Below are 45,991 nucleotides of genomic sequence, written 5' to 3'. Positions count from 1 at the left end.
TTACAGCTTACAGCTTACAGGTTACAGGTTACAGCTAATAACTTTTAATAATCTCGGCTCTTCTAAAACAATTATTACTATGATCGTTAACCATGCCACAGGCCTGCATATGTGCGTATACCGTTGTAGGGCCCAAAAATTTAAAACCTCGTTTTTTTAAATCCTTTGCAAACGCTTTTGACTCCTCGGTAATTGCAGGGGTGTCTTCAACACTATTTAAATCACTAATAATTGGTTTATTGCCAACAAATCGCCATTGGTAATTACTAAAGCTGCCAAATTCTTTTTGAATCTCAATAAACCGTTGAGCATTATTAACTGTAGCAGCAATTTTTAAGCGGTTACGCACTATGCTCTCATCTTGCATTAGCCGTTCTATATCATCGGGTGTAAAGTTAGCCACTTTTTGCACATTAAAATTAGCAAATGCTTTTTTATAGCCTGCGCGCTTTTTTAAAATGGTGTACCAACTTAAGCCCGCTTGCGCCGACTCGAGGGTAATAAATTCAAATAATTTCGTGTCGTCATAAAGGGGGACTCCCCATTCTTCATCATGGTATTTCACATAATCAGGCTTTGTGGCATCAAGCCATGCACAACGGCATTTATTTTGCTCACTCATTATTATTCCTTTTAGTATGCGTCATTTTTTTGTTACGCGTTATTGTAAGGTAACTAAATGAAAAATATATAAAATAATATTGGTATAAATTGTGCATTTAGCCCTATATCTACATCATTAAGAGATTTGATTATGGCCCTTGCGAGTGTACTTAAACCACAGTTTATTACTGCAAAACAGTATAACCCATGTTTACTTCAAGAAGAGTACATTGGTGAATTAAGTGATTTAAGACAGCAGGCAAGTTGGCTGTCGCACTTAGTTGATACTATGCCTGCGGGTGTTGTTGTGCTTGATGGCAAAGGGCTTATTGCAAAAGCCAATCAAATCGCGATTGATATGTTGGGCGAGCCGCTCGAAGGAGAGAAGTGGTTTAACATTATTCAGCGCTCTTTTCGTCCCCACCAAGATGATGGACATGAAGTGTCGCTCAAAGATGGGCGCCTTATAAAGCTTGATATTACTGCGCTAGCGCCAGAGCCTGGGCAATTAATATTAATGACAGATTTAACAGAAACGCGCCGTTTGCAAAAGCGCGTAGCCCATATGCAGCGTTTGAGTGCGCTTGGTAAAATGGTGGCATCGCTTGCGCACCAAGTGCGTACACCGCTTTCGGCGGCAATGTTATACGCGGCCAATTTGGGCTCTAAAAAGCTACCAGAGTCATCACGCGATAACTTTCAAACTAAATTAATGTCGCGATTAAAAGACTTAGAAACCCAAGTTAACGATATGCTGCTTTTTGCTAAAAGCGGCGAGCAACAAGTGGTTGAACAGGTTTCTATGCAGCAGCTTTTAAATGAGGTAAAACTAGGTGCCGATGCAATGGTGGCCTTAAATAACAGCTCACTTGTTGTTGAGCTACCAGAGCCAGACATAGAAATTACCGGTAATAAAACCGCGCTGGCCAGTGCTATTCAAAACCTTATTCACAATAGTATTCAAATTATTGGCAGCCAAGCCCAGGTGACATTAAAAGCGCAGCGCGATAGCAGCGAACCCGATACCGTGCGTATTAGCGTATGCGATAACGGCCCTGGTGTAGAGTTGAGCCAAATAGAGAAAATTTTTGAACCGTTTTATACCACAAAAAGCCAAGGTACAGGGCTCGGGCTTGCTGTTGTGAGCTCTGTGGCTAATGCGCATCAAGGACGTGTTGAAGTGGTTAATAATGCCAATGGTGGTGCATGTTTTAGTTTATTGCTGCCCATATGCACGGCCTCAACGCAGGAGAAAACAGCATGAGTAATACAATACTAGTGGTTGAAGATGATGCAGGTTTAAGAGAAGCACTCATAGACACGTTAGAAATGTCGGGTATTGCCTGTGTTGCAGCCGATAGTGCTGAGCAAGCCATGATCCAATTAAAAAAATCTGAGTTTTCATTAGTGGTCAGCGACGTGCAAATGGGCGCGATGAGCGGCCTAGATTTACTTAGAAGCATTAAGCTTAACTACCCAGATCTCCCCGTATTAATGATGACTGCCTATGCAACGATTGATGATGCAGTAGAGGCAATGCGCTTAGGCGCAATTGATTATATGGCTAAACCATTTGCCCCTGAGGTGCTTTTAAATATGGTTAGTCGGTATTTACCCGAAAAGCCAAAAGACACTGACGGCCCAATTGTTGCCGACCCTAGCAGTATTGCGCTTTTAGAGCTGGCGAGCAAAGTGGCGCGCTCAGATGCAAGTGTTATGGTGCTAGGCCCTAGTGGCTCTGGTAAAGAAGTGTTAGCGCGATACATTCACGATAAATCAAACCGATGCGATGCGCCTTTTGTGGCAATAAACTGTGCGGCTATTCCCGAAAACATGCTTGAAGCCACTTTATTTGGCTACGAAAAAGGCGCGTTTACTGGTGCAATACAAGCATGCCCAGGTAAATTTGAACAAGCCCAAGGCGGCACCATATTACTTGATGAAATAACCGAAATGGACTTAGGGCTGCAAGCTAAGCTATTACGGGTATTGCAAGAGCGTGAAGTTGAGCGTTTAGGTGCCCGAAAAACAATTTCACTCGACGTAAGAGTACTCGCAACCAGTAATCGCGACCTAAAAGAAGCCGTTGCAGATAACCAATTTAGAGAAGACTTATATTATCGCTTAAATGTATTCCCCCTAATGTGGCGACCGCTCTGTGAGCGCCCAGGCGATATAATAGTATTGGCTAAGCATTTAATAGAGCGCCATTTAGTTAAAAGTAAAGAGCCGCTAGCAACACTTGATAGTGCCGCTGAGCAAAAATTACTAAGTCATGCATGGCCTGGTAATGTACGCGAGCTTGATAACGTAATTCAACGTGCGCTTATTTTGCGAACGGGCAATGTAATTGGCGAACAGGCCATTTTTATTGAAAACTTAATGCAAGCGCCAATTAACAGTACGCCTACACAGGAGATAGCGGCTGAACAAGCGAACACTCCCAGTGGCGCGTATTATGATGACAAAATAACGTCTGCAGAGGCGAGTAGCTCTCTGCCTAGTGTTGATACTGGCAGCTATAAAGATGAGCTAAAAGATAAAGAGCATAAAATAATATTAGAGACCCTAGCGCGCTGCCAAGGCAAACGTAAAGATGTTGCACAAACACTTGGGATCAGTCCGCGTACTTTACGTTATAAACTAGCGCAAATGCGTGATTTAGGTATTTCGCTGCCCGCATAACTTTATCCCTTTCTTCTATATAACCCTAAACTAACCACGCTTAGTTTAGGGTTGTCAAATCTCTGACTCTCAAAAATAATAGTTAACCTTATGTAATTAAAGGTTTATTTTTATGGCACACTTTGTGCTTTATTCCCTTTATGAACGTTAACTGCATTTGCCAGAGAAAATTATGAAAATTCAAAACAGCGCGCTATTTCAAGAAATGCAATCAATGGCTTTAGAAGCAGGCCATACAAATCAAATCAATAAGCTACCTACTCAAGCTCAGCCAACATCGTCTGCTCAATTTGGTGACTTACTAAGTGATGCATTAAACACTGTTAATGGCTTACAACAAGATGCCAAACAAAAAGTAGTGGCTGTTGAAATGGGTGATAGAAGTGTATCGCTTGCTGAGGCAATGATTGCCTCACAAAAATCGTCAGTGGCATTTGAGGCTACAGTACAAGTAAGAAATAAACTTGTTGAGTCATACCAAGAAATTATGAACATGCCTGTTTAAGTAGGTAGTGGAGAATTATTGTGGCGCAATCTAATCAATCAACAGATCTTGCTCTTGCTGGCGGCGGTATTGACCAAAGCGAAGATAACGAGCAACAAGAACAAAAGTCGGGCTACTTAAGCGCCTTAAATGGTGTTGATGTGCTTCGCCAAGTCACCCTTATTATTGCGCTGGCTATTTGTTTAGCTATTGCCATATTTGTGATTATTTGGGCACGTCAGCCAGACATGCGTCCGCTGGGTAAAATGCCAACAGAAGAGCTGATCCAAACTCTTGATTTTTTAGATGCACAAAAAATTGACTACGAGCTAGACGGCAACGTGATTTCGGTTGATGAAAGCGAGTATCAAAACATTAAATTGCTGATGGCCCGTGAAGGCCTTGAGCAAGGTCCTACCTCAGGCACCGACATCATTATGCAAGATATGGGCTTTGGTGTTAGTCAGCGATTAGAGCGTGAACGTTTAAAACATGGCCGCGAGCAACAACTTGCCCGCACCATTGAAGAATTAAACAACGTAACACGTGCTAAAGTTTTATTAGCCATTCCAAAAGAAAACGTATTTGCACGCAGAGAGAAAAAGCCATCAGCCACAGTGGTATTGACTCTTAAGCGCGGAAGAATGCTTGATGGCGAAGAAATTGACTCAGTGGTTGATATGATTGCCTCTGCAGTACAAGGGCTTGAGCCTTCACGTGTTACGGTAACAGATCAAAATGGCCGCTTACTTAATTCAGGCTCGCAAGACTCATTAGCAGCACGCTCTCGTAAAGAGTACGACATTGAAAGAAAGCGTGAGCAAGAGTATTTAGAAAAAATAGACAGTATTCTTATTCCTGTAGTCGGCTTGGGTAACTACACGGCGCAAGTTGATTTAAACATGGACTTTAGCTCAGTAGAAGAAACACAAAAGCGCTACAACCCAGACTTACCAGCAGTAAGAAGCGAAACCACATTTGAAGAGAACAACATTGGTGGCTTAGCGGTAGGAATTCCTGGGGCACTTACTAATCAGCCACCTATGAATTCAACTATTCCAGAAGTGGCAGGTCAAGGCAATGCTGGTACAGCAACGAACCCAAGCAGAGTGCATAAAGAGGCTACACGTAACTTTGAGCTAGACACCACCATTTCGCATAAGCGCCAACAAACAGGGGTTATTCGCAGAATTAGCGTCTCGGTTGCCGTTGATTATGTGCCAAAAGTAGGTGAAAACGGCGAAACAACCATGGCGCCGCGCTCGGTAGAGGCTTTGTCAAATATACGTCGCCTATTACAAGGTGGGGTAGGTTTTGATATGCAACGTGGCGATGCATTAGAGGTGGTAACCGTGCCATTTGTACGCGAAGCAGTTGATTTAGATTTAGAAGTACCGCTGTGGGAGCAGGACTGGTTTATGAAAATCGTCCGCTTAGTACTGGGTGCGCTGGTTATTATTGTGCTTATTATGGCAGTTGTTAAGCCTATGCTTAAACGCTTAATATACCCAGATGATACGCTCGAAGAGTATGATGAAGATGCATTAAGCTCAGGGGTTGATATTGGCGATAGCACGCTAGATATGCTAAATAAAGACTTTGATTCTGCTTCTGTAGGCTTCTCAAGCGATGGTACACTACAGCTGCCAGATTTACATGGCGACGAAGATTTGCTTAAAGCGGTAAGAGCACTTGTAGCGAACGAACCTGAACTATCATCACAAGTAGTGAAAGCGTGGTTAACAGAAGATGACTGATCAAGAACAAAAACAACTCCCGCCAGCGTTTGATGTTGACAAGTTAGATGGCGTAGATAAAGCTGCAATTCTTTTATTGAGCTTATCTGAAGAAGATGCAGCGCAAATACTTAAACACTTAGAGCCTAAGCAAGTGCAAAAAGTGGGTATGGCAATGGCCGCGCTAGATGACTTGTCACAATCTAAAATAAGCGCAGTCCACAATTTATTTATAGAACAAATACAAAGCTTTAGTACAATTGGCTTCCAGTCAGAAGACTTTATTAAAAAGGCGCTTACTGCCGCATTAGGTGAAGATAAAGCAGCAAGTTTAATAGACCAAATTGTAATGGGCTCGGGCGCTAAAGGCTTAGATTCACTTAAATGGATGGATTCAAAGCAAGTCGCCAATATTATTCGTAATGAGCACCCGCAAATTCAAACTATTGTTTTATCGTATTTAGAACCTGAGCAATCGGCAGAAATCCTAGCGCAATTTCCTGAAAAAGTGCGCCTAGATTTAACTATGCGTATTGCGAACCTTGAAGAAGTGCAACCTGCAGCATTGCAAGAACTTAACGAAATTATGGAAAAACAATTTGCCGGCCAAGCAGGCGCACAAGCCGCTAAAATGGGTGGCTTAAAAGCCGCGGCAGATATCATGAACTACCTAGATACAAATGTAGAAGGGCAGTTGATGGACTCTATTCGTGAACACGATGAAGAAATGTCTCAGCAAATTCAAGATCTTATGTTTGTGTTTGAAAACCTTATGGATGTGGATGACCGCGGTATTCAAGCCATATTGCGTGAAGTACAGCAAGACGTACTAATGAAAGCAATTAAAGGGACTGACGAAGCGCTTAAAGATAAAATTTTGGGTAATATGTCTAAACGTGCTGCCGAAATGCTTGCCGATGACTTAGAAGCAATGGCGCCGGTTAGAATAAGTGAAGTAGAAGCTGCCCAAAAAGAAGTGCTTTCAACAGCAAGGCGTCTATCTGACTCGGGTGAGATTCAGTTAGGCGGCGGCGGTGGCGAGGAGTTCCTGTAAGCTATGTCTAAATTAAAAGGTCGCCCTTTACATGCAGATGAAGCTGATGAGCTTTTAAAAAACTGGCCAATACCTGATGTCGCTCCTGATGAGCGTAGTTTTGGCAATCGTTCAACGGCTTTTGGTACACCGCTTTCTGATTTGTATAAAAAAGAAGTTGAAGAAGAAGCTGTAGAAGACACTCAGCCGCAAGAGCCTGAACTGCCTTCGTTAACTATGGCAGAGCTTGAGCGCATTAGGCAAGATGCTTATGAGGAAGGCTTAAAGCAAGGGCACGAACAAGGCTACATAGATGGCTTTGAAAAAGGGGTTGGTGAGGGCAAAGAAGCAGGTTACAAAGAAGGCGTAGAGCTTGGTAAAACACAAGGCCAAGAAGACGTTAAGCCGTTAATAGAAGAGCAATTAACCAGCTTGCGTAGCATAATCGACAACCTCAGCGCTCCGCTTGATAAAGTGGACGAACTGGCAGAAAAGCACTTAGTGCAATTAGCGGTTATGTTGGCAGAAGCTATAACCTATCAAGAAATTAAAACATCACCCGATGTTATTTTACATACGCTTAAAAAAAGCGTAGATGCATTAAATACTGAGCAAGAAAAAGTTCGTGTGCTTTTAAACCCAGATGACCTAGAGCTGGTAAAGCAAAGCTATGGTGAACAAACTATTGCAGATAATAATTGGCAGCTAATTGCAGAACCCACACTCGAGCGCGGCGGTTGCGAAGTTAAAACGCCACAATCGTCTTTAGATATGACTCTAAAAACCCGTGTCAAAGAAACGTTGGATAGCTTTTTGCATAATAGCGGTATCTAATCTTTTTTGTGGCGTGTTATGGCAGCTCAACGTGCACCTCTAAGCGAACGCTTAAATCAATACCAACACCATATTGCAGCGTTTAAACCTGCTGTAGCGGGTATTTTAACCCGCGTAGTCGGTTTAACCCTTGAGGCGAAAGGGCTACGTGCGCCTGTAGGCAGCCAATGCAAAATAGAAACTATGTCAGGGTTTGTAGATGCTGAGGTGGTGGGCTTTAGTGAGCAAACCCTTTACTTAATGCCTAATGACCACATTTCCGGTGTGTTACCCGGTGCGCGTGTTATTCCACAAGTAAATGATACCGGCTTGCCTGTTGGTATGAGCCTACTAGGCCGCGTTGTAGATGGCTTAGGCCGCCCGCTTGACGGCCTGGGGAAAATTAACGCCGAACACTATTTAAAGTTTGCACAAAACCCCATAAACCCCCTCGCTAGAAGACCAATCAGCCAACCTATGGATGTAGGTGTACGGGCTATAAACTCAGTTATTACTGTAGGGCAAGGCCAGCGTATGGGTTTGTTTGCAGGCTCTGGTGTTGGTAAATCGGTCCTCTTAGGTATGATGACCCGCGGCAGTGAAGCCGATGTTATTGTGGTTGGCCTAGTGGGTGAGCGTGGCCGTGAGGTAAAAGAATTTATTGAAGAGATACTCGGTGTAGAAGGGCGCAAACGCTCTGTTGTGGTAGCTGCTCCTGCTGATGCATCGCCCCTTATGCGCTTAAAAGGCTGTGAAAGCGCGGTGACCATTGCTGAGTACTTCCGTGATCAAGGTTTAAACGTATTGTTATTGCTTGATTCAGTAACCCGTTACGCCATGGCGCAACGCGAAATAGCGCTAGCGGTTGGCGAACCTCCTGCAACAAAAGGGTATCCGCCTTCTGTATTTGCTAAATTACCGGCGCTGGTGGAGCGAGCGGGTAATGGCGGTGAAGGTCAAGGGTCTATCACTGCGTTTTTTACAGTGCTTAGTGAGGGCGATGATATGCAAGACCCAATAGCCGATGCTGCACGTGCTATTTTAGATGGGCATATTGTACTTTCGCGTGACTTAGCCGATAGCGGTCATTACCCCGCGATAGATATCGAAAAATCAATTTCTCGTGTTATGCCGCAAGTGGTGTCTGAGCCTCATATGCAGCAGGCCCGCGTATTAAAACAAGTGTATTCAATGTATCAGCAAAATAAAGATATGATCACCTTAGGTGCGTATCAAAAAGGGGCTGACCAAATGCTTGATCAAGCTATAAATATGATGCCGCGCGTAAATGCGTTTTTACAGCAAGGTATGCGTGATGTAATAAGTTACGACGATGGTTTACACGGCCTAGCCCAATTACTAGGACAAGCATAATGGCAAAAAATAAGCTCGATTTACTGCTTAAGCTCGAAAACGACAAAGAAGAAAATCTGCGCATGAGCTACTTACAAGCCAATCAAAATTTACAAGCTAACCAACAAAAGCTGCAAGGGTTAAATAACTTTAGATTAGAATACTCTCAGCAATTACATGTGAAAGGAAAGTCCGGTTTATCAAGCGCGGGCTTTGGCCAGTACCATGCCTTTATAGCAAAAATTGAAGAAGCGATTCGTCAGCAAGCCAGTACGGTAAATACCGCTAAGCAAGTTGTAACACAGCGTAAAGCTTTGTGGCTAAAGCAGCAGGTAAAAGCAAAAGCCGTAGCAAAATTAATTGAAAAACAAAACCTAAAAGCAGCGGCGTTAATGGCAAAGAGTGAGCAAAAAATGCTGGACGAGTTTTCTGCTAATCAATTTTTTCAGCGCCGTAAAAGTTTATAACTTTGGCGCGTTTATTGCTTTGTTGGTAGGTGGTAATTAATTTTGGCAAAGTGCGGTGGCAACTTGCCGCAGTGCTGTGTAGGTGAATTATGGCAATAAACGATATTTCAATGTTGGCAACAGCTGAAAAAGACTCTTTTTTAGCATTTAAAGACAGTAACTTACCTGCAGGTAACGAATCTGGTAATGCTTTTTTAAGCCAGCTACAAGATGCAGACAAACCCTTTGTATTGCCTGCTAATTCTGAGGCTCCTAGCCAAGCAGGCTCTTTATTGCCAACAGATGATAAGCAGCTAGCCAATAGCAAAAAACCGACAGCTTCATTAAGTGATGACACGCAAGATACGTTATTATCTGGCGATAGCGTTTTAGCACAAATAAACTCCTCGCAAGTGATTGATGTAAGTGTAAAAAAACATGGCAGTAGCGATAATGATTTTAGCGATTTAAGTGCAAAAAAGAGTGATAAAAGTGTCAACTTTTTAGCTTCGCAATTAGGTGAAACTGGTGAGGCCGATGCCAAAACGACTAAAGCCGATGATACTCTTTTAGCTGATAATAATAGCAACGGCAAAAAAAGCGCGTTTACGAGCGCCGAGCTAGAAGTTAAAGCAGCTAAGCAAAGCACTGGAGAAAATTTAGCCCCTTCTTTAAAAAATGAAGGTAAAGGTGCTGAGAATACAAAAGCGCCAGGCACTGCGTTAAATGCTGAAGGTGCGCTGCCTATAAGCGATGCAGACATAGAGCAATTAGCCAAAGACCTGACTCGTTCATCTACGCAATCAGAGCTATCAACTACATCTAAAGTACTCAACTCATTAAGCGAAGCGCAACGTGCACAATTAAACGAGCACGTTAAAAGCTCATTTACTGAAACCACGCCAAGTGAAAGTGATGATCGTGCAAGCTCCGTTAAACAATTACTGACAGAGTTTGTCGTACAAAACGAAAAAGTTCCAAGCACGCGCGGTGAGCTAGTTCAATCTCAGTTAAAAAACTTAAATAGCGATGAAAAGCAGGCGCTACTTAGCCAATTGAAAAGCTATGTGAGTAACGAGCAACCGACAGGTGATACGCTCAAAAAAGTAAATGAAACAATAAGCAACTTACAAACTATGCTTGATACGCAGCTTAGTGAGAGCAAAGCGCAAAGTGTGTCGAGCTCTGCAAATGCGGCTTTAAATGCGCAGCAAGCCAGTAATGCTGCAATGAATGCGAATACACCGCAAAATAAAGCCATGATTAATACTGAAGCACCCTCTAGTATTGAGCAAGACGGTATAAATCCAGAAGAGTTGAACGCCCTAGAGGCCGAGCAGGAAAGCTTACTTAAAGAGCCTAAAACAAATACTGGTTTATCGCGTGTAGCTCAGGTGTTTACGTTGATAACCGATGGCATTAATAATACGCAGGCACAAATAAATACTCAGTATGACAACGCTCGTTATGAGCAGTCTATTTTAGAGAGCCAAGCTATACAGTCGCAGCAATTACAAAGCAGCACCGCGCAGGTTAAGCAGGTAAATATAGATGCAAGTATGATGCAGGCTATTAATATTGTTAAAAGTGATGCAGCTAAAATGCTTCAAGAGCGTGTATCTTCAATGCTAAGCATTAGCAATAAAGAAGCTGAAATTCGCTTAGATCCGCCAGAAATGGGCAGTATGCAAATTCGTATCAGAAGTGATGCTGAACAAGCACAAATAAATTTTGTAGTGCAAAACCAGCAAGCTAAAGAAGCACTTGAACAATCAATGCCGCGCTTACGTGAAATGTTAGCCGAGCAGGGAATTGATTTAGGTGAAAGTACGATTTCTTACGGGCAATCTGGTAGTGAGCAAAGCGATGAAGGCGAAGGGCAATCACAAGATCAAACGGCTAATAAAAATACACAGCAGGATAAAAATGATGAACAAGATGGGGCTAACCCACAAAGTTCTCGACAACAAACTTCATCATCAATAGATTACTATGCCTAAGTACTGCTATTATAATAACTAAAACAAGCAAGTACCTTTGCTAAAAAAGGAATCACAATGGCCGAAGAAACAAGTTTAGAAATAGAAGAAACCGGTAAAAGCAAAAAAAAGCTGATCATAATCATAGTGGCAGTACTGCTTGTTGTTGGCGGTGGTGCAGGCTATTTTTTTATGGCGGGCGATGATGCACCCGTTGAAACATTAGATGAAGAAACAACAACTGCAGCGCAAAGCGATTCGGCTACACCTTCAGGCTCTTCAGCCGAAATGGGCAGTGCCTTGTATGTTGCTATGCCAAGACCCTTTGTGTTTAATGTACCTGGGTCAAGCAGAGATAGAATTGTACAAATAAAAGTGCAATTACTTGTGCGTGGCGATGTAAATGAAGAAACCGCTAAAAAGCACATCCCACTGATTGAAGGCACCTTATTAAGCGTGTTTTCAACCACCACAGCTGATGAGCTCAGCACCAGTGCAGGCAAAGAAACATTACGCTTTACTGCGCTTGAAAAAGTGCAAGCGGCGCTAAATGATGTTGAAGGCACTAAAGTAATTGAGCGGGTATTGTTTACCGGCTTTGTGATGCAATAAGGGGCTAGCGTGAGCGATTTATTATCCCAAGACGAAATTGATGCACTCTTACACGGCGTTGATGAAGTCGAAGAGGAAGATATACACGAAGGTGAAGACGGCGAAGGCAGTACATTACAGTACGACTTTTCTTCGCAAGATCGGATCGTGCGTGGTCGCATGCCGACCCTGGAAATTGTTAACGAGCGGTTTGCTCGTCATATGCGAATAAGCTTATTTAACATGATGCGCCGCACCGCAGAGGTGTCGATTAATGGCGTACAAATGATTAAATTTGGCGAATACATTCATACCTTATTTGTACCAACAAGTTTAAATATGGTGCGTTTTAGACCGCTAAAAGGCACTGGCCTTATCACCATGGAAGCACGTTTAGTGTTTATTTTGGTAGATAACTTTTTTGGTGGTGACGGGCGTTACCATGCCAAAATTGAAGGCCGCGAATTTACCCCTACCGAACGTCGAATCGTGCAAATGCTACTAAAAATTATCTTTGAAGATTACAAAGAAGCATGGGCACCGGTTATGGACGTGTCGTTTGAATACCTCGATTCAGAAGTAAACCCAGCAATGGCTAACATTGTGAGCCCTACTGAGGTTGTGGTTATTAGCTCTTTTCATATTGAATTAGATGGCGGTGGTGGCGATTTTCACATCGCTTTGCCGTATTCAATGCTTGAACCCATTAGAGAGCTATTAGATGCGGGTGTACAATCGGATACAGAAGACACCGATTTGCGCTGGAGCAAAGCTTTACGCGATGAAATTATGGACGTTGAGGTGGATATGTCGACTCAACTTCTTGAGGTGGATTTGTCTCTTAAACAAATAATGGAACTTAAAGCGGGCGATATTATACCGGTAGAAATGCCAGAGCATATTACGGTATTTGTTGAGGATTTACCTACATTTAGAGCTAAAATGGGTCGTTCTCGCGATAACGTTGCGCTACAAATTAGTGAAAAAATTAAACGCCCTGATTCAGTTAAATCTGAGCTGCATGTATTTACCAAAGGCGGCAAGAAAATTGATTCAGATGCAGAATTAGCAGAACTAGAAGATGATTTACACCTTTCTGACGGTGTAGACTTAGACTGGTAATTGATTAAAAGGTTAAAAGTATGAGCGATGATCAAGACACAATGGACGAATGGGCAGCAGCCCTAGCTGAAGCCGAAGGCGGTGATGAGAGCGCCGAAGCGCATGTAGCAGAGCTTGATGAACTAAGTGATGCTAAACATGAGCTTAGCGGTGACGAAAAGCGTAAACTCGATACAATTTTAGATATTCCTGTGACTATTTCTATGGAAGTAGGGCGCTCTAAAATAAATATTCGTAACTTACTGCAGCTAAACCAAGGCTCTGTTGTTGAACTAGACCGCGTAGCCGGTGAACCACTGGATGTATTAGTAAATGGTACGCTCATTGCCCATGGCGAAGTGGTTGTAGTGAATGATAAATTTGGTATTCGTTTAACGGATGTTATTAGCCAGGTAGAGCGGATCAAAAAATTACGATGAGCTCCCTTGCTGCTTTAACAAACTCAGTATTTACAAAGGCAGAAACGTTAACACCTACGGCCGACATTTTGTCTATGGTGTTGTCGTTGGTTGCGGTGCTAGTACTGATTGTAGTGCTGGCATTTTTTGTTAAAAAACTTAATCCAAATTTAGCTAATAGCGAAGAATTTAAAGTGGTACGAAGCTTACCGCTTGGCTCACGAGAGCGCTTAATGGTGGTTGAAATAGATAATGCACAGCATTTATTAGGGGTCACCCCGCACAGTATTAACTACTTACATAAATTAGACACGCCGTTAAGTGAAAAAGAACTGCCAGAACTTGCTAAGCGATTTAGCAAACTACTAAACCCGCAAACGAATCAAAATAAAAAGAATTAACCCTATGATAAAGTGGCTGCTGATTATTTTAGCTGTGTTATTTGTACCTGCTGCAAGCAGTGCAGAGGGCATAGACGCTCTAACCATTACAACCAATGCCGACGGGACGCAAGATTACTCTGTAACCTTGCAAGTACTGGCAATTATGACGGCGCTGAGCTTTATTCCTGCCGCCATAATTATGATGACTTCGTTTACCCGTATTATTGTTGTACTGGCTATTTTGCGCCAAGCCATTGGTTTACAATCAACACCTTCAAACCAAGTTTTATTAGGGATGTCGCTTTTTTTAAGTATTTTTATTATGGCGCCTATTTATCAGCAAGTTAACGAGCGTGCGATAGAACCCTATTTAAATGAACAAGTTACTTCGGTACAAGCATTAGAACTTGCAAAGGAGCCCATGAAGGCCTTTATGCTCTCGCAGGTACGATTAAAAGACTTAGAAACGTTTGCCAAAATAGCAGGTTATGAGCAGCTTGATTCGCCAGAGGCCACACCGCTTATTGTGTTAATACCTGCATTTGTGACCAGTGAACTACAAACCGCCTTTATTATTGGTTTTATGTTTTTTATACCGTTTTTAATTGTGGATTTAGTGGTTGCCTCGGTATTAATGGCCATGGGTATGATGATGCTCTCGCCCATGATAGTGTCCTTGCCTTTTAAAATAATGTTATTTGTACTGGTCGATGGCTGGAGCCTAGTAATGGGCACGTTAGCTAAAAGCTTTGGACTAGGTACATAAACCATGTTTTACATTCGCACTTTTAAACATTAGGAGTACAACATGGAACCAGAAATTTTTGTTGATATTCTTAGCGATGCACTGTTTTTAGTTATTAAGCTGGTATCAGCTATTGTGGTACCCGGTTTACTTGTTGGTTTAGTGGTGGCGGTGTTCCAAGCGGCAACCTCAATTAATGAGCAAACCCTAAGTTTTTTACCGCGCTTATTAATTACCATTGGGGCACTTATTGTAGGTGGGCATTGGCTTACTCAAGAGCTAATGGACTTTTTTACCCGCCTGGTTTTACTCATTCCTGAAATTGCAGGCTAATTGTGGAATTTCCTTTTTCTGTTGTTATTCAATGGTTAAGTGATTTTTTACTGCCTTTAGTTCGCATCAGCTCTATGATCATGATTATGGCGGGCTTAGGCGCACAAAACGTACCTACGCGCATTAAAATGGGATTGGCGGTAGTGGTAACGTTTTTAGTGGTGCCAGCGCTGCCTCCAGCAACATTTACTAATTTATTTTCTTTTGAAATGGTGCTGGTGGTTATTCAGCAAATGTTGATAGGTGTTGCGATAGGGTTTGCCTCTACGCTAATGCTAAATACCTTTGTGCTTGCTGGGCAAATACTGGCAATGCAAACCGGTTTGGGCTTTGCCTCTGTTATAGACCCTTCAAATGGTGCGAGTGTGCCTGCAGTTGGCCAGTTTTACTTAATTTTAGCGACCTTGTTATTTTTTGTTTTTAATGGCCATTTAATGATGATTCAAATGGTGGTGCATAGTTTTTCGGTGTTGCCTATAAACGGCCAGTGGTGGGCTGTTGATCATTACTGGGACATAGTAACGTGGGGCAGCTGGATGTTTACCACTGCATTGGTATTGGCTTTAGCCCCCCTTACGGCCATGCTCATTATTAATATTTCATTTGGTATTATGACCCGCGCAGCACCGCAATTAAACATTTTCTCAATAGGTTTTCCGTTTACATTAGTTGCCGGTTTAATGATTATTTGGGCTACCTTGGGTAACTTTGTAACCCAATTTGAGTTTCAGTGGTTAAAAATGATTGAGCTAATGTGTAGCCTTGTTGGCTGTACGGTGTAGGAGGGGCAATGGCTGAAGATTCAGGACAAGAAAAAACAGAAGAACCCACCTCCAAAAAGCTCGAAGATGCTAAAAAGAAAGGTCAAATAGCACGCTCAAAAGAGCTAGGGACTATGTTTGTACTTATTTTTTCTGCAATTTCGTTGCTGTTGTATGGGCCCGAAATAGGCAAAGGCTTATACAATATTATGGGCAGGATGCTGTCTTTAAATCGCAGTGAAACCTACGACACCACTAAAATGTTTGCGGTGTGGAGTGAGGTGGCCAGTGCGTTGCTGTTTCCTATGGCGATGTTTGTTTTAATTATTGTTATTGCAGCATTTATAGGAAATACCTTACTAGGCGGCTTTAATTTTAGTTGGGAAGCCGCGGCACCTAAGCCCAGTAAAATGTCGCCAATGAAGGGCTTTAAACGTATGTTTGGCCCACAAGCAGCGATAGAGCTTGTAAAGTCTATATTAAAGTTTGCGCTGGTGGCTATTTTTGCGGTGTTTTTGATTCAAACTTTTTTTGATGAAATTTTGCATTTAAGTATTGAAAGCGCACCTAGTAATATAATACATGCCCTTGAAATACTCTCGTGGATGTTTTTAGGGTTGTCGTGCACCTTGGTGATTATTGCCGCAATAGATGCGCCTTATCAAAGTTATAACCACAACAAACAACTTAAAATGACCATGCAGGAGATCAAAGACGAGTACAAAAACTCAGAGGGTGATCCGCAAATTAAAGCGCGCATTAGGCAAACACAAAGGCAAATGTCGCAGCGAAGAATGATGCAAGATGTTCCCGATGCCGACGTAATTGTAACCAACCCTACTCACTATTCTGTGGCGCTAAAATACGATACTGAGCGAGCAGGTGCACCGATTGTACTTGCCAAAGGGATAGATGAAATGGCTATGCAAATTCGTAAAATAGCCAAAGGTAACGAAGTACCGATTGTAGAATCTCCTATGCTTACGCGGGCGCTTTATCATACTGCTGAAATAGGCCAACAGATCCCAGATCAGCTATTTACCGCTGTAGCGCAAGTTTTAGCCTATGTATTTCAGCTTAAACGGTTTAAAAAAGGCCGCGGAAAGCGCCCCATCCCTCTTAAGTCTAAACTGCCTATTCCGGATGATTTTAAATACGATTAGGGTAAGCTGAGCTAACCACACTTTACAGGGGCGCCTTGCCTAAATACCAACACGGGGCTGCAAATTCAAACCATAAAGCCCATACGCTCTTGTCTCTCACTTGCTTTAAATTTTGCATCAATACCCAATGAATCTATTGCTGACTCTATACTTGGAATAGTTATTGCAAATTCAGGCTAGTGTCAATTTATTGAATTGTAGAGTTATGGATTTTAAAGCGGTATTACAACAACTTAACAAAGATAAAAAAGAGTATGCCAAAGGTGTTGGCACACCGCTATTAGTACTTGCAGCGCTGGGTATGGTTATTTTACCGCTGCCGCCATTTCTTCTTGATATATTATTTTCATTTAATATTGCCCTTGCCTTAGTTGTTTTACTGGTGACTGTTTACACCATGAAACCCCTCGAATTTGGCATGTTTCCCGCGGTATTGTTAATCGCTACAATTATGCGTTTAGCCCTAAATGTTGCCAGTACACGCGTGGTGCTCCTTGAGGGTCACAACGGGGGCGATGCGGCTGGTAAGGTAATTGAAGCGTTTGGCTCAGTGGTTATTGGCGGAAACTACGCGGTAGGTTTAGTGGTGTTTTTAATTTTGATCATCATAAACTTTGTAGTAATAACCAAAGGTGCAGGGCGTATTTCTGAAGTATCGGCTCGTTTCACGCTAGACGCTATGCCGGGTAAGCAAATGGCGATTGATGCAGACTTAAACGCTGGCTTTATTAGTGCAGAGCAAGCACGTGAGCGCCGCAGCGAAGTAACCCGCGAAGCCGACTTTTACGGCTCTATGGATGGGGCGAGTAAGTTTGTAAAAGGCGATGCCATTGCCGGTATCGTGATATTAATTATTAATATTGTTGGCGGCTTATTTGTGGGCATGATCCAACATGACTTGAGCTTTAGCCGCGCAATGGAAGTATATACTTTGCTTACCATTGGTGACGGCCTTGTGGCGCAGCTTCCTTCATTACTGCTCTCTATTGGTACTGCTATTGTTGTTACTCGCCAAAACGAATCACATAACATGGGTGAGCAATTTAAAGCCCAATTAGGTAACGAAAAATCATTATTTATCGCCTCAGGTATTTTAATCATTATGGGGTTGGTTCCGGGTATGCCTCATATTGCTTTTTTAAGTTTAGGCGCACTACTTGGCTACTTAGCTTACTTTACTCAGCAGCAAAAATTAAAAGCCGCTGCTCTAGCAGCCCAAGAGGCTGAAAGTGGTGCCGTTGCCGGTACTGGCGTTGCAAACAAGCAAGAGCAAAAAGAGCTTGGATGGGACGATGTACAACAAATTGACGTTATTGGCTTAGAAGTTGGCTACAGGCTTATTCCGCTTGTTGACCAATCTCAAGGTGGTGAGCTGCTCAACCGAATTAAAGGGGTGCGTAAAAAGTTATCTCAGGAGCTTGGCTTTTTAGTACCGCCTGTACATATTCGCGATAACTTAGAGTTAGACCCTAATGCGTACCGTATTACCATGATGGGGGTTTCAAGTGGTGAAGGCGAACTCAAACATGGCGATGAACTGGCCATCAACCCAGGGCAAGTATTTGGCCCGATTAAAGGGGTTGAAACCAAAGACCCAGCATTTGGCCTAGATGCGGTGTGGATAAAGCCTGATCAAAAAGACGAAGCACAGTCACTAGGTTACACCGTGGTTGACTCAGCCACTGTGGTAGCCACCCATATTAGCCAGTTATTAACTAACAGTGCCGCATTATTACTAGGGCATGAGGAGGTTCAAAACCTGCTTGATATGTTAGCTAAAAGCCATCCACGTTTAGTAGAAGGGTTAGTGCCAGAAGTACTACCACTGACAACCGTTGTAAAAGTACTGCAAAATTTATTAAACGAAGGTGTGGCTATTCGTGATATGCGCTCTATTGTTCAAACCCTTGTAGAGTACGGCCCACGTAGCCAAGATGCCGATGTTTTAACAGCTGCAGTGCGTATTTCGCTGCGCCGTTTAATAGTTCAAGACGCTGTGGGAATGTCATCAGAAATCCCTGTCATAACCTTGGCGCCTGAGTTGGAACAGATGTTGCATCAGTCATTACAAAATGCAGGCGACGAAGGTGCCGGAATAGAACCAAGCCTTGCTGAGCGACTTCAAACATCATTAAACGAAGCGCATCAGAATCAAGAAATGGCCGGAGAACCTTCAATATTGCTAACGTCAGGAATGTTACGCACTGTGTTATCTCGTTTTGTTAAGTACACCATACCGGGTTTAAGGGTGATGTCTTATCAAGAGGTACCAGATGAAAGACAGATCAAGATTGTCAGCTCAGTAGGCCAACAATAAAGATTTTAACAGGGGTTGAACCATGAAGATTAAACGTTTTTTTGCCAAAGATATGCGCACCGCACTGAAAGAAGTTAAAGATGAGCTAGGTGTTGATGCCGTTATTATGTCGAACAAAAAACTCGCTAATGGTGTAGAAATTGTTGCCGCAGTAGATTACGACAAAGCAGCCCCTAAAGCCGCAGCGCAACCACAGGCAGCGCCTGCTCCGCAAAGAGCCGTGCAACAGCCTACTCATAACTTTGTAAAGCCAGAGCCTAAGCGTGCGCAACCTGAGCCACAAGCAAAAGTAGCTGATAGCTTACAAGCTTTATTAGAGCGCCAGTCGCCACGCCCTCGCTCTCCTGAGCTAGCCTCTATGTTTTCGCAATCAGGTATTGATACGTCTGAGCATTACCAAGAGCCAGCACAGCCACGTACGACAAATATGTTTGCACGCGAAAATGAAGCGCCAAAACGCATGCAAACCCAAGCAGACAGCCTAGGCTTTGATGACTTAGATCAAGACTTTGACGATTTAGATGCGCCTGTGGCTCCGCGTCCTCAAGCTAATAACAACGAAAGCGCCCAAATGAGCGCGATGCGTGATGAAATGAACGCAATTCGCCAGTTACTAGAACACCAAGTATCGGGTTTAATGCAGCAAGATATGGCACGTCGTGACCCTACACGTGCATGCATGATTGACCGTTTAGTTGGGATGGGAATAGATAAAGACGTTGCAGAGCAAATGGCGTGTTTTATCCCAGATGACGTATCGCGTCAGCAAGGTTGGAAAGCATTATTGCAAATGGTTGAAGATCAAATGCAAACCACCAATAACGAAATTCTTCGCCAAGGGGGTGTGTATGCCCTTGTTGGGCCTACTGGTGTAGGTAAAACAACCACAGTTGCTAAACTTGCCGCATTAGGCGCACAAAAGTATGGCGCCGACAAAGTTGCCCTAATCACCACTGATACATACAGAATTGGTGCGTATGAGCAGCTTGCAACGTATGGTCGTATTATTGGTTGTGGTGTTAAACAAGTAAAAGATGCCAATGAATTAGCTGAAGTTTTATATCATTTACGCAATAAGCGTCTAGTATTAATTGATACAGCGGGTATGAGCCAACGTGATTTACGCCTTACAGAGCAATTAAATACGTTAATGCGCAACCAGCGAGTGGATATACGTAGTTATTTGGTATTAAGTGCCACAGCACAAATAAATGTACTGCAAGAAACCGTAAGACATTTTAAAAAGGTTCAGCTAAGCGGTTGTATTTTCACTAAGTTAGATGAATCATTAAGTTTAGGTGAGATTATTAGTATAGCGATTCAAAATCGCCTTCCAATAGGGTATCTTACTAATGGTCAGCGTGTACCAGAAGATATTCGCGTTGCAAATGCTGAAAAACTAGTAAAAAAAGCTGAGCAATTGTATTTAAAAAGAGCAAAAGCACAACATTCAAGACACCAAGCAGTGGCGTCAAGCACAGTAGGGATGTATGATTAACACAGTATTAGATCAAGCAAGCGGCCTGCGCAAAATGAGTCAAAACAACAACAACGGCGTAAAAGTTATCGCTGTCACCGGCGGTAAAGGAGGAGTGGGTAAAACCAACGTCTCTTTAAATACTGCTATTGCTTTAGGGCAGCAGGGTAATCGTGTATTAGTATTAGATGCCGATTTAGGCCTAGCTAATTGTGATGTAATGCTAGGACTACGTGTTGAAAAAAACTTATCTCATGTCCTTTCAGGCGAGTGCGAACTTGACGAGATTTTAGTTGAAGGCCCAGGCGGTATTAAAATCGTGCCTGCTACATCAGGCTCGCAAAGTATGGTGGAGCTAACCCCATCTGAGCATGCTGGGTTAATTCGTGCCTTTAGTGAGCTTAATACCGAATTTGATATTTTAATTGTAGATACCGCCGCTGGTATTTCTGACATGGTGCTGAGTTTTTCTCGTGCAGCGCAAGATGTCATGGTGGTGGTGTGTGACGAGCCGACCTCTATTACTGATGCCTACGCGCTTATTAAAGTACTTAGCCGCGAGCATGGCGTTTATAAATTTAAAATTGTTGCAAACATGGTGCGCAGTATGCGCGAGGGCCAAGAGCTTTTTGCAAAGCTCTCTAAAGTAACAGACCGCTTTTTAGATGTGTCTATGGAGCTTGTTGCGACTATTCCATATGATGAAAATATGCGTAAATCTACGCGCAAACAAAAAGTAATTGTCGATCTTTTCCCTAATTCACCAGCAGCAGTCGCGTTTAAAACATTAGCGACAAAAGCAGTAAAATGGCCTATACCTAATCAACCTTCAGGACATTTAGAGTTTTTCATTGAGAAGCTAGTAAACGGCTGATTATGACAACATCGGTGAAAAGAGCTATGGGATATCAATCAACACAAAATTTAAATGTGATTGTTGAAAAGCACGCGTCGCTTGTCAAAAAAGTGGCGTGCCATTTAATAGCTCGTCTTCCTCCTAGCGTTCAGCTTGATGACTTAATCCAATCGGGAATGATTGGCCTTATCGAGGCCTCAAAAAACTTTGACGCCAGTAAAGGGGCAAGCTTTGAAACGTTTGCTGGTATTCGTATTCGCGGCGCTATGCTTGATGAAATGCGCAGAGGGGATTGGGCACCACGTTCGGTGCACCGCAAAAGCCGATTAGTAGCCGAAACCATCACAGAATTAGAAAATAGCTTAAATAGAGAACCAAAAGATACTGAAGTAGCTGAAAAACTTGATATTTCGCTAGAAGAATACCATCATATTTTAAATGATGTTAATTCCAGTAAAGTGCTTGGTATAGAAGACCTAGGGGTAGATGAAGATGTTATTAGCCCTGCAGGTCAAGATTTAGCGCTAGACAAACCATTTAATAATGTTAAAAATGAACGGTTTAATAATTCATTGTTAGAGGCAATAAAGTCTTTACCAGAGCGAGATGCAATGGTGCTTTCTTTGTATTACAACGATGAAATGAATTTAAAAGAAATTGGGCATATACTCGATGTAAGTGAATCGCGTGTAAGTCAGATACATGGTCAGGCGATGATTAAGCTCAAAGCAAAAATCAATGACTGGATAAACTAGTAGTAAGTAAATTATAGGTTAAGACCTCACCGGAGGATGTTTTGGATAAAAACATGAAAATTCTTGTTGTTGATGATTTCTCTACAATGAGACGTATTATAAAAAATCTGTTGCGTGACCTAGGGTTCACGAATGTTCAAGAAGCTGACGATGGTTCTACAGCATTACCTATGTTGCAAAATCAGGTTTTTGACTTTGTTGTAACCGATTGGAACATGCCAGGCATGCAGGGTATTGACTTGCTAAGAGCCATTAGAGCTGACGAAAAATTAAAACATATTCCGGTTTTAATGGTGACGGCAGAAGCTAAAAAAGAACAAATAATAGCGGCAGCGCAAGCAGGTGTTAATGGCTATATTGTTAAGCCATTTACTGCTGGTACTTTGAAAACTAAATTAGAAAAAGTGTTTGAACGCTTAGGTTAATGAGAGGAGAGGCTTATGTCAGCACCAGCTGCGCCTCAAATTACTTTAGAACAAGCTCGTCAGCTCGTCGTTTTTTTAGAAAACGGTGAGCAAGATAAAGCTGATCAATTAATTTTAGATACTGCCTCTCAAGAGCAATCGCAGCTTTTTGCTGAAGTAGGTAAGTTAACACGCCAATTACACGAAGCCCTTAAAAGCTTTGAACTTGATACGCGTTTAACCGATTTAACCACTGATGCAATACCGGATGCGAAAAAGCGCTTAAACTATGTCATGGAAATGACAGAAAATGCAGCTAATAAGACAATGGATGCGGTCGAAGCAAGCCTTCCTATTGCGCAGCAGCTAGCAGATGAAATTGCACATATTAAGCCTACTTGGGATAGGCTTATGAACCGCGAAATAGAGCTGGGCGAGTTTAAAACCTTATGCCACAGCATCGACAAGTTTATGAACAGCTCTCATCATAAAACCGATGAGTTGCAAACTTTAATGACCAATGTACTAATGGCTCAGGATTTTCAAGATTTAACCGGCCAGGTTATCCGCCGTGTAATTGAATTAGTCAGAGAAGTAGAAGAAAGTTTAATCCACCTTTTAACAGCATTTGCTGCACAAGATGACAGCATTGTTGAAAGTAAAGAACAACAAGAAACAGAAGAACTGGTTGCCGCACAAACATTAGCAGGTCCTGAAGGCCCTATTATTGATAAAGAGTCGCGAAATGATGTTGTATCTGACCAAGACGAGGTCGATGACCTATTATCAAGTTTGGGCTTCTAAGAGGAGAGTAACTGCATGAGCTTTGAAGTCGATGAAGATATTTTACAAGACTTTCTTGTAGAGGCTGGAGAAATCCTAGAGCTTTTATCTGAACAGTTAGTTGAGCTAGAAAATAACCCAGAAGATACTGAGTTACTAAATGCTATTTTTAGGGGCTTTCATACCGTAAAAGGGGGGGCAGGCTTTTTAGCTATGACTGAGCTTGTTGATGCCTGTCATGGTGCTGAAAACGTATTTGATCTCTTACGCCAAGGGGTTAGAACTGTTAATTCAGAATTAATGGATGTGATTTTACAAGCACTAGATACCATTAATGAAATGTTTGCCACTATTCAAAACCGCGAACAGCCAGACCCAGCAGACCCTCAATTATTAGAAACCCTTCACAAACTTGGTCAACCGCCTACGGATGACGAGCTTACTGAAACAGCCCCCGAAGTTGTTGAACAAGAACCCGCAGCTCCCGTTAGCGCAACAGATGATGAAGACCCATTTGCATTTGATGAACTATTTGATGTGGCAGGTTCAAGCCCTTCAGCAGATAGCACGCAAATTGATGAAATTACAGAAGATGAATTTGAAAGCTTACTCGATGAGCTACACGGCAAAGGGCAAAGCCCAGTGTCGCAACCAAGTGCAGAGCCAGATTCAAGTTCAGATATTACCGATGATGAATTTGACAGTTTATTAGATGAATTACACGGTGTAGGTAGTTTTGGTCCGGTTGCAGGAGATACTTCAAGCAGTGAGCCAGAAGTAAAACACACAGCACCACCAGCGGCTGTTACAAATGATAGCGGTGATGATGAAATCAGCGATGATGAATTTGAAGCACTGCTTGATGAATTGCATGGTAAAGGTGCCGCACCAGAATCAAAAGAAGCTGACACACCTGCACCGCAGCCACCTAAGGCTGCACCTGTAGCACAAACGCCAGCAAAACCTACGCCAGCACCTGCAGTAAAACAAGCTCCGGCGGCAAAAGCCGCTGCGCCTACACCTAAAGTGGCTGAAAAACCAGCGAGTAGCGCTGCACCTAAAAAAGCTACGCCTCCACCTGCTGAAACCACAGTACGTGTTGATACAAAGCGTTTAGATCAAATAATGAATATGGTTGGCGAGTTAGTATTAGTACGAAATAGGTTGGTCAGTTTAGCGACCAATACAGACAGTGAAGCGATGGGTAAGGCGATATCAAATCTTGATGTGGTCACTGCTGATATTCAAGGTGCAGTAATGCAAACGCGAATGCAGCCTATCAAAAAAGTGTTTGGCCGATTCCCTCGCGTAGTACGTGACTTAGCCCGTAGCTTAAATAAAGAAATTGATTTACAGCTTGTAGGTGAAGAAACCGATTTAGATAAAAACTTAGTTGAGGCACTGGCCGATCCGTTGGTGCATTTAGTACGAAACTCAGTTGACCACGGAATTGAAATGCCAGCAGCGCGTGAAGCTGCGGGTAAGCCTAGAACTGGTAACGTTACATTATCGGCTTCGCAAGAAGGCGACCATATTTTGTTAACCATTAAAGATGATGGTGCAGGTATGGATGCGGAAAAACTGAAAAAAATAGCGATCAGTAAAGGCGTTATTGATCATGATCAGGCAAGTCGCTTAACAGATACAGAAACGTATAACTTAATATTTGCACCAGGCTTTTCGACTAAAGAAGAGATATCTGATATTTCTGGCCGTGGCGTAGGCATGGATGTAGTAAAAACTAAAATTACGCAGCTTAATGGCTCTGTGAGTATACAGTCAGAGTTGGGCGTAGGGACTATTTTAGAGATAAAAGTACCATTAACACTGGCTATTTTACCTACGCTGATGGTTATTGTTGGTGAGCAAACGTTTGCGTTACCACTTGCTGGTGTGAGTGAAATATTCCACTTAGATTTAACCAAAACCAATGTGGTAGATGGTCAGCTTACAATTATTGTTCGTAAAAAAGCGATACCGCTATTTTACTTAGAGCATTGGCTAGTTAAAGGTGCTGATTGTTCTCAGCGAAAAGCGCAAGGTCATGTGGTAATTGTACAAATAGGTACTCAGCAAGTTGGCTTTGTGGTTGATTCATTAATTGGCCAAGAAGAAGTTGTTATTAAGCCTCTTGATGCGTTATTACAAGGTACGCCTGGAATGGCTGGTGCAACAATTACATCTGACGGTGGTATTGCGCTGATTCTGGATGTACCTAATATGCTTAAGCATTACGCAGGATAAAATGTAGGCATACCTGTGTATGCCTACACATAAATTTAATAAGAGAGCGCAATGGCCGTAAAAGTTTTAGTTGTTGACGATTCCAGTTTTTTTCGCCGTCGAGTAAGCGAAATTCTTGAACAAGACAGCGGTATTGAAGTAATAGGTTTTGCTGTTAACGGTAGAGAAGCCGTAGAAAAAACAGCGCAGTTACGTCCAGATATGATCACCATGGATGTAGAAATGCCTGTGCTTGATGGTATTAGCGCAGTAAAAGAAATTATGGCGAGTAACCCAACGCCAATACTTATGTTTTCTTCATTAACCCGCGACGGTGCAACCGCAACTTTAGATGCACTTGATGCCGGAGCTATGGACTTTTTACCGAAAAAGTTTGAAGACATTGCACGAAATAACGAAGATGCAATCAAGTTATTGCAAGCCAAAGTGAAGGAAATTGGTCGCAGGCGTGCACCACGCCCTGTTAGGCCATTAACATCTAGTAAGACTACTGCTCCACCTGCAAGCAAACTAGCCACAACAAGCTCTTCGCTTAAACAACCTGATAGAAGCTTTCAACGTGCTGCCCCAGTGCAGACAACAACTACACCCAGTATGCCCACGCGTGCCAGCGGTAAACACTATCAAATAGTGGCTATTGGCACTTCAACTGGCGGGCCAGTTGCTTTACAAACCATATTAACCCAATTACCTGCTAACTTTGCACACCCTATTTTGTTAATTCAGCACATGCCGGCAGCATTTACGCCTGCGTTTGCGGCACGTTTAAATAGCCTTTGCAAAATACGCGTTAAAGAAGCGCAACAAGGTGACAGGCTAGAAGCCGGCACAGCCTACTTAGCACCTGGTGGACAGCAAATGATGGTAGAGGGGCGAAGTGGTAACAAAACGCTGCGTGTATTTGAAGATAATAGTGAACGTATAAGCTACAAACCAAGCGTTGATGTTACTTTTGCAAGTGTTGCCAAAAGCTACCAAGGAGATGTACTTGCTATTGTTTTAACCGGCATGGGCGCTGATGGGCGTGATGGCGCGCGAATGCTTAAGCAATCTGGCGCAACAATTTGGGCGCAAGATGAAAAAAGCTGTGTGGTATACGGTATGCCTCAAGCCATTGCCAACGCTGGGCTTGCCTCTGAGCATTTAGCGTTAAACGACGTAGCAGCAAGAATAAAAAGAGAGACTGGTTGTGGATAAGCTCTCTGTTTTAGGGTTAATCATTGCGCTGGGCGCTATAGCGATTGGTTACTCTTTAGAGGGTGGCGTTGTCACGGCGTTATTTAATGGCCCTGCACTTATTATTGTACTTGGCGGCACCTTAGGGGCTGTTATGTTGCAAACGGCGACAAGCACCTTTAAAAAAACGCTAAGCATGAGCCATTGGGTGTTTTTTTCACCCCAGTACAATATTGAGCAAGCCATAGAGCAAATTAAAACGTGGTCGCATAAAGCTCGCCAGGAAGGGTACTTAGCGCTTGAAAAAGAGGCACTTAGTCACCCAGATCCTTATGCAGCAAAAGGGCTTAGCTTACTAGTAGATGGGTGTTCGGAGCAAAAGCTACGCGACACCTTAGAAATAGATTTAATGCTTGAACGAGACCGCTTACTTGAAGCAAGTAGAGTGTACGAAGCCATGGGCGGATATAGCCCAACTATAGGTATTTTAGGGGCTGTACTTGGTCTTATTCAAGCAATGTCATTTATTACCGACCCTCAAAAGCTAGGAGCAGGGGTCGCCACCGCATTTATTGCAACAATATATGGGGTGGGTTTAGCTAACTTATTATTTTTACCTATGGCCAATAAGCTTAAGCAGCGAGTAGAGCAAAAAATGCTTTACCATGAAATGATGGCCGAAGGGGTGATTGCTATAAGCCTTGGCGAAAGTCCTATAAACATAGAATTAAAGCTTGAAGCTTATCGCACAGAGCGCCCTAATGTCGTGGTAGAGTAACTTTTATGTTACGCCGGCGCTTACGTCAATCAGCTGAAAAAAATCAACATACAGAACGTTGGTTAGTCTCTTATGCTGATTACATGACCATTATGTTTGCCTTTTTTGTGGTTATGTATGCCATTGCCATAAATAAAGAAGAAAGTTTTCAAATCCTCTCAGACTCCCTAGAACAGGTTTTTGACAAATCAGCAAGGCAGCAATCGCAACAAGGTGAGGGCGTGACAGGCGAAGGGCTACTTACTGACCGTGTTACCCCTGAGCAAGAGATATTGTACGGTGAGAGCATTCAAAAACAGGAGTCTGGCCCAGAGCTGTTAGATGGGCATAGTGATACCAGCAATATAAAACAAAAACATTTAGGTAAACCACTCGATAGTTTGTTAACTAAATTACATTCAGCACTTATTGATGAAATTCGTGATGGAGAAGCCAGTTTAGAGCTCAATCAAGATTGGCTTATTATTGAGCTAAGTTCAGGAATGCTGTTCTCAAGTGGTAGCTCTGTGGCCCATGCGCGAGCTAAGCAAGTCGTAAAAATTGTAAAAGATATTATTGCCCCAGTAGATAACTACATAAGGGTAAGAGGTTACACAGATAACGAAAGTATTCGCAATGAAATGTTTCGCTCTAACTGGGAGTTGTCAGTTGCACGTGCGACCTCTATTTTAGTTGAATTAGAAACGTTAGGAATTAACCCAGCTAGAATGGCAATCGAGGGGTATGGGCAATACTCACCTTTTGCCGAAAACGACACCGCAGCGGGTCGAGCAGAGAATCGTAAAGTTGTTATTGCGCTTTCTAAGTATGGCTTAGTACAAAAAACCACCGAAAATGAAGCTGAGCCTGATGAGCAAGTGCAACAAGCTGCGCCTGAGCCAGAGGTGGAACTTCCCTCTGATGATAACTCTATTAAAATAATTCGTTTACCTCATGGTGGCATCAGAATCACCACGCGCAATGAACAGTAATTAGGACTTAATGTGAAGATTTGGACAGTAGCAAATCAAAAGGGCGGTGTAGGTAAAACCACAACGGCTGTCAGTCTTGCTGGTATTTTGGCCTTGCAAGGTAAACGCGTATTACTCATTGATACCGACCCTCACGCCTCACTAACGTACTATTTTGGTATTGATTCTGAAGATTTAGAAGTCAGTGTGTACGATATTTTTGCCCGCGGCACCTCAATGCAAAGTGAAGAAATACTTCAAGCATTGTGCCCCTCTACCATGGAAAACCTGGATATATTGCCCGCGACGATGGCTATAGCAACCCTCGATAGAAGCATGGGCAATAAAACGGGAATGGGCTTAATTTTAAAAAAAACACTTGCAAAAATTAGTGAACATTACGATTATGCGCTGCTTGATTGCCCGCCCGTTTTAGGTGTTTTAATGGTGAACGCATTAGCCGCCAGCGAACGTATTTTAGTGCCTGTGCAAACGGAGTTTTTGGCGCTCAAAGGGCTTGATAGAATGATGCGCACTATGGAATTAATGCAAAGCTCTCAAGCGAAACGGTACCAATATACTATAATCCCTACTATGTATGATAAGCGCACAAAAGCGTCGCTTGAAGCCTACAAAACGTTACAAAATACATATAAAGATAAAGTATGGCCAGGGGTGATCCCCGTTGATACAAAGTTTAGAGATGCAAGCCTTGCACAAAAGGTACCCATAGAGTTTTGCCCACGTTCGCGTGGGGTTTACGCTTATAAAGCGTTATTAGATTATTTAATTGGACAAGGTTAATGAATGAGTAAGCAATTATTTGCTAATGAAAAAGTAATGACTCAATACTTAGGGGCGCTATTATGCGAAGACGAACCTGAGGAAAACCTTGAGCCTGTAGCAAAGCTACTTGAGCAAGTACCTAGTGCCTTACAAAACGACGAAGTACTTTTAAAGCCCAAAGCGCAATTAAAAGTAACCGAGCAGCTTTATTCTTTGCAAGTAAAAGAGAGTAATAGCGAGGCTGACGCCACTATTTCGCCACCTGCACCTATTGAGCCTGAGCCAGTAGAGACACCTGAGGTGCAAACCCAGTTAAGTACAGAACCTGCTCCTTTATTACATAGCCAAGAAGATTACTTTGAAGGTGAATTTCAGGCTCTGTTTTTTGAAGTGGCTGGTTTAACATTGGCTGTTCCTTTGAAAGCGCTTGGAGGAATTCATCAATTAGGTGAAGTAAATCATTTATTTGGTAAGCCAAAGTGGTTTAAAGGCGTTATGCTTAATAGAGATGAAAAGCTAAACGTAGTTGATACTGCCCGTTGGGTAATGCCTGAAAAGTACGATGAAAAGTTAGAGGCGTCTCTTAATTATCAGTATTTAATAACCCTAGGCGATAGCAACTGGGGTTTATTGGCCGAAAAGTTAATAAATAACATTACATTGAGTAAAGAAGATGTAAAATGGCGAAAAAACAGTGGCAAACGCCCTTGGCTTGCCGGTGTTATTAAAGAAAAAATGTGTGCTTTAATAGATGTAGATAATTTAAATGCACTATTAGAAAAAGGCTTAGATAGCCGTCAGTAGTAACGACCATTACGGGGTAACAGCATGAGCGAAGATAGACTATTATCAGCGAATAAAAACGCAGATAACAACGATGAAATTTTACAGTGGGTAACGTTTAAGCTTGAAGAAGAAACGTATGGCGTAAACGTAATGCAGGTGCAAGAAATTTTACGTTATACCGAAATTGCCCCAGTACCTGGAGCACCTTCATACGTTATTGGCATTATAAATTTACGTGGTAACGTAGTCACTGTTATTGATACTCGTGCACGCTTTGGTTTGCCTGCTGCAGATGCAACTGATAACTCTCGCATTTTAATTATTGAAGCAGAAGAGCAAGTAATTGGTATTTTAGCTGATAGTGTTTCTGAAGTTGTGTATTTACGCAGCTCTGAAATAGACAGCGCCCCAAATGTTGGTACCGAAGAAAGCGCTAAGTTTATCCAAGGTGTATGTAACCGCGATAACGAATTACTTATTTTAGTCGATTTAAATAAATTACTTAGCGATGATGAATGGGATGAGTTAAGCGATATTTAAGCTTTACCACTAAAATTATGTTGTTACTCAGTATCGCAATAACAGCGCTAGGGATAGGTTTAATATCGCTGGCGCTAATTGTTGCATTAAAAAATAAACAGTCGGCGGAGCTTAATGCGGTATCACAGCAATTAAAAGATACCTCAGAGCAAACACATATATTACGCAGTGAAGTGTCTGAGCTCAGAACAGGGCTTTTAAGTATTGGTAAGCGCGTACTTGAAGTTGAGCAACAAAATCAAGAGTTGATGCAACAACAAGCTGCCCAAAAATATGATGACCCAGACGCAAAAATATATTCTCGTGCTGTTAAAATGGTTGAGCTTGGCGCAGATTTAGATGAGGTGATACGCGAGTGTGAGCTTCCTAGGGCTGAAGCTGAACTATTATTTTCGTTACATAAACAAAAAGACGCCTAGCGTCTTTTTTGCTTTTAACTACACGTAATACCAATGTGCAGTAATACTTAATAAAGGGGGTAGGTATAATTCATCCACCTAGTTAGGCCTTTACATTTAGCTTACCTTGAAAGTCTTGCCAGCCAGGTGGGAACTGCCCACGAAGCACGTACGAAAAAGCAATCAATTCAGCAATAACATAATAAAGCTCTTTAGGTATTTCCTCTCCCAATTCTAAGTGTGAGAGTGTTTTAGCAAGTGCTTCATCTTGGTGGATCATAATGCCTTTTTGTTTCGCTGCTGCGATTATTTCATCGGCCAACTCGCCAAACCCTCTTACACTTACCGCGGGGGTGCTTCCTGCTTCATACAACAGGCCAATCGCGGATTTATTATTTGCTGCTAAATTAGAGGTGTCAGTCATGTTAAACCTTAATATTTATAATGGCATGCGATTGATAAAACGCTTGATGACTAGCATCTCCGCGTTTTAAATTTAGCTCGCCTACTTGCAAACCATGCTGAGCTAATTTAGCCCTGAGGCTATCTAAATGAGGGTGTGCAATTGCACTTACTTCTTGGCTAGAGGCAAGCAGCTGGCAATCGAGTGCTTTGTCCATAAGCTCAGCCACTACTTGTAATTGCCCTTGCTGTGCATAATCAAAATTTAATCTAACAAACCACACGTTTTTTTCGGTTTTATCTACACTGGCTTTTTTATATTGCCCTAAGGTTATCTCTGTTTGTCCCGCTTCAGGCGGAAGTTTCATCGGAAATAAAAACTGTGCTAACGGGTTTGTGTCGCTTTGTTGGTTTGGCGTAGTTACTTGTACTTGGCTAAGGGTATTTTTAACTTGTAGCAGCTCTGGGGCAAGCTCTTGTATTTGTGTTTGTTGAAGTTGCTCTAATAGTTTATCCGCGCCATTACCTACTTTAAAAGTAGGTAAAAGCACATTAAGTAGGGCATCCACGCCTGTGTGGTTATTAAAGGTTAGCGAAGTACTTGATTGGCTTATTATTGGCGCCGCTAAAATAGTAACCGCAAGTTGCTCAAGCCCTTTTGTAAAGCTACTTTGTAGTGTGTCGTTTGGCGTAGTAAGCGGTTGTAAGGTACTTAAAAGCTCTCGTTGTATGGTGGCTGGGTGCACATTAGTACTGGAGACCATTCTATTAAAAGCTTGATTTACTAAACGCGTAAGATCAGGTGTATTTTGTGTCGCTTTACTTGCTATGTCAGTAATTTGGCTACTCAACAATGTTTTAGGGTTGGAAGCACTATTTGGGCGCTCACTCTCTGTTGGCAAATTTAAAAGCGAGGTTAAAAGTTTAGCCTCTGTTGGTTGTAACTGCTGACTTACAGCTGTGTTAAAAAGTGAGTGAGACAAACTGGGTTGATTGGGAGTATTTACCTGTGAAGTTGTGGCATGTAATGTTTTTAAACTCAGCGGCGCAGAAGAGTTGCCTTGCGTACTTACATTTGTTGGTTGGGCGCTCACTGCTTGGGGCTGAGCTGTGTTGTTTGCTGATTGCCATAACGACACACTCGCCTTTAATTGCTGGGTTATTTGCACTAAAGGAGGCAGCTGCGCAAAGTGTTTAGCTAAAGGGCTGTTAGGGGTAAAAGAATGATTAGCCACTTCTGCGGTTATATTTAGCTTGCTTAAATTAGGGTTTGTTAGCGTGTTTATTGGTGTCGGCGTTTTATTTACATCAAGCTTAGCTTGTTGAGCCTGCAAAGGTGGCATTTTACTCGCAAAGGGTTTGTTTTCAAAGTATTTAACGGCATCGTTAATTCGCGTTTTTAAATCACTAAAGCTACTTTGTAACCATGACTTTATAGGGCTTTGTGCACTTAACTGCGGGCTTGTTTTATCAGCGGGGGGTCTGGCTGCATTTTGCTGCTGTGATAAAACCAAGTCGGTAAAGGGTTTACTAAATGAGTTATTAAGTGCGACCTGCATTTTAGGTAAGTTAGTTTTAATGAGCAGCTTATCTGCTTGATTGGTAATATTGACTGCCACGGGCTTGCTAGGCAATTCACTAAGCTGTTTATTGGTTATCGGGGTTGTGAACGAGCCGCTATGCTGAGGGTGCGAAATAATAGCTAATTTAGGCGTTGCTTGTAGTTGCGCGCTGGGCAGTAAGTTAGTTAATAGCTGCGAAATTTTATGCTGGCTGAGAGTTTGAGTATGGACGGTGTCAGCAAAGCGGTTAATAACATTTATTTGTGCGCCTTTATTGGTTGTATTAATAAGTACCTGTAATGGCTGCTCGGTATTTAACAGCTGTGCGGTTTCTTTGTTAATTGCAATACTGGCATTAAGGTTAGGTATCATAAGCTGCGGTGACGGCGAAAGCTGTACATTGACTGGCAAAGGTTTACTTTGTATTTCACTACCGGTACTAACATAATTTAAAAAACGCTGCAGTTGTGATGCGTTGCTAAGTGTAATATTGGTATTGTTAGGAGTAATATTTAGCTGCTTTCCATCAGCGCTGAGCTGTATGTTAGCACTTGCTATTTTGTCTGTATTTTGAGGGGCATGCGTTATGCCTAAGCGTAGTGTTTGCCAGTGTTTATCAATTAAAACATCGAGTGTAATTGAGCCTTTTGAAAACTGAATATTTTTAGCCGCAAGTACCTGCTCGGGTAATTGTACTAATTCGTCCGAAGTGCTCGGGGCGCTTTGGTTATTAACCAATGAATTAGATAATGTGATTTGCGTTGGATTATTCATTATTTTAAATCAAGTTTTCGCTAATTTTCGTGAATCGATTTTAAAGCAATATTCGTATTACCCTATCATTATGGTAGACTAACGCCTAATTTTTGGCATAGAGAAACGTCATCTTGTTACACATTAAGTCCGTCACCTGCATCAAGCAAGAACGTTGTTTGTTTGCGGATCTTAATTTTAGCCTAAATAGCGGTCAAATCATGCAATTAGCGGGTCCTAACGGGGCTGGCAAAACATCATTATTGCGTATTGTCGCAGGCTTTAGTGTGCCTGATGAAGGCGCTATTTTTTATAACCAGCAAGCTATTGCCAAGCATTATGAAGAGTACGCCACAGACCTGCTATTTATAGGCCATAAAACCGGTGTCAATGTGCAGCTCAGCGCACTGGAAAACGTACGCCATTGGTTACACATTAACGGCTATACAAATGAGCCCGACTTATATCCAATTTTAGCTAAGCTTGGCTTAGTGGGCCTTGAAGATGTGCCGGTAAGAATGCTCTCTGCAGGGCAGCAGCGTCGTGTCGCTTTAGTGCGATTATGGTTAAGCGATGCAAAACTATGGGTGCTTGATGAACCCTTTACTGCACTTGATAAAAATGGCGTTGCTTTTTTACAACAACGTTTTTCTGAGCACTTAAAAAGTGGTGGCGCTATTTTACTAACAACCCATCAAGATTTAACAACACAGTTTGAAAACCTACAAACGGTGTCCTTGGAGTATCGTTACTGATGACTCGTCAACATTCATATTGGCTGCTGTTTAGTGCGGTATTTAGTAAAGATGTAAAGCTTGCGTTTCGCCAGCGTGCTGAAATTATCAATCCTATCTTGTTTTTTCTCATTGTTATTTCTTTATTTCCGTTAGCAATTGGCCCAGAGCCCGGTCTATTAAATAGAATGGCGCCAGGTATTATTTGGGTAGCAGCTTTGCTCTCTACCATGCTTGGACTCGATAAATTATTCAGAGACGACTATAACGATGGCTCGTTGGAGCAGTTAATTGCTTCATCGTACCCGCTATCACTCACCGTGTTGGCTAAAGTTGCGGCGCATTGGGTTGTTACCGGTTTACCATTAGTATTAATGACACCGTTATTTGCTTTATTGCTTAATTTAGAGAGCTCTGCGCTGTTAGCGACCGTATTAACATTATTATTAGGCACGCCATTATTAAGCTTTATTGGTGCAATTGGGGCTGGCCTTACTGTGGGATTACAAAAAGGCGGCATTTTAATGAGCTTATTAGTGTTGCCTTTGTATATTCCTGTTTTAATTTTTGCAACGTCAGCCATTGATACCAGTACTATGTCGCTGGATTATAGCGGGCAGCTTGCCATTCTTGGGGCCATGTTAGTAGTTGCTATTATGTGCGCACCCATCGCCATATCGTCAGCATTAAAAGTGAGTGTAAGTTAATATGTGGAAGTGGTTACATCCCTACGCAAAAGCAGAGCGCGCATATCAATTATGTAATACGTTACTGCCTTATTTTGCCGTTGTTACGGTTATAAGTATGCTTGTTGGTTGGATTTGGGGCTTAGGTTTTGCACCGGCTGATTATCAACAAAAAGACAGCTACCGTATTATTTTCATTCATGTTCCATCGGCTATTTTGTCTATGGGCGCATACTCTTCTATGGCTATAGCAGCTATTGTCGCTTTAGTGTGGCAATTACGTAACGCTGAACTTGCTGTAATTGCTATTGCTCCGGTGGGAGCATGTGTTACAGCTATTGCCTTAATTACCGGCGCTGCATGGGGTAAACCTATGTGGGGTGCTTGGTGGGTATGGGATGCACGTTTAACCTCTGAACTTATTTTATTGTTTTTATACTTAGGCGTGTTGTCGCTTTACCATGCCTTTGAAGATAAAAAATCAGCAGGGCGCGCAGCGTCTATTTTAGCCATTGTAGGGGTAATTAATTTACCTGTTATTCACTACTCCGTAGAGTGGTGGAACACCCTACACCAAGGCGCAACAATCACAAAGCTTGATACAAAAGCCATTGACCCAAGTATGTTTTGGCCGCTTATGGTAAATATTTTAGCGTTTGCAGCGTTTGTGGGCACTGTAACGTTAATTCGCCTTAAAAATGAAATATTACAACGTGAAAAGCATCGACCTTGGGTTCGAGCCTTGTTAAGTAAGGGGTAAATTATGCAGTTTGACTCTTTTTCTGATTTTATTGCAATGGGAGGCTACGGGTTTTACGTGTGGCTTTCATTTGGTACATGCGCCTTAATTTTGTTGGGCATTTTATTTAGCTCTTTACGTGATACAAAACGTATTATGGCCTCAGTAGAGCAGCAAGTTGCGCGTGAAGCGCGAATTAAAAAAGCGAAGCAGGAACAAATCTCATGAACCCAAGACGTAAAAAACGCCTATTGGTAATTATTGCAGTACTGTTTGGTATTGGTGCCTCTGTAGGCCTAGTGCTTTATGCACTACAAGAAAACATAAACTTATTTTATACACCAAGCGAGCTAATAGACGGCAAAGGCCCAGATAAAGAAAAACCGCAAATAGGGCAAAAGTTGCGTATTGGCGGTATGGTTGTGCCGGGTTCTGTCATTCGTAATGAACAAAGTTTACAAGTCAGCTTTAAACTGATTGATACCGGGCCATTAGTAACAATTAAATACCAAGGCATTTTGCCTGACTTATTTCGCGAAGGCCAAGGTATTGTAGCGCAAGGTGTGCTTGTAGAACCAAACGTGATTGAAGCTTTTGAAGTACTGGCTAAGCATGATGAAGAATACATGCCAGCAGAAGTTGCAGAAGCCGTAAAAGGAATTAAACACGAAAAACCAAAATACAACCTAGATAGCGGTAGCTAATATGATCCCAGAACTTGGTTATTTTTCTTTAACGCTTGCCATGGTGCTAAGCGTTTTACTGTGTATTTTTCCGCTGTGGGGCGCGCATACCGGTAATCTTCGTTTAATGCGTGCGGCCCCATCTTTAGCCGTTGGGCAATTTGCTTTTGTACTTCTCTCGTTTGCTGCGCTTATCTATGCCAGCTTAACAGATGACTTTACGGTATCTTATGTGGCGTATCATTCAAGTAGTACGTTGCCTTGGTATTATAAAATTACCTCTACGTGGGGTGGGCACGAAGGCGCTATTTTACTATGGCTTGTAATGCAAGCAGGGTGGACCGCCGTGGTTGCTATGCGTTCTAAATCGCTACCTTGGGTGTTGCGTGCACGTGTTTTAGGTGTGCTTGGCCTTTTAGGTGTCGGTTTTATGATGTACACACTACTGCTTTCAAGCCCATTTGAACGCTTACTGCCGTATTTCCCTGTTGAAGGGCGTGATTTAAATCCGCTTCTACAAGACCCAGGTATGATCATTCATCCGCCATTACTGTATATGGGATATGTGGGGTTATCGGTTGCGTTTTCATTTGCTATTGCAGCACTTTTAACAGGTAAACTTGATAACACCTGGGCTAAATGGTCTCGCCCATGGACGATGACTGCTTGGGGCTTTTTAAGTTTAGGAATAACCATAGGCAGCTGGTGGGCTTACTCTGAGCTTGGCTGGGGTGGCTGGTGGTTTTGGGATCCGGTAGAAAACGCATCGCTTATGCCCTGGCTAGTCGCTACGGCTTTATTGCACTCTTTGAGCGTGACAGAAAAGCGCGGTGTATTTAAATCGTGGACTGTGCTGCTTGCCATCGCTGCATTTTCCCTAAGCTTATTAGGCACCTTTATTGTTCGCTCAGGCATTATTGTATCGGTGCATGCATTTGCCACTGACCCCGATAGAGGTTTATTCATTCTAGCCTTTTTAGGCATTGTTGTTGGCGGCGGTTTATCGTTGTATGCGCTGCGCGTATCACAAGTTAAAAGCGAAGGCCGTTACAAGTTTGTATCACGCGAAGTGGCCTTATGGCTTAACAACATCTTTTTAGTGGTAGCCACATTAATTGTTCTTTTAGGTACTTTGTTACCTATGGTGCATAAAGAAATGGGCCTAGGCAGTATTTCTATTGGCGAACCGTTCTTTAATAAAATGTTTGCCATTTTATTAGTACCATTTGCCATATTAATGGGAATAGGGCCTTTTCTTCGTTGGAAACAAAACAAGTGGGCTGTACTACAAAATAAAGTATTAATAGGTGTGTTAATAAGTGTTGTTATTACCTGTGCGTGGTTGTTCTCAAGCTACGATGTCGTAAAACCACTTACATTATTAGCAACCACATTAGGTGTATGGGTTGCAGTCTCTACTGCCATAGATTTATACGCCAAGGCGTCGGTTCACGGGACGCTAAAAGAAGGCATTAAACGTTTAGGCATTAGCTACTGGGCTATGGTGCTAGGTCACGTTGGTTTAGCATTTGTTATTGCAGGCGTTACACTTACTTCGGCGTACTCGGTGGAGCGTGATGTTTCTATGAAGCAAGGCGATATTGTCACGCTTAACCAATACGAATACCGATTTGATGGCGTTAAATCAATACGCGGCCCTAACTACAGTGGGCATGCTGGTGTAGTGTCGGTATTCAATAACGATAAGCTAGTGACTGAGTTACATGCAGAAAAACGCAAATACGATATTGGTATGCAATTTATGACCGAAGCGGCAATTGATGCCGGCTTTACTCGCGACCTATATTTAGCGCTCGGTGAGCAATTAAGTAAAGGGGCATGGTCACTGCGTATTTATCACAAACCGTTCGTGCGTTGGATGTGGATAGGCGGTGTACTTATATCGCTTGCAGGGTTTATGATTTTATTCGATAAACGCTACCGTACATCAGCAAGTACACGCAAAAAAGCGTTGGAGAATGCGTAATGAACCGTAAAATTTTAGCTTTAGCACCGTTATTAATATTCATATTTTTATGTGTATTTTTGTATCAAGGTTTGTTTGCCAACCCGCGTGAAATTCAAACCGGACGACTAGGGCAAACGATGCCTACGTTTAACCTGCCTGATTTAATGCAAGATGATAAGCGCTGGACAGATGAAAGCCTAAAAGGCGAAGTTTATTTACTTAATGTATGGGGGACTTGGTGCCCTACATGTTTAGTTGAACTAGGGTATTTAACTAAGCTACGCGAGCAAGGCGTAAAAATTATTGGTTTGTACTATGTACAAGGGTACGATGCCGATTTTGATGGCCCATTTGATATGCAGGCTTTGCGCACCGATGTGAGCGATATGCTCAGCCGTGCTGGCGACCCATACCAATTTAATATTTTAGACTTGCACCGTACCTTGTCACTTGATTTAGGTGTATCGGGTGCCCCTGAAACATTTTTAGTGGATAAAACGGGTAAAATTTTATTACACCATACAGGGGATCTAAACCCGCGCGTATGGCGTGCTAAATTTGCCCCTGTTATGCAGGAGCTAAATTAATGCGAGTGTTTTTATTAACCCTGAGCTTTTTTATAAGTATGGCAGTGTATGCCGAGCAAGATCGCTACCAGTTTGACAATAACCAACAAGCTGTGCGCTTTGAAGAGTTAACCAAAGAGCTCAGGTGCCCTAAATGTCAAAACCAAAATATTGCAGACTCTGATGCCATTGTTGCAAAAGATTTACGCGACAAGGTACTCGCGTTGGTAAAAGAAGGTAAAACAAAAGACGAAGTAATCGATTACATGATAGACAGATACGGTTATTTTGTTCATTACGATCCGCCTGTAACACCAGCCACATTAGTACTTTGGGTTTTACCTGTACTTATTGTTATTTTGGGTTTTGGTTTTATTGTAATTCGCCAGCGTAAGGCGTCAGTTAAGCAAACCTGGAACAGCGATGATGAAGCAAAACTTGCTAAGTTAATTGCAGAAAATAAACGTCAGGAGCAAAATTAATGATTTTAATGTGGGCGTGTTTTACTTTACTCACACTAATTGCACTGGCTTTTATTATGTTGCCTTTTTTAAAAAAAGAGCGCGTGCAAACCATTACTCACAATGCTAATGCAGAATTGATCAGCATTTACGAGCAGCGTTTAGTTGAGCTGCAAAACGACTTAGACAATCAACGTATTGATGCGCAAAGCCACAGTGAATCGGTTATTGAGCTAAAACGTCGTTTATTGAACGAGCTTTCACCAGAAAAATCGCTTAATAGCAAAGGTAATAACCGTATTTTTGCTTTAACAGGCGCAGCATTTTTATTAGCCCTCACCGGTGTTTTTTACACCTTTACAGGGAGCCAGCAGCAAATAGCAGCGTGGTATGATGCAATGGATAACCTTGCAGATTATGGCGAGCGTGCGGTAATGCAAAAAGGTGAGCCACTAACTCAAAACGAGTTGCAAGCGTTTGCTTTAGCGCTGCGCACTAAGCTTAGTGAATCAGGCGATGACGAAGTTGCGTGGATGCTGCTTGGACGTGTGGCTATGTCGTTAAACGAATTTGATATGGCGCAGCAATCGTTTGATAAAGCCCTGCGAATGAACCCAGACAATATGCAAGTACTCATTAGCTACAGTCAAGTTTTACTGCTTGAAGGCAGCGAAGAGAACATGACGCGTGCAGCGGGTATGCTATCTAAAGTGCTAAAGGTTGAACCAACAAACCTTGATGCTATTTCTTTATTAGCGCTTATTGCCTATGAGCGCAAGGACTGGCCGCAAGCCAAAGCGGCGTTTGAAGTATTACTTGCAAGCATGGATAAAAGCGATACGCGTTATTCAATGATAGCGCAGCGTATTTCCGATATAGAGCAACAAATCCAAAATGAGGGCTCTGTAATGCCGGTCTCTGCTAATAGTGCTATTAGTGTTACTGTGAGCTTAGCGGATGAGCTTTTCGATAAGCAGCCTAAGCAGGGGACTTTATTTATTTTTGCCAAGGCTGCTCAAGGCTCTCCTATGCCATTAGCGGTTGTTAAACTAAATGAATACAGCTTTCCGCTAACGGTGCAACTCACTGATGCTAATGCAATGGTTGATGGGTTAAACTTATCAAGTGCTAAAGATATTGTGATCACAGCGCGGATCTCAATCGATGAGTCAGTTATGCCAAGTAGTGGTGAGTTAGAGGGTCACTCTGAGACACTACAACGTGAAAACGTAAGTGACTACCAACTTCAAATTGATACATTAATACCTTAAGGACATTAGATGTTAAAGCATAGTTTTACTTTTTTATGTTTATTGGTGCTAGCCGGATGTGCACAAGTACCAGAAAACAAAGTTGATGAGCGCGACCCGCTACAAAGCATTAACCGCCCATTGTACGACTTTAATATGGATATTCTTGATGCTTATATTTTACGCCCAGTGGCTGTAGGGTATGTAGAAGTGACCCCTGTACCTGTACGCAATGGGATTGTTAACTTTACCGATAATATTAGTGCGCCTGTTGATATGATAAACGCAGGGCTACAAGGTAAAGCGGGTAACGCAGGCGTGAGTTTAGCGCGTTTTTTAGTTAACTCTACGGTAGGTGTATTTGGTATTTTTGATGTTGCAAGTTCAATAGGACTTGAGCTGGTAGATGAAGACTTTGGCCAAACATTGGGCGTGTGGGGCGTTGGCGACGGCGCATATATTATGCTGCCAGCAATGGGACCGACTACAGCACGTAACTTAACAGGCGATGTAGTTGATAACTTTGTGTTACCAGAAATCGCCTTGACTACGCCTCAAACTATTTTAGTTTTTGCGCTTAAAGCGGTTGAAGCTCGTGCTTCGCTTATCCCGCAAGAAGGCTTACTTAATGATTCACTCGACCCGTATTTATTTGTTAAAGACATATACTTTCAGCGTCAGCTTTATGAGCTATACGACGGCAATCCTCCAATCAAAGAAGAGCCTGAAGACTTTGATGAAGACTTCTTAGAAAGCTTATAAATAACAGCTATAAAAAATGCCAGCAATTGCTGGCATTTTTTATGTGTATTTTGAGCTTAAATAAGCCCTAATGTTTATTATTCTTTGACCATCAGCTGCATTTGCTCATTAACCCAGGTTAAGGCGTCATGGTATGCATTGGCAACTTCTTCGCCTAAATTTAACTGTTTAGCAATTTCGTTGGCGGCTTCCCAATCTGCGTGCTCATAAAACTTAACCAAGTTTAGATACTGAGCAAGCAGGCCTTCGTCATTCAATAGCGCAGCTTTTATCTCTGCAGAAAGCGGTAGCTTTTGCATAACGCTTTCCATGGTTTCATCTAAAATGGCGTCCATAAGCGACATCATGCCAGTTAAAAAGGCCATACCGGTATCTTTAAACTGCCCGTGTGAAATAGCAAGTAGTTCACCAAATCGTGCACGTGTTAGCGAAAGCCTAATTAGCTCAACAGGTTTATCGGCAGAAACTTGCGCTGCAAATAACAAAGATAACAGCTTTTTAATTTCGTTAGCGCCAAGGACGATGAGTGCTTGTTTGATTGTGTTTATTTCGGCTCTGCGCGCAAACGCAGCTGAGTTTGAATAACGCAATAATTTGTATGATAGATTTACATCACGTTCAAACACATCGGTTATCTTTTTAAGATCCATTTCAACAGATGAGGTTTCGTAAAGCAGCTCTGCTAATGCCATTTCTGATGGTGGCAGTGCTTTACTTTGTACCATTTCAGGCTTTGAAAAAAAGAACCCCTGAAAATATTCAAACCCAAGCTCTAGAGCTAAATTATAAGCTTCATAGGTTTCTACTTTTTCAGCTAAAAGCTTGATGTGTGGATAGGCTTTAATATCGTTAATTATGGTTTTTATTGCACTTTCATCAGTGGTTAAAAAGTCTATTTTTATAATATCGATATATGGGTAAAAATGGCGCCATACTGGTTGGTGAATGTAATCATCAAGCGCTAGGGTGTAGCCTTTTTCTTTTAAATCTTTAACAATAGCCAGTAAGCGCTTACCTGGTTGCACTGTTTCAAGGATTTCTACAACGACCGTCTCTTTCCCTAACATAGTAGGGTAACCTTTAAGTAAGGTTTCTAGGGTAAAGTTAATATAGGCGGGTTTGTTGCCAGTTAAATCTTCTAAGCCAAAATTAAACTGACTCCCTTCGATTAGCTTAGTTGTTGCTTCGTCACCGTCTATGTCTGGAAATACATTATCAACGCCATCACGAAATAATAACTCGTATCCAACAAGCTCCTTTTCGCGGTCTAAAATAGGTTGGCGTGCAGCATAAAAATACATAAATAGTTCCGTACAAAATAATAATTATTAGCAATGGCTATAATATATGGCAAAACGTTCGAAATAGCATTAGGTAATTATTATTGATTTAATGAATTGTTATTAAATATTAGCTATATATGTAAATAAATTTACCGTATATCGGGTGTTTGAGGGTTAAATAGTCAATACGGCTGTTTTTTGTTCACTTCAGTGTAACAAGTTGGAGTTATCACCTTTAAGCATGGTATAGTCAAGACGGATGGTTTTTACCCCAATAGTGTCTTTATTATAATATTTTAAGAGTCATTATTAGGATTAAAAGCCTGTTTTATACAACTTTGTGGAGGCGAATTTGGAAACAGGAATGATTATTTCACTGGTATTGTATTTTATAGTCATGCTTGGCATTGGACTTTATGCATACAAACAGTCTACAAGTGATGTTTCGGGTTATATGCTAGGTGGACGTAGCTTATCTCCAAGTGTTGCAGCATTATCTGCTGGCGCATCGGATATGAGCGGTTGGATTTTAATGGGCTTACCTGGCGCTATGTTCGTTACTGGCTTTAGTAGCACATGGATAGCAATAGGCTTGGTTATTGGTGCGTGGTTAAACTACTTTTTAGTTGCGCCTCGTTTGCGTGTTTACACTGAAAAAGCAAACGATTCAATCACAATCCCAGACTACTTCTCTAATCGTTTTAATGATAAATCAAACCTTTTACGTGTAGTTTCTGCGGTAGTAATTATTGTGTTCTTTACGCTTTATACATCATCAGGTGTTGTAGCAGGCGGTAAATTGTTTGAAAGCTCGTTTGGCTTAAGTTACGAAATGGGTTTATACATCACCACTGGTGTTGTTGTTTTATATACCTTATTTGGTGGCTTCTTAGCAGTTAGCTTAACTGACTTTGTGCAAGGCTGTATTATGTTTATTGCCTTGATACTGGTACCGACCGTTGCTTACTCTTTATTAGATCAACCGCTAGAGTCAACACTTCATAGCGTTAACCCCGATATGCTTAATTGGATAGGTGCAGGCTCTGCATTAGGGATTATTTCGGCAATGGCATGGGGCTTAGGCTACTTTGGTCAACCTCATATTATTGTACGTTTTATGTCGGTGCGTAGCGTAAAAGATATGCCAACGGCTCGCCGTATTGGTATGACATGGATGATAGTTGCAGCCATTGGTGCTGTGGGTACTGGTTTATTTGGTGCCGCGTACACTTACGAAAACAACATTGTTGTTGAAGACCCAGAAACCATTTTCTTAATTCTTTCTGAGTTATTATTCCACCCATTAATTGCTGGTTTTTTATTGGCGGCTATTTTAGCTGCAATCATGAGTACAATTTCTTCGCAGTTACTTGTTAGTTCAAGTTCGTTAACTGAAGATTTTTACAAAACGTTTTTACGCAAAGAAGCAAGCGACACAGAGCTTGTTACTGTAGGGCGTATTAGTGTAGCAGCAGTCGCTTTGTGTGCTATTTACTTAGCGTACGATAGAGATAGCTCAATATTAAGCTTAGTAAGTAATGCATGGGCAGGTTTTGGTGCGGCATTTGGCCCACTGGTTTTATTTAGCCTGTACTGGAAACGCATGAACTTTGAAGGCGCACTAGCAGGTATGGTTGTAGGTGCTGGTACGGTTCTGTTTTGGATTTACTCACCATTTATGATTGATGGACAAAGCTTAAGCAGTTACATGTACGAAATTGTACCAGGCTTTATTTTAGCAAGTATTGCAATTGTCGTTGTAAGCTTAGCGACGAAAGAGCCAGCGCAAAATATTACTGCGCTATTTGATGAGGTTGAAAAAGACCTTTAATCAACCCGTACTTTAGATACGAAAAAGCCACCTAGTTTAACTAGGTGGCTTTTTTATTTGCTATGTGTTGTCCTCAAATGTGTTTGCTTATTTAGGACATATCAATAACCTATAAGTTATTTAGCAGGTAATACTGTGCTTTCTACACTACCAAAGCCAATACGGGCATAGCCTGGTTTTTCACACCAGCCGCGCATAATTACATTATCGCCATCTTCTAAAAAGCTGCGTTGCTCACCATTACTCAGGGTTATTTTTTCTTTACCACCACGAGAAAGCTCTAATAAAGAGCCCGCTTCTTTATGTGTAGGGCCTGACTGCGTGCCAGAGCCGAGCATATCACCTGGCATAAAGTTACAGCCATTTACAGTATGGTGGGTCACCATTTGCGCCACAGTCCAATATGAATGTTTGAAGCTTGAGGCAGAGACCTGCGTAGGTTGGTGGTTTTCATCACGCATTTTTTGAGTCTGAATTTTAACATCCATTTGAATATCAAATGCACCTTGTTCGCGATTAGCGGCAGATTCTAGGTACGGCATTGGCTGTGGATCGTTTTCATCACGTGTCCAGCTAGTTCTAAAAGGTGCAAGTGCTTCAGTGGTGACAATCCAAGGCGATACGGTTGATGCAAAGTTTTTAGCTAAAAACGGGCCTAATGGTTGGTATTCCCATGCTTGTAAATCTCGTGCTGACCAATCGTTAAATACACAAAAACCAAATACATGGTTTTCAGCGTTTTCAATGGCGATAGCATCACCCAGCGCATTGCCTTTGCCTAAGTAAATACCAAGCTCTAACTCGTAATCTAGGCGTTTACATGGGCCAAATGATGGGGTATCTGCATCGGGCGCTTTAGTTTGCCCTTTAGGGCGGTGAAATGTTTGCCCCGATACATCAATAGATGAAGAGCGGCCATGATAGCCAATCGGCACCCATTTATAGTTTGGTAAAAGCGGGTTGTCTGGTCTAAACAAGCTACCAACGGCGGTTGCATGGTAAATTGAGGTATAAAAGTCGGTGTAATCACCAATACGACACGGCAGCGAAAACTCTATATCAGCTTGCGCAATAAGGGTACTTTGCATTTCTTTTTGTTGCTGTGCGCCTTCACGCAATGCTTTTGAAAGCGCTAAGCGCAGTGCTGACCAGTATTGCTTCCCTAAACCCATAAATGTATTTAGTGTTGATTCGCTTGCTGCATCTAGGGCTGTTTTAGCATCACCGGTAAAAATGTTTAAGTGGCTCAATTTTGCTAAATCAATAACCTGATCGCCAATAGCAACCCCGCCTCTAAATTCTTCATTTGTGTTTTTAGTACGAAATTCTGCAAAAGGTAAATTTTGAATCGGGAAGTCACAGCCTTTAATATTGGCCGACTCTACCCAGCTAGTTAAATTAATGTCGTGGGTTTCGTTAATTTGGCTCATTA

47 protein-coding genes are annotated in these 45,991 nt (G+C 42.1%); 42 read left to right on the top strand and 5 right to left on the bottom strand.

The genetic code is table 11. The features are described 5' to 3' along the window. Positions 1–34 precede the first annotated feature (34 nt). Positions 35–622 (bottom strand): DNA-3-methyladenine glycosylase I, encoded by a 588-nt coding sequence (locus CWC04_RS15255; protein ID WP_138685827.1) that lies wholly within the window; start codon positions 620–622, stop codon positions 35–37. Positions 623–754: 132 nt separating this feature from the next. Between CWC04_RS15255 and CWC04_RS15250 the strand changes: the two genes are divergently transcribed. From CWC04_RS15250 to CWC04_RS15100, 31 genes are all read left to right on the top strand, one after another. Further along, positions 755–1,867 (top strand): sensor histidine kinase, encoded by a 1,113-nt coding sequence (locus CWC04_RS15250; protein ID WP_024032324.1) that lies wholly within the window; start codon positions 755–757, stop codon positions 1,865–1,867. Next, on the top strand, positions 1,864–3,288 hold the full coding sequence (locus tag CWC04_RS15245; RefSeq protein ID WP_138685826.1) for a sigma-54-dependent transcriptional regulator: 1,425 nt from the start codon (positions 1,864–1,866) through the stop codon (positions 3,286–3,288). The genes CWC04_RS15250 and CWC04_RS15245 overlap by 4 nt, the downstream gene beginning before the upstream one ends. A 172-nt stretch (positions 3,289–3,460) precedes the next feature. Beyond that, positions 3,461–3,793, top strand: a complete 333-nt coding sequence (gene fliE / locus CWC04_RS15240) for a flagellar hook-basal body complex protein FliE (RefSeq protein WP_004588289.1) — start codon at positions 3,461–3,463, stop codon at positions 3,791–3,793. Positions 3,794–3,813: 20 nt separating this feature from the next. Further along, positions 3,814–5,529 carry a flagellar basal-body MS-ring/collar protein FliF gene (gene fliF, locus CWC04_RS15235; RefSeq protein ID WP_004588290.1) on the top strand — a complete coding sequence of 572 codons (1,716 nt, stop codon included), beginning with the start codon at positions 3,814–3,816 and terminating at the stop codon, positions 5,527–5,529. After that, positions 5,522–6,562 (top strand): flagellar motor switch protein FliG, encoded by a 1,041-nt coding sequence (gene fliG, locus CWC04_RS15230; RefSeq protein ID WP_004588291.1) that lies wholly within the window; start codon positions 5,522–5,524, stop codon positions 6,560–6,562. The genes fliF and fliG overlap by 8 nt, the downstream gene beginning before the upstream one ends. A 3-nt stretch (positions 6,563–6,565) precedes the next feature. Then, positions 6,566–7,375: a flagellar assembly protein FliH gene (gene fliH, locus CWC04_RS15225; protein WP_138685825.1), complete on the top strand. Its 810-nt coding sequence runs from the start codon at positions 6,566–6,568 to the stop codon at positions 7,373–7,375. A gap of 18 nt (positions 7,376–7,393) precedes the next feature. After that, complete coding sequence (fliI, locus tag CWC04_RS15220; protein WP_096041360.1) at positions 7,394–8,728, top strand: flagellar protein export ATPase FliI; 1,335 nt, start codon at positions 7,394–7,396, stop codon at positions 8,726–8,728. Then, positions 8,728–9,174, top strand: a complete 447-nt coding sequence (gene fliJ / locus CWC04_RS15215) for a flagellar export protein FliJ (RefSeq protein WP_004588294.1) — start codon at positions 8,728–8,730, stop codon at positions 9,172–9,174. Before fliI ends, fliJ begins: the two co-directional genes overlap by 1 nt. Before the next feature lie 89 nt (positions 9,175–9,263). Beyond that, the gene (locus tag CWC04_RS15210) at positions 9,264–11,153 is read left to right on the top strand and encodes a flagellar hook-length control protein FliK (protein ID WP_138685824.1); all 1,890 of its coding nucleotides are present in this window, start codon (positions 9,264–9,266) and stop codon (positions 11,151–11,153) included. Between the two features lie 57 nt (positions 11,154–11,210). Then, entirely contained in the window at positions 11,211–11,744 is a 534-nt protein-coding gene (gene fliL, locus CWC04_RS15205; RefSeq protein WP_004588296.1) for a flagellar basal body-associated protein FliL, read from the top strand. 9 nt (positions 11,745–11,753) lie between these two features. Continuing rightward, positions 11,754–12,845 (top strand): flagellar motor switch protein FliM, encoded by a 1,092-nt coding sequence (gene fliM / locus CWC04_RS15200; RefSeq protein WP_138685823.1) that lies wholly within the window; start codon positions 11,754–11,756, stop codon positions 12,843–12,845. A gap of 20 nt (positions 12,846–12,865) precedes the next feature. Further along, the gene (gene fliN / locus CWC04_RS15195) at positions 12,866–13,264 is read left to right on the top strand and encodes a flagellar motor switch protein FliN (RefSeq protein WP_004588298.1); all 399 of its coding nucleotides are present in this window, start codon (positions 12,866–12,868) and stop codon (positions 13,262–13,264) included. Beyond that, positions 13,261–13,644, top strand: coding sequence for a flagellar biosynthetic protein FliO (gene fliO, locus CWC04_RS15190; protein ID WP_004588299.1), 384 nt, complete (start codon positions 13,261–13,263; stop codon positions 13,642–13,644). Before fliN ends, fliO begins: the two co-directional genes overlap by 4 nt. A gap of 4 nt (positions 13,645–13,648) precedes the next feature. Next, positions 13,649–14,392: a flagellar type III secretion system pore protein FliP gene (fliP, locus tag CWC04_RS15185; RefSeq protein WP_004588300.1), complete on the top strand. Its 744-nt coding sequence runs from the start codon at positions 13,649–13,651 to the stop codon at positions 14,390–14,392. A 42-nt stretch (positions 14,393–14,434) separates the two neighbouring features. Continuing rightward, a complete protein-coding gene (fliQ, locus tag CWC04_RS15180; RefSeq protein ID WP_004588301.1) occupies positions 14,435–14,704 on the top strand; it encodes a flagellar biosynthesis protein FliQ in 270 nt (89 codons plus the stop codon). 2 nt (positions 14,705–14,706) lie between these two features. Then, positions 14,707–15,486 carry a flagellar biosynthetic protein FliR gene (gene fliR, locus CWC04_RS15175; protein WP_004588302.1) on the top strand — a complete coding sequence of 260 codons (780 nt, stop codon included), beginning with the start codon at positions 14,707–14,709 and terminating at the stop codon, positions 15,484–15,486. 8 nt (positions 15,487–15,494) lie between these two features. Continuing rightward, positions 15,495–16,628 (top strand): flagellar biosynthesis protein FlhB, encoded by a 1,134-nt coding sequence (flhB, locus tag CWC04_RS15170; RefSeq protein WP_054983002.1) that lies wholly within the window; start codon positions 15,495–15,497, stop codon positions 16,626–16,628. Between the two features lie 205 nt (positions 16,629–16,833). Then, entirely contained in the window at positions 16,834–18,945 is a 2,112-nt protein-coding gene (flhA, locus tag CWC04_RS15165) for a flagellar biosynthesis protein FlhA (protein ID WP_024032312.1), read from the top strand. A 22-nt stretch (positions 18,946–18,967) separates the two neighbouring features. After that, positions 18,968–20,443: a flagellar biosynthesis GTPase FlhF gene (gene flhF / locus CWC04_RS15160; RefSeq protein WP_055253170.1), complete on the top strand. Its 1,476-nt coding sequence runs from the start codon at positions 18,968–18,970 to the stop codon at positions 20,441–20,443. Beyond that, positions 20,436–21,296 (top strand): MinD/ParA family ATP-binding protein, encoded by an 861-nt coding sequence (locus CWC04_RS15155; RefSeq protein ID WP_054983003.1) that lies wholly within the window; start codon positions 20,436–20,438, stop codon positions 21,294–21,296. The genes flhF and CWC04_RS15155 overlap by 8 nt, the downstream gene beginning before the upstream one ends. Positions 21,297–21,322: 26 nt before the next feature. Further along, positions 21,323–22,033, top strand: coding sequence for an RNA polymerase sigma factor FliA (locus tag CWC04_RS15150; protein ID WP_024032309.1), 711 nt, complete (start codon positions 21,323–21,325; stop codon positions 22,031–22,033). Positions 22,034–22,074: 41 nt separating this feature from the next. Then, positions 22,075–22,458: a chemotaxis response regulator CheY gene (gene cheY, locus CWC04_RS15145; RefSeq protein WP_004588308.1), complete on the top strand. Its 384-nt coding sequence runs from the start codon at positions 22,075–22,077 to the stop codon at positions 22,456–22,458. Positions 22,459–22,473: 15 nt separating this feature from the next. Beyond that, the gene (locus CWC04_RS15140; protein ID WP_055015934.1) at positions 22,474–23,241 is read left to right on the top strand and encodes a protein phosphatase CheZ; all 768 of its coding nucleotides are present in this window, start codon (positions 22,474–22,476) and stop codon (positions 23,239–23,241) included. A gap of 15 nt (positions 23,242–23,256) precedes the next feature. Then, entirely contained in the window at positions 23,257–25,464 is a 2,208-nt protein-coding gene (locus CWC04_RS15135) for a chemotaxis protein CheA (RefSeq protein ID WP_138685822.1), read from the top strand. A 51-nt stretch (positions 25,465–25,515) separates the two neighbouring features. Beyond that, positions 25,516–26,661, top strand: a complete 1,146-nt coding sequence (locus CWC04_RS15130; RefSeq protein WP_029773813.1) for a protein-glutamate methylesterase/protein-glutamine glutaminase — start codon at positions 25,516–25,518, stop codon at positions 26,659–26,661. After that, a complete protein-coding gene (locus tag CWC04_RS15125; protein WP_004588312.1) occupies positions 26,654–27,418 on the top strand; it encodes a flagellar motor protein in 765 nt (254 codons plus the stop codon). Before CWC04_RS15130 ends, CWC04_RS15125 begins: the two co-directional genes overlap by 8 nt. Before the next feature lie 5 nt (positions 27,419–27,423). Continuing rightward, complete coding sequence (locus tag CWC04_RS15120) at positions 27,424–28,389, top strand: flagellar motor protein MotB (protein WP_138685821.1); 966 nt, start codon at positions 27,424–27,426, stop codon at positions 28,387–28,389. Between the two features lie 12 nt (positions 28,390–28,401). Then, entirely contained in the window at positions 28,402–29,172 is a 771-nt protein-coding gene (locus CWC04_RS15115; RefSeq protein ID WP_138685820.1) for a ParA family protein, read from the top strand. A 3-nt stretch (positions 29,173–29,175) separates the two neighbouring features. After that, the gene (locus CWC04_RS15110; protein WP_138685819.1) at positions 29,176–29,958 is read left to right on the top strand and encodes a chemotaxis protein CheW; all 783 of its coding nucleotides are present in this window, start codon (positions 29,176–29,178) and stop codon (positions 29,956–29,958) included. Between the two features lie 24 nt (positions 29,959–29,982). Then, complete coding sequence (locus CWC04_RS15105; protein WP_004588316.1) at positions 29,983–30,480, top strand: chemotaxis protein CheW; 498 nt, start codon at positions 29,983–29,985, stop codon at positions 30,478–30,480. A gap of 17 nt (positions 30,481–30,497) precedes the next feature. Continuing rightward, positions 30,498–30,899 (top strand): DUF2802 domain-containing protein, encoded by a 402-nt coding sequence (locus CWC04_RS15100; protein WP_138685818.1) that lies wholly within the window; start codon positions 30,498–30,500, stop codon positions 30,897–30,899. Positions 30,900–30,981: 82 nt separating this feature from the next. On the opposite strand, the gene CWC04_RS15095 is transcribed toward CWC04_RS15100, so the two are convergent. Together CWC04_RS15095 and fliK are read right to left on the bottom strand one after the other, a co-directional pair. Then, positions 30,982–31,302 carry an EscU/YscU/HrcU family type III secretion system export apparatus switch protein gene (locus CWC04_RS15095; RefSeq protein WP_138685817.1) on the bottom strand — a complete coding sequence of 107 codons (321 nt, stop codon included), beginning with the start codon at positions 31,300–31,302 and terminating at the stop codon, positions 30,982–30,984. Position 31,303: 1 nt separating this feature from the next. Continuing rightward, positions 31,304–33,616, bottom strand: a complete 2,313-nt coding sequence (fliK, locus tag CWC04_RS15090) for a flagellar hook-length control protein FliK (RefSeq protein ID WP_138685816.1) — start codon at positions 33,614–33,616, stop codon at positions 31,304–31,306. A 113-nt stretch (positions 33,617–33,729) separates the two neighbouring features. On the opposite strand from fliK, the gene ccmA reads away from it, so the two are divergent. The 10 genes from ccmA to CWC04_RS15040 are packed head-to-tail and all read left to right on the top strand — an operon-like array spanning position 33,730 to position 41,445. Beyond that, positions 33,730–34,350: a cytochrome c biogenesis heme-transporting ATPase CcmA gene (gene ccmA, locus CWC04_RS15085; RefSeq protein WP_138685815.1), complete on the top strand. Its 621-nt coding sequence runs from the start codon at positions 33,730–33,732 to the stop codon at positions 34,348–34,350. Then, a complete protein-coding gene (ccmB, locus tag CWC04_RS15080) occupies positions 34,350–35,036 on the top strand; it encodes a heme exporter protein CcmB (RefSeq protein WP_004588321.1) in 687 nt (228 codons plus the stop codon). The genes ccmA and ccmB overlap by 1 nt, the downstream gene beginning before the upstream one ends. A gap of 1 nt (position 35,037) precedes the next feature. Beyond that, complete coding sequence (locus tag CWC04_RS15075; RefSeq protein WP_004588322.1) at positions 35,038–35,775, top strand: heme ABC transporter permease; 738 nt, start codon at positions 35,038–35,040, stop codon at positions 35,773–35,775. Positions 35,776–35,778: 3 nt separating this feature from the next. Further along, positions 35,779–35,982, top strand: coding sequence for a heme exporter protein CcmD (gene ccmD / locus CWC04_RS15070; protein ID WP_004588323.1), 204 nt, complete (start codon positions 35,779–35,781; stop codon positions 35,980–35,982). After that, a complete protein-coding gene (ccmE, locus tag CWC04_RS15065; RefSeq protein ID WP_004588324.1) occupies positions 35,979–36,458 on the top strand; it encodes a cytochrome c maturation protein CcmE in 480 nt (159 codons plus the stop codon). The genes ccmD and ccmE overlap by 4 nt, the downstream gene beginning before the upstream one ends. Position 36,459: 1 nt before the next feature. After that, on the top strand, positions 36,460–38,424 hold the full coding sequence (locus tag CWC04_RS15060) for a heme lyase CcmF/NrfE family subunit (RefSeq protein WP_138685814.1): 1,965 nt from the start codon (positions 36,460–36,462) through the stop codon (positions 38,422–38,424). Continuing rightward, positions 38,424–38,993, top strand: a complete 570-nt coding sequence (locus CWC04_RS15055) for a redoxin family protein (RefSeq protein ID WP_138685813.1) — start codon at positions 38,424–38,426, stop codon at positions 38,991–38,993. Before CWC04_RS15060 ends, CWC04_RS15055 begins: the two co-directional genes overlap by 1 nt. Beyond that, on the top strand, positions 38,993–39,454 hold the full coding sequence (locus tag CWC04_RS15050; protein ID WP_004588327.1) for a cytochrome c-type biogenesis protein: 462 nt from the start codon (positions 38,993–38,995) through the stop codon (positions 39,452–39,454). Before CWC04_RS15055 ends, CWC04_RS15050 begins: the two co-directional genes overlap by 1 nt. Next, complete coding sequence (gene ccmI / locus CWC04_RS15045; RefSeq protein WP_138685812.1) at positions 39,454–40,704, top strand: c-type cytochrome biogenesis protein CcmI; 1,251 nt, start codon at positions 39,454–39,456, stop codon at positions 40,702–40,704. Before CWC04_RS15050 ends, ccmI begins: the two co-directional genes overlap by 1 nt. 9 nt (positions 40,705–40,713) lie before the next feature. Continuing rightward, positions 40,714–41,445: an MlaA family lipoprotein gene (locus CWC04_RS15040; protein WP_138685811.1), complete on the top strand. Its 732-nt coding sequence runs from the start codon at positions 40,714–40,716 to the stop codon at positions 41,443–41,445. Between the two features lie 77 nt (positions 41,446–41,522). Here CWC04_RS15040 and CWC04_RS15035 read toward each other — a convergent pair whose 3' ends face one another. Continuing rightward, positions 41,523–42,746: an EAL and HDOD domain-containing protein gene (locus CWC04_RS15035; protein WP_126007824.1), complete on the bottom strand. Its 1,224-nt coding sequence runs from the start codon at positions 42,744–42,746 to the stop codon at positions 41,523–41,525. 334 nt (positions 42,747–43,080) lie between these two features. Here CWC04_RS15035 and putP point away from each other — a divergent pair, with 334 nt between their 5' ends. Further along, entirely contained in the window at positions 43,081–44,559 is a 1,479-nt protein-coding gene (gene putP, locus CWC04_RS15030) for a sodium/proline symporter PutP (protein WP_054983014.1), read from the top strand. Positions 44,560–44,675: 116 nt separating this feature from the next. On the opposite strand, the gene fahA is transcribed toward putP, so the two are convergent. Beyond that, positions 44,676–45,989, bottom strand: a complete 1,314-nt coding sequence (fahA, locus tag CWC04_RS15025; RefSeq protein ID WP_138685810.1) for a fumarylacetoacetase — start codon at positions 45,987–45,989, stop codon at positions 44,676–44,678. Positions 45,990–45,991 lie beyond the last annotated feature (2 nt).

Source organism: Pseudoalteromonas sp. S2893 (assembly GCF_005887105.1).
Taxonomy (GTDB): domain Bacteria; phylum Pseudomonadota; class Gammaproteobacteria; order Enterobacterales; family Alteromonadaceae; genus Pseudoalteromonas; species Pseudoalteromonas atlantica.
The sequence above is the reverse complement of the archived record's forward strand: the minus strand, read 5'-3'. Positions and strand labels throughout refer to the sequence as shown.

What these genes read in the sequence shown, in the direction of transcription:
- CWC04_RS15050 (WP_004588327.1), top strand. Translation starts at nt 38,993, where the DNA reads ATGCGAGTGTTTTTATTAACCCTGAGCTTTTTTATAAGTATGGCAGTG.
- CWC04_RS15250 (WP_024032324.1), top strand. Translation starts at nt 755, where the DNA reads ATGGCCCTTGCGAGTGTACTTAAACCACAGTTTATTACTGCAAAACAG.
- CWC04_RS15155 (WP_054983003.1), top strand. Translation starts at nt 20,436, where the DNA reads ATGATTAACACAGTATTAGATCAAGCAAGCGGCCTGCGCAAAATGAGT.
- fliJ (WP_004588294.1), top strand. Translation starts at nt 8,728, where the DNA reads ATGGCAAAAAATAAGCTCGATTTACTGCTTAAGCTCGAAAACGACAAA.
- CWC04_RS15255 (WP_138685827.1), bottom strand. Translation starts at nt 622, where the DNA reads ATGAGTGAGCAAAATAAATGCCGTTGTGCATGGCTTGATGCCACAAAG.
- CWC04_RS15105 (WP_004588316.1), top strand. Translation starts at nt 29,983, where the DNA reads ATGAGCGAAGATAGACTATTATCAGCGAATAAAAACGCAGATAACAAC.
- CWC04_RS15210 (WP_138685824.1), top strand. Translation starts at nt 9,264, where the DNA reads ATGGCAATAAACGATATTTCAATGTTGGCAACAGCTGAAAAAGACTCT.
- fliE (WP_004588289.1), top strand. Translation starts at nt 3,461, where the DNA reads ATGAAAATTCAAAACAGCGCGCTATTTCAAGAAATGCAATCAATGGCT.
- CWC04_RS15245 (WP_138685826.1), top strand. Translation starts at nt 1,864, where the DNA reads ATGAGTAATACAATACTAGTGGTTGAAGATGATGCAGGTTTAAGAGAA.
- fliH (WP_138685825.1), top strand. Translation starts at nt 6,566, where the DNA reads ATGTCTAAATTAAAAGGTCGCCCTTTACATGCAGATGAAGCTGATGAG.
- ccmB (WP_004588321.1), top strand. Translation starts at nt 34,350, where the DNA reads ATGACTCGTCAACATTCATATTGGCTGCTGTTTAGTGCGGTATTTAGT.
- CWC04_RS15035 (WP_126007824.1), bottom strand. Translation starts at nt 42,746, where the DNA reads ATGTATTTTTATGCTGCACGCCAACCTATTTTAGACCGCGAAAAGGAG.
- CWC04_RS15110 (WP_138685819.1), top strand. Translation starts at nt 29,176, where the DNA reads ATGAGTAAGCAATTATTTGCTAATGAAAAAGTAATGACTCAATACTTA.
- CWC04_RS15040 (WP_138685811.1), top strand. Translation starts at nt 40,714, where the DNA reads ATGTTAAAGCATAGTTTTACTTTTTTATGTTTATTGGTGCTAGCCGGA.
- fliL (WP_004588296.1), top strand. Translation starts at nt 11,211, where the DNA reads ATGGCCGAAGAAACAAGTTTAGAAATAGAAGAAACCGGTAAAAGCAAA.
- flhA (WP_024032312.1), top strand. Translation starts at nt 16,834, where the DNA reads ATGGATTTTAAAGCGGTATTACAACAACTTAACAAAGATAAAAAAGAG.
- fahA (WP_138685810.1), bottom strand. Translation starts at nt 45,989, where the DNA reads ATGAGCCAAATTAACGAAACCCACGACATTAATTTAACTAGCTGGGTA.
- fliP (WP_004588300.1), top strand. Translation starts at nt 13,649, where the DNA reads ATGATAAAGTGGCTGCTGATTATTTTAGCTGTGTTATTTGTACCTGCT.
- CWC04_RS15150 (WP_024032309.1), top strand. Translation starts at nt 21,323, where the DNA reads ATGGGATATCAATCAACACAAAATTTAAATGTGATTGTTGAAAAGCAC.
- fliO (WP_004588299.1), top strand. Translation starts at nt 13,261, where the DNA reads ATGAGCTCCCTTGCTGCTTTAACAAACTCAGTATTTACAAAGGCAGAA.
- CWC04_RS15100 (WP_138685818.1), top strand. Translation starts at nt 30,498, where the DNA reads ATGTTGTTACTCAGTATCGCAATAACAGCGCTAGGGATAGGTTTAATA.
- fliI (WP_096041360.1), top strand. Translation starts at nt 7,394, where the DNA reads ATGGCAGCTCAACGTGCACCTCTAAGCGAACGCTTAAATCAATACCAA.
- fliG (WP_004588291.1), top strand. Translation starts at nt 5,522, where the DNA reads ATGACTGATCAAGAACAAAAACAACTCCCGCCAGCGTTTGATGTTGAC.
- CWC04_RS15140 (WP_055015934.1), top strand. Translation starts at nt 22,474, where the DNA reads ATGTCAGCACCAGCTGCGCCTCAAATTACTTTAGAACAAGCTCGTCAG.
- fliK (WP_138685816.1), bottom strand. Translation starts at nt 33,616, where the DNA reads ATGAATAATCCAACGCAAATCACATTATCTAATTCATTGGTTAATAAC.
- CWC04_RS15095 (WP_138685817.1), bottom strand. Translation starts at nt 31,302, where the DNA reads ATGACTGACACCTCTAATTTAGCAGCAAATAATAAATCCGCGATTGGC.
- flhB (WP_054983002.1), top strand. Translation starts at nt 15,495, where the DNA reads ATGGCTGAAGATTCAGGACAAGAAAAAACAGAAGAACCCACCTCCAAA.
- CWC04_RS15120 (WP_138685821.1), top strand. Translation starts at nt 27,424, where the DNA reads ATGTTACGCCGGCGCTTACGTCAATCAGCTGAAAAAAATCAACATACA.
- fliN (WP_004588298.1), top strand. Translation starts at nt 12,866, where the DNA reads ATGAGCGATGATCAAGACACAATGGACGAATGGGCAGCAGCCCTAGCT.
- CWC04_RS15055 (WP_138685813.1), top strand. Translation starts at nt 38,424, where the DNA reads ATGAACCGTAAAATTTTAGCTTTAGCACCGTTATTAATATTCATATTT.
- CWC04_RS15135 (WP_138685822.1), top strand. Translation starts at nt 23,257, where the DNA reads ATGAGCTTTGAAGTCGATGAAGATATTTTACAAGACTTTCTTGTAGAG.
- ccmD (WP_004588323.1), top strand. Translation starts at nt 35,779, where the DNA reads ATGCAGTTTGACTCTTTTTCTGATTTTATTGCAATGGGAGGCTACGGG.
- CWC04_RS15075 (WP_004588322.1), top strand. Translation starts at nt 35,038, where the DNA reads ATGTGGAAGTGGTTACATCCCTACGCAAAAGCAGAGCGCGCATATCAA.
- fliQ (WP_004588301.1), top strand. Translation starts at nt 14,435, where the DNA reads ATGGAACCAGAAATTTTTGTTGATATTCTTAGCGATGCACTGTTTTTA.
- ccmE (WP_004588324.1), top strand. Translation starts at nt 35,979, where the DNA reads ATGAACCCAAGACGTAAAAAACGCCTATTGGTAATTATTGCAGTACTG.
- CWC04_RS15060 (WP_138685814.1), top strand. Translation starts at nt 36,460, where the DNA reads ATGATCCCAGAACTTGGTTATTTTTCTTTAACGCTTGCCATGGTGCTA.
- flhF (WP_055253170.1), top strand. Translation starts at nt 18,968, where the DNA reads ATGAAGATTAAACGTTTTTTTGCCAAAGATATGCGCACCGCACTGAAA.
- ccmI (WP_138685812.1), top strand. Translation starts at nt 39,454, where the DNA reads ATGATTTTAATGTGGGCGTGTTTTACTTTACTCACACTAATTGCACTG.
- CWC04_RS15130 (WP_029773813.1), top strand. Translation starts at nt 25,516, where the DNA reads ATGGCCGTAAAAGTTTTAGTTGTTGACGATTCCAGTTTTTTTCGCCGT.